This window comes from Roseburia rectibacter (assembly GCF_014287515.2).
Taxonomy (GTDB): Bacteria; Bacillota; Clostridia; order Lachnospirales; family Lachnospiraceae; genus Roseburia; species Roseburia rectibacter.
This window is the reverse complement of record NZ_CP092473.1, coordinates 1,125,687-1,183,357: the sequence shown is the minus strand read 5'-3', so window position 1 is coordinate 1,183,357 and position 57,671 is coordinate 1,125,687. Positions and strand designations below refer to the sequence as shown.

Genomic DNA, 57,671 nt, shown 5'->3' with positions numbered 1-57,671 from the left:
ATTCAGATGATATTCGGCTTCAAGCACCTGTGGAATTGTACTTTCAAAATATCGTCCGGAAAATGAATCATAAAACAACCTCACATCTTCCGGATTTCGTTCGCTGAATGACAGACTATCAGAACCACAAATTCCTGAAGAAGAAATATAAACATCGTCTGCTCTTTCAGCCGCAATGGCATCGATGATTTTTTGATGTCCTTCTTCTCCGAATATCTCTTTTGTTTTTCTTTCATAGTCCTGATAAGCATTACTTAGTAATGCATAAGCACTTGTAATGGTTGCCTGCTGATGTTTATTTAATATGTTAGCCCCAAATATACAAGCGATAGTTGACATCCCGACAAGTGATGTTGGAATATAACACAACCATGCTGATTGAAATGCTTCCGTTTTTGTATATGCATCTGGATCTCCATCATGATTAATACAACTATCGGCTCGAATTTTTCTCACTGCCTTTGGCGTGGCCTGTATTGCCAATACCGATGTAGCAACGACTCCAATAGCACCGAGACATGTTAAAATGGTTGGAGATCCGTGCTTTAATCGGATTTTTGATTGAGTAATAATTTTGTTCCATTTGGGTGTCATATTTTTCTCCTTTCTTACTGCACCATTTATTTCATAGCAAGTAATACATCCAACACATTTGTTGCTATATCTTTCGCTATTGAAAACATCTGCTCTGTCAGAGGATTAAGTTTTGAAAATCCATCCATTTCTTTTTGAAACTCTTTTACATAATTAATTATTTCATCTGTTGTTCGAACAGTTCCTGGCGGATCTAAATAAAATCCAACATAATTTCCGAGTTCCTGAATAGCCCATACCGAATAGCTTGCTTTTGTAAAATCCTTTATGTAAAAAGATGATTTTGGAAAATATAAATCCATTTCATACAGATCACAAAGCATCAGCTTAAATTCTTCACTGGACACTTTCTACACCTCCTTCTAACCTGAAAAAAAATAAAAGAGAATTGTAAGGGACTCGAACCCTTGACCTTTGGATATAACTATCCAGTGCTCTACCATCTGAGCTAACTCTTCTCTCATAATAGTCCTTGCAAATTTTGCGCAAAAAGAAAGAGCCCTTGCTAGGACTCCTTCTATATCAGTTGTTGTTATCACCTCTTATCAGAAGTACCACCCCTAATAAAATAAGGGCACATCCAATTAAAGTCATAGCTTCCACCTCCTTCATAAAGAGAAATGTAATTTTTGCGCAAAAAGAAAGAGCCCTTGCTAGGACTCCTCCTCGTTTGTTGATTTTTTCAATTTATTCTCAATATAGGTTTTACAGTTCTTAAATCCACCTGTGCCAAGAATATAACCGATACCATAACATATTATCAATGCAAGTGTGTAACCTTTCCAATGTTTGGCTACCCATTTCACCGATAATTTATTAAGTTCCCATAATTCTTTCCATGATTGTCTCATATCCGTATCCTCCTTAAATAAATTTTTCTTTCATAAAGAGGAATGTAAAATGTGCGGAGCAAAAGAAAAAGGCGTTGTTCACGCCTCATTTCTTACGTTTCTTTGCCAGGTGCTTGACTATAAATACAATAATCATCACACACACAATTACATCACCAAATACAAGTATAAATGCCACTCCGCCGACTGCTACAGCGATAATAGCACTTATTGCTAATAGTAATAATACAATTGTTAATGTTATAAAAAGTATCATAAAATCACTCTCCTTTCATAAAGACCTATGTAATTTTTGCGAACTATATCTCTTTCCTGTCGAACACAGTTTCCCAACGCTCCCTTTTTATTGGTTTCATTTTAAGTGCCCACATAATCTGTCTCACTGTTACAGTTGGGTATAACCCATTTATAGATTCGCCAGCACGTTTATCAAAATACTCTTTAAATTGTGGATGCAAATATATTGTATCTATAATCCAAGCATCTATCTCTGACCAACTTGTACTTTTACTATTTTTGTTAAAACGCTGTTGTATAACAGCCAATCCCTTGTTTCCAATTTCAAAAAGCGTACATCGATTATAAACTGGATGGTTACAAATATATGTTCGTCCGTACATTGATGTATATATGTTTGGTTTTTTATAATGATATCGCATATGTATTTCCCTCGAAAAAAAAGAGTCCTAGATTTCTCTAAGACTCTTCATTCTTGTTTTTAATCGTCTTCTAATTCTCCGCAAACCTCATCGTAAGTTTCTCCCTCTGGGTTATCTTCATCCCAGCCGTCATTTTCATCTGAATATAAATTTTCATATTTTTCGTCGCCTTCGCAACCATATTCATCTAAGCCAATATTATGACCGCAGGAACATACCAATGTATCTTCCCATTCATCCTCAAATTCCATTACTCTTCCGCATTTAGAACAAATATATTTACCGCTCCTCATTGCTTCTATTTGTTTCTCATTAAAAATACTCATAGCCATACAGTCTCCTTTCTATTGTGAGCCAGTTTACAACTATTACGAGAAATAAAGCTTTATTCTCTGTTTCATAAAAGAATATGCAAATAAAGCGATTATATCTTTATGCAGTTATAATTAACTTGTTTTTGCGCTCCCTAAGAAATTTTATTGTCTGATCCATATCGCACTCAGTCATACTATCATATCCGCTATTATCTAAAGCACCTTTTTCTATGGAATGCATTAATAATTTTCCATTTTTAATCGTATAAATATCTTCTTCTTCAAAATTTTCCTCTTTATGATAAGTTCTATCTGTAAATCCATCATTGTTAGCTAATACTTTTTTTACATTTTCCTTTGTAAAACGAATCATAGTATATACCTCCCTTGCATAACAAACATTACTGTGACACTTAGAATTATACATTACAAAATACAAAAAGAAAAGGAGATGTTCTCAATTTCTTAAACATCTCCAAATACCCCCTAATACGTAACACAAATGTTTCTATATGTATTTTCAGCATCCTCGTATACGGATATTGTAATTGGTTCTCCCGGTCCATCTTTAAATTCGAACTTGAACTCTCTATTCAACTTTCCATATGGACCACGCTTCGGTTCACTCATACTTTGAAACTTTTCTGTTTCATCATTTGTATAATTTGTCTGAATTGCGACCATACACAAATCTGAGCATTCCGACTCAAAGAATATCATCCGGAATGACCATACATCTTCCTCTGCTGGAACACATATCATCATTTCATGTGTTGTGTTTGGTATCTCGATAAATATTTTATTCATTATCAAATTCCTCCTTTTCTCGTAATATAGTGTGTTGTTTTAGCGAAATATAAAATGCAAAAGCAAGAGAATATGCTTTTTGCACGTTCTCCTGCTTTAAGTTTTTTCTACTTTTTCGTAGGTCTAAAATGTTTAATCAACCCTTTGAATGTTGATGATGATAATGCGCCTGTTTCCTCAAACTTAAATCCTTTATTCATCCAAAGTCCATAAAACATCAACGGTATTATTAATTCTGCTGCCGCTACACCAACTCTAAAATATCGATCTTTAACCTGCTCCGCTATCTGTGTCTGCTTAAGTTCATTATCACGATCATTAGCTTCTTTTTCCATTTCTAATCGATCGTATTTGTCTCCAGCTTCCCAGTCGCTTTTGCTTTCCTCGATTCTCAGTCGATACAATGTTGCAAGATTATCAATAGCTACCGTCTGTTCCTGACTTCCGGTCTTTAATCCAGATAAAGCCTGAAATTCATTTGCTATCTCCTCATCTAACATGTCTTTGATTTTCTCTTCCATTTTTATCTCCTTTCAGAAAAAATATAAAAATACTCCATAACAGTAAATGTTAATCCTGCGAAACATAATTTTTAATATGTACTTCCAATGTTACCCGCTTACTCTGTAGAATTGATATACTTAGCGGCTCATTCAATTCTAAAAAGAGATACGGTGTATCAGTCGAATTGTCAACATTAATAGTTCCTACACATTTAGGTTTAAATATGAGTTTTGATAAAACCAGACCTATGACAACCCCAGCTAATAATGCAATAAGTACCAATACCATCTCAGCATCCTCCTTTCAAATGTTTTCCTGATTTTCCCACCTGGCAATTTTTCAGATACAAAAATATCATGATTTCTGGTAACCTCAGTCCGGTTTTCTAATCTAGGATAAAAAAAAGAAAGAGTCATTGCTGACTCAATCTATATTACTTTGTTTTTGCATATTTGTTAGCATAAAACTCTCTACTGAAACTGCCACCACATTTGATATTGCCATCTTGATCATATACATCGTAACCAACAAAATCTTTGTCTTCACTTTCCTTGATCTTAATTTCTAAATTCTCGCCAGGAAATTCGTCTTCGACAAACCTTTCTGCCAGTTGTTCATCTGTCAATTTGACTCCACCATTACGGTTTCCACATACAGATAATACTGCTACCAATATAAGCATAATAATAAATACAGATTTTTTCATAGTTTCTCTCTCCTTTAAATTAAACTTATTTTTATAGTTTCTTTCATAAAGAGCGATGTAAATTTCGCGAAGCAAAAGAAAGAGTCCTTGTAGGGACCCTATCCTTCGATTGCTATTTCTTGAAGTTGCTTCTTTACAAGCATCCAATTGATTAGGTTAATATTGAAAATCTCAATATCCGTCAATCCGTATCCGGTTCCACGTACAATAAATCCTGTACATTTACCTCTTACGATTCTTTCAAGTTCTCCTAAGTTTCCTCGATTAACCCCGTAAATTGTTTTACTCACAATAAATTCCTCCTTAAAATATTTATTTTCCATAAGAGGACTTGCAAAAAAGGCGCAAAAAGAAAGAGCCCTTGTTAGGACTCGTTTCTCAATTCATTTATTTTAGTGGTGAATAATTCAATTTCTTGAATAGTCAACCCATGTGGCTCTTGAAAAGTTTGACCGTACCAATCCTTGATTCTTGAAATTGTTTGCGAAAATATCATGCAATACTCCTCGTCATCATCCCATTCAATAATGACTTCTTTATCCGATTGCTTGTTTTCATACACAATATAACCGCAGGATAAATCTGATACGCGAATCTTATAGCCAAGAGCTTCTATTTCTTTATCATTTTTACTCATAAAATATCACCATCCTTTCATAAAGGGAGTTGTATGTTTTGCGAGATAAAAAGAAAGAGCCATTGCTGGCTCAGTCCTCATTTCTATAACTTCTGTAACTTACTCGTCTCCTTTCAGACTTGCTAGATTCTTCGATATCGCCAAACGCTGCCAAAAAACTCCACACAACAGTTAATACTCCCGTTTCAAAAGCTAATGCCACCGCTAACACAAATACCATAACATTCTTAAATTTCTGCATACTTATCTCCTTTCAAACAGTTGTTATAGTTTCCATAAAAGCGATTGTAAAACGTGCGATTCATTTACGTTCCCTATTTAATAACCAAAAGAATCGTCTGTACAATTCGTAGTAAGTATCCTTGCAACATGGAACCCCTAATCTAGCTTTCAAAACATCATAGGACCATCCCTCGGTAACAGCTTTTAGAATATATGGAGCAAGCTGCTGATCTGTTTGCTCAGCCACCCTCTCAATCATGTCCGTTCGTTCTGAATAATATGCCCGTGCTATCCCGACTTTTGCGGTTGGATCGCCCAGGGTGCTAGTGACAATGAACATAGCCCAATCTGATGGCTTACCACTAATTCCACTCAGTGAAGAATATGCCTTTCTCCAAATGGGATACTGTAAACAAAAATGCTTCAACTCATAGTAACGATGTTTTTCAATCCAATAAGGATTTTTCTCGGATAATTCCGGTCTGATTGTAGTTGCCATAATTTATTTCCTCCTTGTAAAATCTATTCTAGGTTAGAAATAATCAATAGTAAAAACAACCTCGGTGGAATAACTGCAAAAAGAAAGAGCCATTGCTGGCTCAATCTTTATAAACCGTAATCTGTACTAATATTTTTATAAATGAGATTATAAATTTTCTGATCTCCATCTAAACATTGTCATTTCACAAGGATAGTCCTCAAAACCTATCGTATCACAGGTTATGAATCCTTCCACAACGCCATCTATAATTTCAGCTTCATATTGCTTGTATGGATAAATATAATCCGGAAGATTTCTATGTATGCAACCACACATAGGGCATTTTAATCTTTGAACTGGAACATGTATTGTTATGTGCCCTTTCGTTCTTACAATTCTTGAAACAGTGTCATAATATTTCAATGGGGCACCACAAGTTTCGCATACTATTTTCATACATAATCATCTCCTAACTCCAAAATCAATTATACATGAAAATAGTTGATAAACGTGCTGGTAATATATTCCAATTTCAATAACTTATAAACGAAAAAAAGAGCACCGTAGTGGTATCCCACCGCGGCACTCTAAGTATTCATTCAAAGCACTGTATTTAGTATATAATTAGTAAAACTGGTTTTGGGCTTATTTCAGATGCCCATTTAGCCTTATTTTATGCGGATTTTGAAAATATAATGGGCATCATAGTCTATGATCGCTATCATTTTTATTCCTCACTAAGTCCTGCATCATCCAGTATCCGGTAAATCTCTTTTGAATATGCAGTCCGGTCTTTCATGCCATACACTTCAAGTGCTCTTTGGGCATCGATCTTAAATGCTTCCAATGCCTCCTCTGCTTTTGCCTGTATGTCTGAAATCTCTCTGTCACATCCAAGTTCTTTGGCATCACTGCTGTATTCATCACATCTTCCGATCGTACTGATCAGCGAATCTAACGCCATATCATAAATTTTCTGATTCATCAGATTCTGATATGCTCTGTACTGCCCTGCCGTGTATGCAAGAATACGGTATTTTCTGTATGTATCCTGATCTTTCTCCTTTACCTCAAGACCAGATACATCCTGAAATGCCTGCTCATAATTGCCCTTTGCATATGCATCTTCCGCATTTGAAAAACTGCTGGAATAACCCACTAAATTAGTTGCTAATACTACAAGAACAAGGAATGAAAATACCATCACAAAGATCAGAATTACCGGTACCTTCGGGAGTGGAGGTGTCAGATCCGGCTCCTTTGGTGGCTTCGGTTTCTTTTCTTTCTTTGGCTTTTTCGGTTTTTTCTCTTTCTTTGGCTTCTTCTCTTTTTTCTTTTTTTCTTTTTTCTTCTTTTTATCTTCTTCCGGATCTGATTTTTCTTCTTCCTTCGGCGCGTCCGATATACCTGGAATATCTCCAAGTTCCTGTAATATCTGCATATTCGGATCTGACAGATCAATGTCGCCTGCATTTTCTTCTGTTATCACTTCTTTTCCGGACGATGCAGGATCACCTTCCTCATCCTCATCATCTTCCCCAAAAAGAATACGTGATAATTTTTTCAGGAAACTTTCTTTTTTCGGCTTGTCTTCCCTGTCATTTGGCATGACATCTGACATGCTGTCCGAAGTATTTTCACTTTCTCCTGCTCCATCATCTCCAAATATATCCGCTTCACCAAGATCTCCAAAATCGTCTAGTCCATCACTGGCTGCATCCTCCATGCCTAAAGCATCACTTTCGCCTTTGTCTGTGTGATCCGTCATCTGTGCACCTTCTGTCACGTCAGCGCTTTCCTCCGATATATCATCCGATATTCCAAAATCTCCAAGTCCGTCTAGATCACCCAGTCCGCCTAGATTCTCCGGTGCTTTCGTATTCTCCTGCTGCCCGCTTTCTTCTTTTTCATCCGTCTGCGGTTCTGATGTCTGTGCAGGTTCTTCCTTTTTCATGATATCATCAATTCCCGGAATATCTCCAAGCGTATCCATCATGAAATCATCTTCTTTATTATTCTGACCTGTTCCATCTACAATCTGATCTAAACTGTTAAAGAAATCATCTTTTGTTTCCGCTTCTGGTGCAGACTTCTCATTTGCCAATTCCTTTTCAAATTGTTCTAAAAAATTATCTTCCGCCTCTTTGGAAAGTAAATCATTTTCCATCTCATTCATAATATCATCCTCTGTCCGCATCGTTTTACTCCCGGTTTCTTTCTCTGCATCCATATCTTTTTCTGATAAGGAATTTAACAGTCCATCCAGATAATCCTCTGTCCCGCTCATCCGACACCTCCGTCAAGCCTATAACTTAATTTGGGGATGTGACAATATATCACATCCCCTTCTTCGCTTCAACCTAATCAATGCTTTTATCAATTAAATTATCAATAGCCTCTACAAGATTGCCGATTTCAGGTTTTGTCAACTGGGCATCTGCCCCTAACTGTTTACCTTTGATTCTCATTTCTTCATTAACTAAAGATGAGAAAATAATAAGCGGTATCTTCTTCATATTATCGTTCGTCTTAACAAGTTTGGTCAGTCTGTGTCCATCCATCATCGGCATCTCGATATCAGTGATAATACAATGAACCTTATCACGTACATTACCCGCCTTTTCAAATTCGGTCAGCTTATCCCATGCCTCCTGGCCATTCATTGTCACGATCAGATTGGTGTATCCTGCCTTCTTCAGACAGTCTGTGATCAGACGGCTAAGAAGCGGCGAATCCTCAGCGATCAGGATCGGTGAATCACAGCGCTCACGGCTTGCCATATTATCAACATCTGATACCTTAAGACCTGTCTCCGGACTGATATCAGATACGATTTTCTCAAAGTCAAGGATGATGATCAGCTTGTCATCCATCTTGATCACTCCTGTGGATGCACTGTTATCCTCTGTATTGATCGTCGAATCCGGCTTGATAATAGACTCCCATGATACACGGTGAATGCCAATTACAGCATCTACATGAAACGCAATATTTAATTTGTTGAAGTTTGTGATGATAAAAAGTCCCTTGCCATCTCCACTCTCTGCCATCCCCAGACATCTTTTCAGATTAACAACGGTAATCATTGTATCACGCGGCATGAAAATACCTTCCACACTTGGATGAGAATTTGGTACCGGTGTTACCGGCGATACGTCAATATCTCTCTGATCTTTGCAACATTGATTCCATAATGATTATTTCCTAATGTAAATTCCAGGACTTCCAGCTCATTCGTTCCTGACTCTAAAAGTATATTTGTATCCATTCCTGTCTCTCCTCCCGCGTATCATTTGCTACGCAATTCATTGCTTTTGCCATTGCATAAATATTAATGTCATTATAACACATTACTAATATCATTACAAAGTAATTTGATAATTTGTTCCACTGATATTTACATACAGATCCAGACTTTCAATATTTGTCACACTGTCCGGTACCTGAAACAGCAACACGGTATTTTCTGTCGCACCAGCCGGAATTGTTTCCTGATACAATGCAAAATCAGATGGAAGTATGGTATTTTCCTCATCTGCTTTTTCCTGACCATTGACCATGACAGAAAACTCCGGTGTCTTTGCAAAATTGTCGATCGCTATTTCATCTGTTCCGGAATTTGTAATATCAATACTGACAATAACAAATACTTTTCCTTTCTCTGCATCCAGCGAATAGTATCCGCCTTCCATATAATCCGCCGCAATCTCGGCTCCGGCATATGCTATGGTCAGGTTTTCTTCGCCAAACAGTTCATCAAGAGTGGAAGACTCTGCTGCAGCCTGCTCTGTTCCATCTTCTGCAATCTGTTCACCTGCAGACGCATTACCGGATGCATCCAGTGTAATTCTGTTCTCTGTTTCTGTCTCCTGTGGTTCATCCGTAGATTCCGTCTCCTGCTCATCATGACTCACATTTGCAAGACCTTCCGGCTGGCTCGTATTAAACTTCGCCACAGCGTGTGCCGAATAATCCACAATCACGCCTTCTTCATCTTCTGTTAAACTGTATGGCTGTTCTCCACATCCACCAAGCAGCAATGCTGTTACTGCTGCCACTGCCGTTAATCTCATTCCTGTTCTTTTCATGGTATTCCTCTCATGATATCTGTAAATAATAGAATATACTCTATCCATATGTTAGCATTTTTGGTATCATTTATCAACTGAAAAAATTTCCATTATTTGTCTCTAATTCAAACCAGAATTCTACTCCGTCTTCGTGATTGATCACACCACACTTCTGATGGAATGAATCCATGATCGCCTGAACAATAGAAAGACCTATACCGCTGCCGCCGTATTCTCTGGTTCTTGCTTTATCCACCTTATAAAATTTGATCCAGATATTATCCACATCTTCTTCCGGTATCGGCTTTCCGGTGTTGAAAACACTGACGCGGACTTTATCATTTTTCTTTACACAGCGGATATCAATTCTTTTTTCACCCTCTGCATGATGAATCGCATTGCTTAAATAGTTGGTCACTACTTCTTCCACCTTAAATTCATCCGCCCAGGCAAATAACGGTTCCTGCTGCGAAAAGTTTAATGTGATCTCATTCTGATTTAAAAGGATCGCAGACGCATTGATCACTCCCTGTATCAGTTCCGTCAGATCAAACCTTTCCATGGTAATGACCTCATTACCAAATTCAAGCTGGTTTAAAGTCAGCAGTTTTTTGACCATTTTATTCATCTTGTCTGCTTCGTCCATGATGACTTCACAATAAAAGTCCCTGCTCTCCGCATCATCATTAATACATTCTTTCAGTCCTTCTGCGTATCCCTGTATCAGTGCAAGCGGTGTTTTTAACTCGTGTGAAACATTTGATAAAAATTCTTTCCGCATTTCATCGATCTGTGTTTTTTTATCGATATCGATCTGTAATTGATTGTTTGCACTCTTTAGTTCAGAAATCGTGTGCTCTAACGTAGTTGACATGACATTCATGTATTCGCCAAGCTCGTCCACTTCATTGTGATATCTGCTCCCAGGCTGATATTTTGCTTCAAAATCAAGTTCCGTCATCCGCTTCGATATATCCGTCAGACGTAAAAGCGGCGTTGTTATGCCTCTCGAAACGAAAACAATGACGACCGCACTGATGATCGCAGCAATGACACCTACCCATGCTAAAAATGTATTAGAGAGACTGACACTCTCACGGATACTCTCAAGTGCTGTCCGCATCAGGATCAGATTCCCATTGGAAAGTGTCCCGTAAAGCACCAGATACTCTGAATCCAATCTGGCATCTGTCTGTTTCTGGATAATATAATTGTCAGACTGCATCAATACCGTCACTTCATTCTGCTTCTCCCCAAAAATAATGTTCATAAATTCCAACATCATTTTCTGTGTATCATTCACGGACGACCGTACAATGGTCCGGTCAGAGCTTATGATCATGACAGTGATATTTCCATTTGCACAGAGATTATCAAATGTCACATCAAAAGAGCTGTCATCTAGTGATCCGTTCTCACTCGCTTCATTGATCGTCTCAAATCCGGACAGCAGTGTATTTTGTTTATTGACCACATAATACGGCTCCAAAAAAACGGTATTAATAAACCAGCATAAAAGAAGTGTTCCTGTAACCAGACAGATACTGATCAGTATCAACTGATGTGTCAGTGAACCAAAATATTTTCTTTTCCGATCTTTCATCAATTTTTTCATCATTTATCACTGCCGTTTTCTTCTGCTTCAAATTTGTACCCCATACCCCAGATGGTTTTGATATAGTCACCTTTTTCTCCGATCTTGGCACGCAGTTTTTTAACGTGTGTATCGATGGTTCTTGCATCTCCAAAGTAATCGTAATTCCAGACATGATTGAGAATTTTCTCTCTGGAGAGTGCAATGCCCTCATTTTCCATAAAATAAGTAAGCAGTTCAAATTCCTTGAAACTCAGTTCAATCTGTTTTCCATCCACTGTGACCGTATGTGCTGTCTGATCGATCACGATTCCTCCGATGGAAAGAAGTTTTCCCTCCTCAGGTGCTTTTCCACTTCTTCTTAAGATCGCACCGACACGTGCGACAAGAATCTTCGGAGAAAACGGTTTCGAGATATATTCATCAACACCAAGTTCAAATCCGGTGAGCTCGTCCTCTTCATCACCCTTTGCTGTCAGCATGATGATCGGCACTTTTGACGTTTCCCTGATTTCCCTGCATACGTCCCAGCCATTCATTTTTGGCATCATCACATCCAATATGATCAGTGCAATATTTTTTTCCTGATAAAAAATATCCAGTGCTGCCTCACCGTCTCCTGCCTCTAATACCTCATAATCTTCCCTGACTAAAAAGTCACGGACCAGCTTTCTCATTCTGCTCTCATCATCCACAACCAATATCTTTATCTTTTCCATACTTAATGCTCCATTCCTGCCATTTTTCACATTACAATTTAACAGATAATTATGAAATAAATGTGATATCTTCTATGGTTCTTCCACCATCTGTTCACGTTCATTCAAGGCAGCTTCCCGCTCATCAAGTTCCTGCTCCCATTCCGCATATTTATCGATCAGTTTATTCTCATAATTTAAAATTGTAGGGCTGTCACTCGTCGATGCAATGATAAACATGCCGATTATACTGATTGCAAGAATCACAGATACAAATAATGTAATCTCATACTTTTTGCGGTACCCATCTGCTTTTCCCTGTTTTTTCTTTTCATCTGACTGATGTTTTGCAGAAATCCTTAATTTCTTTTTGAGACTCTCCTCTAACATCGGATGTGTCACATAGATTGGAAGGATATCCGCATTATTGATTGCAGGATTCTGGATCAGGTATTCCTGAAGTTCTTTTAGATAAGTATAACCAACGGCTGTCTCAAACAACTCCTGCTTTACCATTTTATTGTAGATTTCAAGTACTGTTTCCGGATGATGCATATCTGCACGTTCTTCCACATAATGGATTCCCTGCGCTTCCTTTTTTGCCTGCTCTGCTTCCGCTTCATCTGTAAATACAAAACCATTTATTTTTACTGTTTTCTTATCGGACATGATCATTCCTCTTATTATCTGACTAATTTGATACCATCATCATTATAAAAAAATGTGAAAAGAAATGCAATGCGTTATTGTATTGTAATTTCTATATAGTATAATCGGCTTATGAGATCACTTTTGGAGGGTATTTATGAACAAAAATAATTTTGCACCGCTGCCGCCTATGGGGTGGAACAGCTATGATTACTATGACACTACGGTAACAGAAGATGCCGTAAAAGCAAATGCAGACTATATGGCTGCACATTTAAAAGATTTTGGTTGGGAATATATCGTTGTCGACATCGAATGGTATGCGATCGGTGCCGGTTCCATGCGTGATCAGTTCCAGTACATTCCGTTTGCAGACGTCGCGATGGACGAATTTTCCAGATTACAGCCTGATCCGGATCGATTTCCATCTTCCGCTGACGGCACCGGATTTACCCATCTTGCAGACTATATCCACAGTCTCGGTTTAAAGTTTGGAATCCACATCATGCGAGGAATTCCCAGAACTGCCGCACATAATCACAGTAAGATCAAAGGCAGCAATGTGACTGCTGATATGGTTGCCAATCCTTCCTCCATCTGCGGATGGAACCCGGATATGTATGGAGTACGTGACACAGCGGCAGGACAGACTTACTATAATTCCCTGATGGAACTTTACGCTTCCTGGGGTGTCGATTTTATCAAATGTGATGATATCTGCAACACCAATATTTATCCGGCAAACCCATATTCTGCACGCCACGAGATAGAAATGCTGCATAAGGCGATCACACGCTGTGGAAGACCTATCGTTTTATCCCTGTCTCCGGGTCCTGCACTGATCGAACATGCATGGCATTATGAAACTTACGCAAACATGTGGCGTATCACTGATGATTTCTGGGATAAATGGGATCTGTTAAAAGATATGTTCCACCGCTGTGAACTCTGGCAGAACCATGTTTCAAAGGGATGCTATCCGGACTGTGATATGCTGCCGCTTGGCTGGCTTGGAAAAGGCTTCGGACATGAATGGTACACTAATTTTGCACCGGATGAACAGCATACCATGTTAACACTCTGGTGTCTTTTCGGCTCTCCTTTAATGCTTGGCTGTGAACTGACAAAATTAGACGATGCCACGCTTGCACTTTTGACCAACCGCGATATACTTTCCATGCTGACACCGGACTGTAAACCTCATCAGATATGTCTTGACGATGAAAAAGCCATCTGGTGCGCACATAATGCAGTTACAGGCGAACATTTTATTGCTTTCTTTAATCTCTCAGATGAAACACAGACAATCCATTGTGAGATTGAAACTCTCCGTGTCGGTGATGAATTATGCATCCATGAAAATGCCAGTCTGACAGAACTCTGGAGCAAAGAAAAAACATCCGTATCCGGCAGTGCGATCTCTGTCACCCCGCCAGCACACGGATGTCTGGTATTTCGTGTAGAAAACTGATCTTTGTCTTTGATGCTGTAAAATAAGTCTCTGATAAGCCAAAAGATTTATTCTTCCGGCATCCAGACGCGCATCTGATTTTCTCCCCGGTTCGCCCATACATAATAAGGAATTGCGGTCAGCATTACGTCTGTCCGCTTTGGGCGTTCCTCGGAGTAAAGCGCATCACTGCTCTCCATCCGGTATCCCGGCAGATGGATCAGCACATTTCCCGCTAATACACCTTCTTTGCAAAGTTCCGTCTCAGCTTTGATCTCTCTTGGTATACGAAGTGCCTGAATGCACTCACCATTGTCTGCACCTTCAAAGCAGTATACGACCGGTCCCCTCATCAACGCGACACAGCCCTCATCTTCACGCACATTCGTATTTGCATAAATTTTTCGTACCGGAAGATCAAATGTAAGTGCAACCACATCATTTTCTCCCCAGTTTCTCTTCAGATAAAGATAACCATTTTTCACAAAAGACATGTCATCTGTTTTTTCTCCGTTTACTGTCACAGCAAGTGTGTCCGGACGAATATGGGATGGGATATGAATTGCAAGTTCAAACGCCTTTTCTTTTTTTGCTTTTACCTGATAGGATACCTTTCCTTCCCACGGATAACTGCTTTCTACCGTAATCACCGCTTTATCAAAATCCGCGGTCTGTCCCAGAAACAGATGTGAATAGAGCGTCGTTTCACTCTCACTCCATGCATAAGTTCCCAGTGAAGTTACAAGACGTACCAGGTTCGGCGGACAGCATGCACATGCATACCAGCCCGGACGGGTCGGCAATACATGTTTATAACCAAAGATCGTGCCGGATGTTCCCGGATTTACCTCAAGCGGATTCACATAGAAAAACTGTTTTCCATCCAACTGGATACCGCTGATGGTTCCATTGTAAAATTCCCGTTCCATGATATCGGCATAAATTCCAAGGGGTTTTATTTCCAACATTCTCTTTGCAAAAAAGATCATTCCTATCGACGCGCAGGTCTCCGCATATGCCATATCGTTTGGCAGGTCATAATCGATCGTAAAAGCCTCGCCTTCAACTGTAGAACCGATGCCGCCGGTGATATACATTCTTTTCTTTACGATATTATCCCACAAAGTCTGGCATGCCTCATAAAGTCTCTCATCTTTATCTTCCCCGGCAAGGTCAGCCATTGCCGTATACATATAAACAGCACGGACACTGTGTCCGACTGCCTCTTTCTGCTCATAAATCGTAGCGTGCGTCTGCGTGTATCTCTGATCTAACGGTTCTAAGCTATACTGTCCCCAATGCTGCCAGCCTCTTTTTTTCTTTTCCTCATAAAAATAATCCGGATTTTTTCCTCGTTCCTCCAGAAAATACCGTGCCATCTTTTTGTATTTTTCTTTTCCGGTTGCACGGTATAGTTTCATCAGTCCGATCTCCACTTCCTGATGTCCCGGTATTCCCGGCTCTTTGTCCTCTCCAAATCTGGAAATGATATGGTCAGCAAGACGCTCCACCACATGAAGCAGTTTTTCTTTTCCGGTTGTCTGATAGTATGCGACACCAGCCTCCATCATATGTCCGGCACAGTACAGTTCATGGCACTCCTGCAAATTCTGCCAGCGGTGTTCCGGTTCTTTTACAATAAAAAAGGTATCAAGATAGCCATCCGGCTGCTGTGCCTTTTCGATGATGTCAATGATCTCATCCGCACGCGCTTCCAACTCATTGTCCGGCTTTACCGCAAGCGAATAGGCGACACCCTCTAACCATTTTGCGACGTCACTGTCCTGAAAGACCATACCATAAAATTCTCCTTCGCTTAAACCTGCGGCAATACGAAAATTTTCAATGGCATGGCTTTTTTCCACGCCTGGCACTTCATCATTTAATACTTTCTCCTGAAACGGAATGACGGTGTCTGTCATGCGGTGCTGCATGGCAGACCAGAATGGGTCGTGGATTTTTATCTGGTTGATGTTGATTTCACGAATATTTTTTGACATGATTTCTCCTTTAGTTTGTGGCTCCCGCTTTGTGCTTTACCACCTAACCCTTATACTCAAAATTAGGTATCTCTCCCCATCTCTCTTTAAAGTAATGCGCCGCCATTTTCGGTCTGCGCTCTCTCGTAAACAGTCCCTTTTTATTACCATCAACTCTCATGCATCCCTGCACGGTCGCAAAGTCCGCAAAGTTCCAGACATGCTCCCCGATAAAGACCTTCCTCTTATCGAACTGTGCATTTTGTCTCTTATAAAATTCCACCTGAAATTCCTCCGAGAACATCTCGGGCACACACTCATGGATACCGGCTACGGCATCAGCGCCGTACTCGGTGATCATGACCGGTTTATTCTGGGATTCCCAGAAGTCGAGTTCAAGATTTAATCCATAGCAGGCAGCGTCAAGATCTCCGGACAGGTTGTACCATCCATAGTAACGGTTAATGCAGACGACATCCATGCTTCTTGTGACAATATCTTTTTCATAGTTGTTCTGACAGCAGACTAAAGTAACTGGACGGTCAGAAGGGTCTGTCTCATGTGCCAGCTCATAGAGTGAATGCCAATACTCGTATGCTGACTCCGGAAAATTTTCCGTATCCGGTTCATTTCCAAGTGACCACATGACAACGCATGGATGGTTTTTGTCACGCGCGATCATGTCCTTAATGACCTGTTCATGGTGTTCACGGATAGGAAATGTCTCATAAGGATTGATTCCTGCTCCGGCACCGATCCCGACTGCCGGAACCTCGTCGATGATCACGATTCCTTCACGGTCGCACAGGCGGTACATTTCTTCCGCATATGGATAATGGCTGGTACGGAAAGAATTTGCATGCAGCCAGTGAATCAAATTGACATCTTTAACATCCAGACAGACATCCATACCCCGTCCATGAAATGCCGAATCCTCATGTTTTCCAAACCCTTTGAAATAAAACGGTTTTCCATTGATCAGAAACGAAGTCCCCTCCACGCGCACCGTACGCACGCCAAACGGCTCCTCATAATAATCATCACCGAACGTGACTGCTGCCGTATACAGATACGGTGTTCCCGGATATGGCTCCCACAGTTTTGCATCCGGTATCACGATCTCCCCGGAAGTGCCTTTTGCCTGTGCCACTTCATTTCCATTGGCATCTAAGATCTGCAGTACAACTTCCTGTCCATCTGTATCTGAAGTCTTAACCTGATAATTCACAATGCCATCCGTTCCACGGATATCTGTCACAAGCGTTACATCTTTGATATACGCCTTCGGTGTCGTATAAATTCGGACCGGACGGTTGATCCCTGCATAATTAAAGAAATCAAAATTAGGAAGATTCTGTGGTTTTCTCCAGCGTTTTGCAGCTTCAACTCCCGGCACTCCTGCATTGTCTGCTCCCATAAATGAGGTTCCCTCCTCATTTCCAACCGGAAGTGTGCTGTGATTAATGCGGTTATCCACAGCAACGACCAGTTCTGCACTCTCCCCTGCACATAATTTGTCAGTGATATCCACTTCAAATGGAAGAAATCCTCCTTTATGCTGTGTGAGCAATACCCCATTCAGATAAATTTTTGCAAAATGTGTTACTGCGTCAAAGCGAAGCACCAGTCTCTGTCCCTTGTAATAAGAAGGCACTGTAATATTTCTCCGGTAATACGCATAACCGTAATGATTCCGGTAAGCAATATCATCTTTCTGATCATTGTAAGATGCCGGAACTGCGATTGGCTCCATCTGCTCCGGCAATGTCACCGCATCCCCCGGTTCCTCCGTTGTCCCAAGTGCAAAATCCCACACTCCGTTTAAATCAATGATCCCACGAATCTTATTTTCCTGTGGATATAACATGTTACCCCTCCATTTCTGCCTTAATTAATCTCTCATACTCTGCGTCACTTAATTCCAACACCCCGCCGTGTCTTTTTTTCGTCCTGCCAAGATCATATTTTTCTTTTTCCAAAATCGTGAAATCACCCGATGACAGATCTTCCGTGATCATCGGCAGATACCCTTTTCCCTCGGCAAACTGGTCTGCGATCACACACCAGCTCCTGCCCTCCGGCAAAAGATAGCCCTCCGGGCCTTCCACGCCTTTTAATTTTTCAAAAACCGGGCAGGAGATCCGCTTAAAATCCCCGCGGAGACTGTCTGACTCCTCTAAGATCAGCCTGCTGTCGGTCTCATCCTTTGAGATCCGGTAATATTTTCCGTTACTCCTTAAAATCGTGGTATCGATCACATCCCGCTCACGTTCCATATACAAAAATGTATCCGAAAATGTGACAAAATCCTTTGTATAAGCGGCATAGATGCGGTGTTTTGCAGTCTCTTCCCCATCACATTTTACTTTGGATGCAAAAAAGACTAAAAATGCCTGTTCTTCCTCGTCAAACACAGCCTCCGGCGCCCAGACACAGCCAGCCTCACGGATGCCGACTGTATGGGCGCGCTCCTTTTCCCAGTGCACGAGGTCTTCTGATTCCCAGATGATGATATCCCTGCTGCCGCGCTCCTGCGCTGCCTGCCAGCCCTCACCCTTTTCGATTCGAAGATCGGTTGCGATCAGATAATAACGTCCATTCAGCGGATTTTTTACCGGAAACGGATCGCGCACACCGCACTCGCCGATATGCGAATACAGTACCGGTTTTCCATCGTTTAGATCCGTCCAGTGCAGTCCGTCCCGGCTCACGGAAAAATAGATCTGCTCGCCGTCCTTCTGTTCCCCGGTAAAGTGTACAAATAAATATCCTGCCATACCCTGCTCCATTCATATTACTTGATTTTTATTTTCGTGGACACTCAGCCAATATCCGGCTCATCCTTCAACACGATCGTATCGCGGGTCTTTCCCTCTGTCTCAAATACGATGATCTCGTTTTCGCCCTTTTTCAGCAGCGGCGCCGGGATATAGAGTCTTTTCTGCGGTCCGATCTCCCAGAATCTTCCGATATTAAATCCGTTTACAAAGACACAGCCCTTTCCCCATCCCTCAAAATCCAGGAATGTATCTGCTGTCTCGTCGATATCCACCGTAAAACGATAAAATCCCGGCAGCCCTTCTTTGTATTCTTTGGAAAAGTCAACTTTTTCGATATTGTCGAGCGGCAGCGTGTACTGTTTCCAGTGGTTGTGCATATGTCCGTTGACCTGCACACACTGACCAATGCCTTTTCTCTGGTGTTCCATGCGCGGTCCGAAATTGACACGCCCCATATTTTCCATCAGGATATCAAAATCTGCTCCCCTTTCAAACGTGACATCCAGCTCTTTTTCTTTTAAAAGTTCCAGATCGTAAAGTGTTGTGACCGGTTTTTGATCCACAAAAATATTGGCACGGTCGTTTGCCTCCCACAGGCGGAGTTTTTCGAGTTTCTCCTCCGTATCTAATGTGGAATGATATAAAATATAGCCGTAATTCTGCCCCAGTTTTTCCATGCTCTGCGGAAAACTGCTCTCCACCGGAGCACTGAGGTCATCCAGCACCGAAAACAGGCTTACCTTTTCTTTTGCCTGCAGTGTTCCATATGCCTTCCTTTTGATCTCAGTCGTAAATGTGACTTCCGGTATCTCTCTGTATTTTGCAATGACGTCGCGGTATCTGCGGTATTTTTCCGTGATCTGTCCATCTTCCGTCAATAGCGCATCATAGTCATACGATGTCACATCCGGGGTCAGCTCATCATAGTAGTTCGAGCCATTCATAAATCCAAAATTCGTACCGCCCTCAAACATATAAATATTGACATGACCGAGTTCTAACATTTTGTCGAGGTCCTTGACGCTCTCCTCCAGATTGCCTGTCATATGACCGCCATTTCCCCAGTGATCGAACCAGCCTACCCAAAACTCCGTGCACATTAATGGCCCGCCGTCCGTATATTTTTTCAGGACTTCAAAACGCTCCTCTGTCTTAGATCCAAAATTTCCGGTCGGCAGCGCGCCTTCTAAATGACCTCCGTTTAAATTTTCTTCAAACGGTCCGTCCGAGGTGACAAGCGGGACAACGACACCGCCTTTTTGCATTTTATCTTTCATTGCAAGCAGATATTCCCTGTCGTTTGCATAATATCCGTATTCATTTTCGACCTGCATCAAAATGACCGGTCCGCCGTAATTGATCTGATACGGCACGATTTTTTTCAATAATACATCATAGTAATCCTGCACATGTTTTAAAAACGGCGGATAGGAAACGCGCAGTTTCATTCCATCTTCCGCTAACAGCCACGCCGGCAGTCCGCCAAATTCCCACTCCGCACAAATGTACGGCGACGGTCTTAAAATCACATATAACCCAAGTTCCTGCGCCGTTTTTACAAATCGTTCTATGTCAAGCATCCCCTCAAAGTGGAATTCCCCTTTTTTCGGTTCATGCATGTTCCACGGGATATATGTCTCCACTGTATTGCATCCCATTGCCTTTAATTTTTCAAGTCTGTCCTGCCAGTATTCCGGAACGATTCTGAAATAATGAATTGCACCCGATATGATCTGAAACGGTTTTCCATCCAGATAAAAATTGTCTGTGATCTCAAAATTGCCCATGCCATCTCTCCTCTTTTTCACAAAATGTTCCTTTTGTATCAGTTCTTTCCTATAACAAAAGGTGTTGATCCCCTATTTCTTAGAATCAACACCTTCTGTTCAATAGCGGCACATCATGCCTTTATTGTATACCTATTTGTATAATGCATCAAACTGTTCCTGCAGTGCTGCGGTTACTTCTTCAATACCAGCCTGTTTTAATGCTGACTGCATCTCTGCAACGATCTCCTCCGCAGTTCCCTGATATTTACCATAAGAGATCTGTTTTGTATAGTTGGTATATACTTCGTTGATGTTATCGATCTTAGACTGGATATCATCAACTTCCGGTACAAACTGTCCATACGGATAATCAATCTTTAAGGAATCATACTCACTGTAAAGTTTGTCAATTGCATCCCAGTTTCTTGTAGCGTCTCTGATCTCAAGATCGTCGTTACGCCCCCACCACCAGTTGGTCATACCGTTGATGTTGTCTGTGTCTGAGTTGTAGCCTTCCGGAGTTGTGCGGAGTCCCTCATCGTTGATCTCGTAAGATACGCCTTCAATACCATAGCAGAGTAATCTGTAGCATTCTTCGTCATTTCTTAATAAATCATATACCATCAGTGCTCTTTCCGGGTTCTTGCTTGCTGCGGAAACTGCCATTGCACCGTGTGTGATGGAAAGTGCTACCACGTTTCCGGTCTCTTCTCCGAAGTAGAAGAAGCCTGACTCTGCATCCGGATCATCCTGGTAAATGGTATTTGCCGGAGTTGCACTGCACAGATCTGTCCAGGTCTGTGTGTGGTGCTGCTCTGCTGCAACACGTCCGATACGGTAATCATCACGGTTTGAGGAAGCGGTATTGTTTAATACGTCTGTCTTCCATACACCGATGTTATCCCATTCTTTCATTAATTTTGCATACTCGACCATCATATCTGTGTCTGTGTATGCAGGTGTTGTGATCGTGTAAAGGTCATCTTTTGTACCGCCCCATAATGCGCCGGAGCAGATACCGTCGATTGCAACAAAATTGCTGTGGGAGGTGATCCAGCCGTTTGCCATCTGTGCATACTGTGTACCGTCAGAATCCCATGGAATGATATCCGGGTAAGCTTCTTTTACATATTTAAAGTAAGTTGTAAGATCTTCCCAGCTCTTGACACCATCTGTCAGTCCTGCTTCTTTTGCCCAGTCAAGACGATAGATAAATCCATGATTGGTCCACTGTGCGTAATTATCCTCCGGGATCAGATAGATCGAGCCGTTATATTTACACAGATCCCAGTGATCCTGGCTTACGCTCTCCCATGTCTTTGGTGCGTAGGTCTTTAACATATCCTCGGAAAGCTCTAAGAATGCTCCGTTCTTTGCGTTTGGCCAGGCATCGAGCCAGTCAGATGCAGTTCCGACAAGGTCGACAGAACCATCCATCTGTGCCAGTGTCAGGTTGTAGTTGGAGAGATAATCGGTCCATCCGATGTAATAAATCTCAAGTTCTGCATTTACTTTTTCGGTCAGGATCGCATTCAGTTTTTCTAACATCTCATCAAGACGCTCTGCTTTCTGTCCATCCGGTTTATCACCGGTCACCATATAAGTGATCACTACATGTTCGGATGTGTCAATGTCACCACTACTTGTCGTTCCCCCTGCTTCCGTAGTGGATGCACTGTTTTCCGATTTTGCTGCATTTCCTGTTGTGGAAGAATTGCTTCCTCCGCCACAGGCTGTGGCGCCAAGTAACATTGTACCTGCGAGTAACATTGCCCCAAGTCTCTTAAATCTTTTCTTCATACCATACCCTCCATATGATTTATTTTTGCAGCAGATCTGTCTTTCCCTAAGACAAATCTGCTTTTATTATGACTCTGCCCCATGCAGAGTGATAATCGTATCGATCAGCCTTTTACGGCTCCAACGGTAATACCGCTGATGAAATATTTCTGAACGAATGGATACAGGAAAATGATCGGTCCGGTTGCAAGGATCGCATTTGCCATCTTGATTCCCTCGGTCGGGATATCTGCTAACGATACATACTGTCCTGCAACGGAGTTTTTGAGCTGATCCATTTTATTTACAACTTCATATAATGTATACTGTAACGGTTTTACATCCACTTTCGAGCTTAAGAAAAGTGATGACTGATACCATTCATTCCAGTATCCCAGTGCAAGGAATAATCCGATCGTCGCAAGTGCCGGTTTTAACATCGGAAGGATCAGTGAAACAAAGATCTTCATATCCCCCGCGCCGTCGATCTTGCCGGACTCTGTGATCTCATGCGGGATCGCCTTCACAAAGTTTTTCATCATGATGATCAGCCACGGTGACATCATAAGCGGTAATAAAACTGCAAAATAGCTGTCCTTTAAGTGGTAAGTCTGTGTCATCAGAAGATAGTACGGTGCAAGTCCTGCGGAAAACAGGCTTGTAAAATATATGTAGAAAGAAATTCCGTTGCGGAACGGGAAATCTTTTCTCTGTAATGCGTAGCCTGTCATTGCTATGATCGTCAGTCCGATCGCTGTACCGACCACCGTCAGGATGATCGTGAGCAGATAAGATTTCCAGATACCACCGCTCTTGCAGACCATCTCATAAGCCGCCAGTGTAAACTGTTTCGGAATCAGCTGTACACCTTCTGCACGGATCACTTCTTCTGCCGTAAACGAGCTGCCAAGGATCAAAAGGAACGGGAATACACACGCAACTGCATAGATCGTGATCACTACATATCCAAATCCCCGTACAATCTTATCAGAAGCTCCAAGTTTTACTTTATTGCTGTTATTTTTCTTCATAGTCGACCTCCATAGATATTAAAACAGGGAATAATCCGGTTCAATTTTCTTAACAATATAGTTCACGACCATAACGATCACAAAACCAACGACTGACTGATACAGACCGACTGCCGACGCTGTCGAGAAGTTAAAATCTGTCATCGTAGCCCTGTAAACAAACGTCTCAATAATATCTGTCGTGTCATATAATAAGGAGTTCGTACCAATGATATTGTAGAACAATCCGAAATTACCTTTTACGATGCCGCCCAATGCAAACAGTAACAGGATGATCACGGTAGGTTTTAAACTCGGGAGCAATATGTAACGGATCCTCTGAAATGCATTTGCTCCATCGACCTTGGATGCCTCTATCATCTCTGCGTCAATTCCGCAGATGGATGCGAAATATACAACGGAGTTGTAACCTGTCTGCTGCCACAGATAAATGATAACCAGCAGTACCGGCCATACATGCGGATCGCTGTAAGGTCCCCATTTTTCCATTCCAAGTTTGGTGAGGATTTCATTTACAAATCCGGTATCATAGTTTAACAGGTTGAATACCAGCACTCCGACCAATACCTGTGAAATGAAATATGGAAGAAACATCATCGTCTGTGATACTTTCTTGAACCATTTACATCTCATTTCATTTAAAAGGATCGCTACCACGACCGCAAGTAAATTTCCAAGAAGGATAAATGCCAGATTATATAAAATTGTATTTTTCGTCAGTGATAAAATTTTTCCTGATTCCCAGAGGAACTCAAAATTCTGTAACCCTACAAATTTGCTTCCAAAAATACCATCGCGGTAATTGTATTTAACAAACGCAACATAGATTCCTGGCAATGGCATATAGTTAAATGCAAAGAAAAAAATCATTGCCGGGACACACATCAGTGTCAGTACACGGTACTTCCAGAGTTTCTGCCAGAAGTTTAGTTTTTTGCCAACCTGTTTTGCAACACCGTTCTCCTTTTTCATATATTTTCCCCTCTCCAATGTTTTCTTGAAACCGGTTTCAAAACCTTGTAAAAACAAAGCACTTATATTTTTCACAAAACTGTCTGCCATCTTCCATAAGGTGTAATATTTTTTGATCTTAAGTGTCAGAAACGCCTTTATATCTTCTTTTTTGCATGTTTCCCGCACTTATCTTACACCTTCGCTACGTAAACCCCATCCATGCAGCCGGCTTTTACACCAGTTGTGTATTTTATAGTGCTTTTTAATTTGAAACCCTTTTCATATTGTTATATTACAATACATATTATGAGTTGTCAACAGATTATTTTACTTTTTGTACATATTTATTTCACATTTATTTTATTTTTCCGTCATTCTAACGGATTTTACCGTTTTAACTCCGCTACGGATTCTCTGATGATCAGAGTCGGTGTTACTTTCTGTACCTCCGGTACTTCTTTTCCGGCAATCTTATCTAATGCGGTGTCAACCAAAAGCTTTCCAAATGCTTCATAATCATAGGAAATACTGCTCAGCCTTGGTATGACGGTATCTACGATAAACGTATTATCAAAACTGATGAGGGAAATATCCTCCGGGATCCTAAGTCCATGCTCTTTGATGGAACGCATCACACCCACTGCACTGTAGTCGTTGATCGCGATCACCGCCGTGGGAAGTGTCTTATTTCCCTGAAAGAGTGCCTCGAACCCCTGATAACCGCCCTCGATCGAATAATTGGAATTGATCACATAGCGCTCACGGTAGGTCAGACCGTTCTTTCGCAGCAGACTGCGGTAGCGGATGCGCTTATCGTAAGTGGATTTCATCTCCTCGACTCCGCCGATCAGTGCAATGCGCCTGTGACCTAAACCGATCAGACATTCCATGCTCTGGTTCATGCCCTCCGCCTCGTCGATCGTGACCTGGCAGCACTCACCGCCCTCCACCTTTCCTGTTGTGATGACCGGGATGGATTCAGCGACACGGTTGATCAGATCTGCGTATTCCGGCTCCGTGACAAGGCTGTCTGATTTTCCCCCGATAATGATGATTGCATCCATACGCATGTCAAACATTTTCTGAATATATTCTACCTCGAGATCCGGATTGCTTAATGTTCCGCAGATCATTGGCACATACCCGCGCGCAATGATCTCCTTCTCACAGTTTTCCACCATGGATGAATAATAAGGATTGACCAGATCTGCAGCAAGCACACCGATGACGTTCGTTTTCGTCTTGATCAGTCCCTGCGCAAGCGCGTTTGGCCTGTAATCATATTTGCGGATCACTGCTTCCACACGCGCTCTCTTTTCCTCGCTCACCCTCGCATTTTTTGTCATGACTCTCGACACTGTTGCCGGTGAAACTCCCGCTTCCTGTGCAATTTTATAAATATTTAACTCACTGCCCATCGGCCATCCCCCTTAAAAGTCATATTTGAAAACGTTTTCAAGTTAATTTTATCGGGATTTTGCAGGTTTGTCAATATAGGGTCAGATTCTTTTTTTCGTCCATTTTCGTGAGCGGAAACGGATGAAAAAGATACTTCCGCGGAACATCTCATCGAGCATGAACGCGATCCAGCATCCTGCCAGTCCCATCCCAAGGCGTATCCCAAGCAGATATGCAAACAAAATGCTGACGCCCCAGCAGGAGATCACGGCGATGACCATCGGAAAAAACACATCCCCCGCTCCCCGGAGTGAATTGTCCTCAACATGGTTGAACGCGCGCCCGATCTCCACGAAAATATCAATGAAAAAGATCACTCCCGTCATCCCGATGATTTCCTCACTCTGCGTAAATAAATGCATCAACGGTCTATGGCAGAGAAAGATCAGAACCGAAAGCACGATATTTAAGCTGACCGCGATTTTTAACACCTGCTGGTTCAGCCGGTATGCCTTTTCATACTCCTTTGCCCCCGTCATCCATCCCATCAGGATCGCGGTGGAAAGCCCGAGTGACATTCCGGTCACATAGACATAAAACACGATGGATGAAACATAGATCTTTGCGGTGAGCGCCGCTGTTCCAAGCACTGCTAAGATCGATGTTGACACGATCTGTGAAAAGGAATACGACAGGGAACTGATCCCTCCCGGCAGTCCGATCTTTAAGATTCCACCCACGCAGGATAATGTCTTTAAATTTTTCGATGCAAAATCAAGATGCAGTCCGCAATGGAACAGAAACCAGACGCCAAGTAAAAGCGCCGTCCCATGACTTGCCACGTTTGCCATTGCGATACCTTCCACGCCCTCCGGCACAATTTTCACCGGCTGGAAAATCACAACGTAATTTAACACTGCATTCACGATATTCATAAACAAAGATACCGTCACTGCAAGTTTCGGTTTTCCATAACTGCGCAGTACCGCGGAGATAGCAGAAATAATGCCCTGCAGTACGGAAAAGCCGATACAGATGCGAAAATATACCACCGCCATCTCATACACCGATGTTTCTAACTGCATCGGACGCATGACTGCACCTGCAAAAAATGCCAGTATCATTCCTAAGATCAGGCTGATTGCACCTCCGCACACGATGGAGGTAAACGCTGCATCCGACGCCCTTTTTTCATCTCCCGCCCCCAGTCTGTGGCTGATGACGACCGATGCGCCGCCGCTGAATACCGCATAAAACGTGTACAAAAATCCGATCACCTGGTTTGCCGCACCGACTGCCGCGACCGCATCATCCGCATAGTGCCCAAGCATCAGCGTATTGACCGTACCGGTCATATTCATCAAAAGCTGTTCAATAAACAACGGGATAAACAATCCTTTCAGCGTCAGCGTTCCCTCTGCCGTGGTAACACTGGTGCAGTCTGCATCAATCCATTTCCACTTCAAGATGCATTCCTCCTTTTTCTGCTATGCAGTTCTTTTGTGCTATGCTGTCTGTCTCTGAAATTTCTACACGGATCTTTCCCCTGTTTATTCTTCTCACATAGATCATGAGCTTTCCGTCCTTTGTCTTTCTCGCATTTTCCGCATATGGAGTCACATCCGACAGATCCCCGTTCTCGATCCCTGCCAACATACCTGCCCCGCTCACAGCCACACGCAGTTTTTTATCATCCCAGACAACCTTCTGTCCGTTTTGATCCACAAGTGTGAGCGCGATCTGATAGAGATATCCGTTTTTCTGTGTCTCTTGGAAAGGAATCTCCTCCGGCTGATAGACCTCTGCCTTGATGCCAGCAGCGTTCTGCGTGGTAAGCAGTCTCTCCTGTTCTATGATATTTCCGTTTTCATCATAACCGCTTGCCTCAAGGATCCCTGCCTCCCAGAGTACCTCAAAACGATATGCACCGTCGTCGTTGTAGCCGATCTGTCTGCCAGCCTCTTTTCCATTGATAAAAACAGCTGTCTCCGGCAGATTTGAGTAACACATTACGATGACTTTTTCTCCGGCTTTATAATTCCAGTTTTCCTGACACGGAATCCACTCGGCAGACTCCTCACTCCACAGTCTTGTGGCAAGGTAAAGCTGAGGTTCTTCACACCACAACGATTTCCTGCGGAAATATCTTGCCTTTTCAAATCCGGCGCAGTCCAAAATTCCGGCTCCCGATCCATGAATCGGCCAGCCATGTGCCTCCCCTAAATAATCGATCCCTGTCCACAAAAACTGTCCGCTGATATAGTCGTTTGATTTTACCGCATCCCATGCCTCATAGCTGTGTCCGTTTTCACTCCCTAAAAACGGGATCTGTGGGAAATCTCTGTGGTCGGCTTCGTAATACTGCTCCTTATAGTTGTAGCCTGCCACATCCAGATGCTCTAATATGCCAAGTTTTGCAGACAGCTCCGGGTAGGCAAGCGCCATGGTGACCGGACGGCTCTTATCTTCACTCTTTACAATACGGGAAAGTTCTTCGGCGATCGGAAGCAGTCTTCGCATGTCCGGTTTTGCCGGATCATACTGCCGTTCTGCCGCCGGTTTATTCGCGTCGTTATTTCCGGTCATCTCCATAAAACTCGGATGACAGTACGGATCGTTCGGATAGTCGATTTCATTTCCGATGCTCCACAAAATGATGGACGGATGATTGCGGTCACGCCTTACCATGGCGCGCAGATCCTTTTCGTGCCATTCCGGGAAATCTTCAAAATAGCCCTGGTGTTTTGGCGGATAAACATTGTGTCCCGTGGACCATTTGTTTTTTGCATTTTCCCACTCGTCAAACGCCTCATCCATCACAAGAAATCCCATCGTATCGCACAGCTCATACAGTTCCGGCATATGCGGGTTGTGGCTGCACCGGATCGCATTACAGCCACATTCCTTTAATTTTGCAAGCCGTCTGTGCCATACTTCCTTTGTCACCGCGGCGCCGAGACAGCCGGCGTCATGATGCACACAGACACCTTTGATCTTCATCGGCACACCGTTTAAGAAAAATCCCCGGTCCGCGTCAAATTCTGCCACACGGATCCCGACCTTCTGTGTGTCTGCAAGATAAGATATTTTCTTTCCATCCTCGTCTGTTGTCTCATACCAGGTTTCCATCCCATAGAGATCCGGGTGCTCCGGCGACCAGCACTTCGGATCACGGATGGTGCCATGCATGCTGCAGGATACCGTATTTCCTGCCGGGATCTGTACCTGTTCTTTCCACTCTGCCACAGGTGTTCCCTGCGGATCAGACAGTTTTGTGCAGACCACACATGTTTTCTGCTCCTTCGTCTGGTTGCATATCTCATGACGGATACTGACTGCCGCCTGCACTGCTGTAAGTCCTCTACCATCGGCCACAAGTTTCTCTGTCACAAACGTCACGCCATATTCTGCCGGATGCACCTGTTCTTCCACCACAAGAGTGACTTTCCGCGTGATCCCGCTTCCCGTGTACCATCTCGAATCCGCAATGTCCGTGTGCGTCACTTTCACACTGACCACATTTTCCTGCTCCCCAAAATGTGCGATCCCAGAGATATCATAGGAAAATCCGGTGTAACCATACGGGTGTTTTCCCTGATAATAACTGTTGACCCACACCTGGCTGTTTTTATACACACTGTCAAATACCAGACGGATCGATTTCCCCTGATATTCCTCTGGCAGATAAAAATGCAGCCGGTACCAGCCGATCCCGCCCGTGAGATATCCGGTGCCGCTGGAATATTGTTTTGAAAAAGGATAAGCCACTGCCCAGTCATGCGGCAGCATGACACGCTCAAATGCACGATCGTCATATCCCTGATACCATGCCTCCTCACATTCTCCAAAATGAAACTTCCATCCCTCACTTAATAACAGTTCTGTTTTATTCATAATCATAAAAAATACCTCCATTTTTACTACGGTCTATGTTTTCTTTTAAACACATCATAGTAAAAAACAGAGGTATGATACAATGGAGAATAGTGACACTTTTTGTCTTTTAGCGACTTTTCATGATTTATTTTTTGACAGAGAATCTGCGTAGGCGCGCGGTGACATCCCGACATTGCGCTTAAACACTTTGCTGAAATAATATTCATCCGGGTAGCCGACCTCCTGGCCGATCACCCCGGTATGCATCGTCGTCTGCGCGATCAGACGCTTGGCATGTTCCATGCGGACTGCCGTCAGATACTGGAAAATGGTCTGTCCGGTTACGCGCTTAAAGATGCGGTTCATGTAATCAAAATTGCCGTCAAACTCCTCCTCTAACCGCTCCCCCGAAATGTCTGCCGCATAAGACGCATTCAGCCATTCCTGTATTTTCTGGACTTTATAATAGCTTTCCGGGAACCCGCCTGCAGTCCTTTCGCGTTCCGCTGTCGCAAAACAGCGCGCGATCTCGATCAACGCCTCCTGTATCCGGCAGGCACAGAGGATCTTATGATTCTCAAACGTGCTGTAATCCTCCGCGATCGCCTGCTTGATCAGCTCATCAATGTGGATCTGGTCGGTGACTTTTTTGATATGCCAGTATTTCGGCAGCCAGATCTCACTCTCATCATAACTTCCATAAGGCTCACACGGCTCCTTTGCCATCGCCTTTCTCCGGCGTTCAAACTGCTGCCTAGCGACTTCCTCTTCTTTTGCATCGACCAGTTCCATCTCCCCATGCATGAAATGTACATAATAATAATTGCAGGTCGTCGCCTTTGTTCCCTCATGCGTGCGATCCTTATCCAGCAGACAGACATCCCCCGGCTTTAAGATCAGAGGCTTTCCGTCCTCAAGCAGATGCATCTCCCCGTGCCGGATAAAATATAAGATCTGTTCTCCCGCCCTGCGTTTCCGGTGGACATAAGGCGGTCTTATCTCTGTCTCATCCACAAAATTTACCTTCGGGAGCATCTGCGCATTTATCCTGTAAAATTCCATCTCTTCCCCTTTACCAGTAGATCTGCCAGTCTTTCTGCAGCCTCGTCAGCGCCTCCATGTAAAAATAATCGCCCCAGCTATTGCACTCATCCACACCGCACGGATTGCAGGTATTATACGGCGAACGGTTCGAATATGTGCTGTGCAGTACGATCCCGTTGGATTTTTCAAAATCTTTTACCGCATAGTTCCGGTATACAGAACCAATAAATTTTTCCGCAAGATCCCGGTAAAATGCCGCCTCCTCATCATATAAGTATTTTGCCATCTCAAGCATTCCGCACGCTGCAATGGAGGCGGAGGAAGAATCCCTCGGCTGTGCATCACCATCCGAAAACTCCAGATCCCAGTACGGTACGAGATCTTTCGGCAGATGCTCTATATAATATTTACTGACACCACGGAAAATATATTTGTATTCCTCTCTTTTTGTATAGCGGTATGCGAGTGCCGTTCCGTAAATTCCCCACGCCTGGCCTCTCGCCCAGGCAGAACCGTCCCGGTAGCCCTGACAGGTTGCCCCGTGATCCGGATTTCCAGTTACCGGATCAAAGAAAAATGTATGCCAGGTCGAAAAGTCCGGGCGGATCACATTTTCAAGTGTGGTATGTACATGCCGGTCAGCGATCTGACGGTAACTCTCATCTCCCGTTTCCTGTGACGCCCAGTAAAGCAGCGGTACGTTGAGCAGACAGTCTATGATCAGCCTGTAATTTTCCGGCTCTCCCATAGCGCCCCACGCCTGGATAAATTCTCCCTTTTCCTGAAAACGGCTCTTTAACTGGTCTGCCGCAAGGAGCGCCGCTCTTTTTCCCGTCCCGGAACCGGTCAGCTTATAACCTGCGACACAGGATGGTGTATACAAAAATCCCATATCATGATGATCCACACAGATCTTCTGCTCGATCCGGTGCAGGAAATCCTGCATCTGGATCTCTGCCGCCTTTAACAGAACGTCCTCCCCGCCATATTCATAGGCAAGCCAGATCTCCCCCGTCCAGAATCCCGTCGTCCACTCCACGTTGTCGATTGGACGGTAAAATCCATTTTCACTGTATGCATTCTGAAATTTTGTCGTAAATTCCGGCAGAACACGCTTTACCTGCATGCAGGCAGATGCTAGCGCATCCTCGCGCTCCTCTTTTGTAATCGGCATAACGCCTTTTAAATTATTCTTTGTCTTCTCTGATAACTGCATATTCTTCCCCCATTTTCTTTTCAACAATGATTTTTTTCCCTTTCACCGGTACACAGAGCCGAAACTCCCTGATTTTCTCCGGGATGTGCGGTGTCCAGTAATATCCATCCTTCTCTGCCGCATCGATATGTACCCCCGCGATCTCCTCGATCAAAATTGGGACCGGTGCAGATGCCCAGGGGTGGCACAGGCTGGTATTCCATTTCTGGTCTTTCCCCCATGCCTCAAAACAGGTCGTTGCACCCTCGCGCAGCATGTTGACCCATCCGTGTTCCCCCTCATTGACCAGCAGCTCATACACCGTATCGTACTGTCCGCGTTCTGCGAACACACGCAGTACAAAATAACTCAGCATCACGCCGCAGGAAAATCCCTTCTGTTCCATAAATGTCAGTATTTTCTGTTCATCCGCTTTGGGAAGTAAATGAAAGTACATCGCATAAACATTCGAATGCAGTGCCGCGTGGCTGCTCGTCTCGCTGTCCGCTAAAAGTCCTGTCTTTTCCCGGTAAAAAGCGTTCCTGTATGCTTTTTTAATTTCTTTCGTCTGATACGGCATTTCCCTTCCACAGATCTCTGCCAGCGTATTCTGTGTCTCCATCGCCCCGATGTAGAGTGCATTGATCACATTATGGCAGCCTGGCGCCACCACAGGTCTCGTCAGTGGAAAATCATATCCATCCCGCAGATTTTCCGGCCAGTCCACAAGATTCCATTTGTCAGCGACCTGCTCTAACAGACCATCCTCCCTCGCATACTGCGAAAAATGTTTTAAAATCCCATCTGCGATTCCATAATAACGGTCCACCGTCTCTTTCTCCCCGGTAAAACGATAATACAGCAAAAGGAGCTGCGAATACAACAGTGAAAAATCTGCGATCTCCTGCATCAGGCCGCCCGGCGCAACCGCAAGCAGTCCCGGACAGACTCTCGCTGTCTGTGCGAACTGATTGATGCATTTCAACAGCATATCCGTCTTTCCAGTCAAAAGTATCTGCGCGTGCGCCGTCACGACCGCATCCCCTAAGTACTGACCTTTTTCCCTTGTCGGGCAGTCCACATAATTCTCCTGTGTTCCAAGCCGCACCGTATTTTTACAGATCCGAAAAATATTTTCCAATGTTTTCTCCTCTGTCTTTAACTCACACAGTGACTCACCCATCGGATAATGCCTTACCAGAAAACGGATATCTGACAGTTTAACGCCCCCGTCCGGCACGATCTTAACATACCGGAATCCCTTGTAATCATACGGATCAAACTCACATCTGCCATCCGCCAGCGTCCAGATTTCTCTGTAACAGCAGTTGCACCGCATGTCATAGCGCACACTACCCTTCCCGTCCAGTTCCTCCCCGTAAAACAACTTCACCTGATCGCCGTCTTTCCCCTCCGCGGTGAGCAGGATCATGCCTGTGATCTCCTCGCCCGCATCCAGAAGCATCGAACCATCAGGATCTTGTCTTATCACGGACGGTGTGATCTGATGTATGTGACCGTTATGATCTGCACACTTGTGCTCTAGCTTTGCCGGTTCCAATGGCTGTACGGCATCAGAGTGCAGCTTTGTCGGTTCTAGTGGATGCTCATTACCAGCGTGCAGCTTTATAGTCCCCAACTGATATTCCATGTAAGAGAGCATCTCCGTCGGCTGCTTCGTCAGCGTGTAATCTGCCCACACCGCCGGAACGGGTTTCTCCCAGCCGTCCGCATCAAACCCGGTATTTTTCCACCCATACGGGTATTTCCGGCTGTCAAAATTTTCTAAAAACTGTGTCTCGTATCCGACTGTCTCTCCCTCATAACAGTCCGTTTTCAAAAAGCAAAAAGAAACCGGTATCTCCTTTCCCTTTTCATCCCACAGCTCCGCCGCAAAGGCAAAACGCAGATCCCCGCTGTTCCACACACGGTTCACAAGTCCCTGATAATACAGATGGAGTGCCAACACATGCTCCCCGGCAGCAAGTGTCCCCAGTTCCAAAACATTGTAATAATACTTCGTATGATATGCCGCGGCAGGTCCTTCCCCCATAAACGCTCCATCCAGATATGCCTTATAATGGTCATCGGCTGTGATCTTACAGAAAATCTTCTGTGCACGCTCTAAAGTAAAATACCCGCGCACAAACACATGGACATTTTGTAATTCTGCCGTTTTTTCTCCTTCAAAAGCTGGCTGGACCTGTTCTTTGTGAAAGAGATTAACGGGCAAGGCATCGGCAAACTCCGGTATGGTGAGCCATCTGGCATCCCATGTTCCCTTTTTCTTAACTTTCTCTCCCATATTTCCCCCATATACAAAAACAGGGCGTCCCCGACGCCCTGTCAAATTTTTACTTATTCTTCTGACACTTCTTCAACTTCAAGTCCCAGTTCTTCCAACTGTTTTTTATCCACGATACCAGGTGCCTGTGTCATCAGACAGGATGCGTCTTTTACCTTCGGGAATGCAATGACATCACGGATAGAATCTGCGTGTACCATGTGCATTACCAGACGGTCAAGTCCATATGCTAATCCTGCGTGTGGCGGAACACCGTATTTGAATGCATCTAACAGGAATCCGAACTGCTCATGTGCACGTTCCTTGGTGAATCCAAGCACTTCAAACATCTTCTCCTGAATATCATCCTGATGGATACGCACGGAACCACCGCCAAGCTCTGTACCGTTTAATACGATGTCATATGCCTTTGCACGCACACTGCCCGGATCAGAATCGATCTTGTCCCAGTCCTCTTCCATCGGCATGGTAAACGGATGGTGCATTGCCATAAAACGGTTTTCCTCGTCAGACCACTCTAACAGCGGGAACTCTGTTACCCATAAAAAGTTGTACTGGTTTGGATCAAGCAGATCTAACTCTTTTGCAAGTTCAAGACGAAGCGCTCCAAGCACGTTCCATACAATCTTATTTTTGTCTGCTGCAAATAATAATAAGTCTCCCGGCTCTCCCTGCATTGCAGAAACAAGTGCCTTTAACTCATCCTCTGTCATGAATTTTGCAAAGGAAGATTTGTAAGTGCCATCCTCATTCACTGCAAGGTAAGCAAGTCCTTTTGCACCGTAGCCTTTTGCAAACTCAACCAGCTTATCGATCTTTTTACGCGGCATGCCGGCCTGTCCTTTTGCATTGATACCACGGACAGAACCACCATTTTCGAGTGCTCCTGTGAATACGGAGAATCCGCAGCCCTCTACAACTTTGGATACGTCACAGAGTTCCATGCCAAAACGTGTATCCGGCTTATCGGAACCGAAACGGTCCATTGCTTCCTGCCATGGCATTCTCGGCAGCGGCAGTGTCACATCCACACCGATTGCTTCCTTGAAAATATATTTAAGCAGTCTCTCGTTGACATCTAATACATCTTCCACATCCACAAATGCAAGTTCCATATCTGCCTGTGTAAATTCCGGCTGACGGTCTGCACGAAGATCCTCATCACGGAAACATCTTGCGATCTGAAAATAACGGTCGTAACCGGAACACATTAAAAGCTGTTTGTAAAGCTGCGGTGACTGCGGCAGTGCATAAAAATGTCCCGGATGGACACGGCTCGGTACCAGGTAATCCCTTGCACCTTCCGGTGTTGATTTACATAACATCGGAGTCTCAATCTCAAGGAATCCCTCTTTTGCCATAAAGTCACGCATCAGATATGCAACTTTGCTGCGGAGCATCAGGTTCTTCTGGATATCCGGTCTGCGCAGGTCTAAATAACGGTATTTTAAACGGACTTCGTCTTTCGTCTGGCTGTTCTCCTCGATCTGGAATGGAGGTGTCTCTGCCTCGGATAAGATGCGGATATCGGTTGCGATCACTTCGATATCACCAGTCTTTAAAGACTCATTCACTGCTGCGGAACGTTTTTCAACTTTTCCGGTTACCGCGATCACATACTCACTTCTTAAACGCTCTGCCTTCTCATATCCCTCTTTGCCGACGCTCTCTTCGTTAAATACGAGCTGTAAAATACCCGAACGGTCTCTTAAGTCGATAAAGATCAGACTTCCTAAATTTCTTCTCTTCTGTACCCATCCCATGACGGTTACGGTCTCACCGATATTCTGATTTGAAACCTCGGTACATCTATGGCTTCTGTGTAAGCCTTGCATTGATTCTGCCATTACTGCAAACCTCTTTCCTTTTATTTATTAAAAAATTCTACAATCTCGAAGAGATTATTCTCTCTGTCATTAAACTTTATTTATTGAAAAACTCAATGATTTCGAAGAGATTGTACTTTTATCCGATATCTATTTATTGAAGTATTCTACAATCTCTTTGTATCCCTCGGCGTCTAATTTTTCCTTCTGGAATTTTTTATTCTTGTTCATGCGGACAACCAGCACCTGTTTGCCTGCCGCACGTTCTTCCTGTGCTTTTCCGATGATCTCGCCGAGCTTTTCTGCCGGGCATCCCTTTTCGATCAGGTATGCTACTTTCGGTCGCTGTGTCGGAACCGTAAATCCGCTCTCCATCAGAAGAAGGATGATACGCTCAAAACCGATGGAAAATCCACATGCCGGCACATCCTGTCCGGTAAATTTGCCAACCATCTTATCATAACGTCCACCGCCTCCACAGGCTGCGCCAAGCTCCGGCATGGAAATCTCAAAAATGGTTCCGGTATAGTAGCTCATACCACGAACCAAAGTCGGATCAAATACCATTTTAAAGGAAGCCGCCTTTGCCCCCTCCACGGTATCGATGATCTCTAAAAGATTGCGCTCCACCTCAGGATCTAAATATCCCTCCAAAGTCTTTGCAAGGTATTTGATGCCGTTTTCTGCTTCCTCAACACCTTTAAAAAGTGCAAGGTATTTCTCGATCGACTCTTTTGCATAGCCCTCTTTTTCAAGTTCCTCTGCCACACCGTCAAGTCCGATCTTGTCCATCTTATCTAAGATGATAAATACAGTATCGAAATCTTCCTCTGCAAATCCACTGTATGCTGCCATCGCCTTTAAGATCCGGCGCTCATTGATGCGGATCTCGAAATTCTTAAATCCGAGTTTTCCGATCGTTGTAGTCGTTGCTAAGATCAGCTCGATCTCTGCAAGGTTCGTCGGCTCTCCGATAATATCGATGTCACACTGCATAAACTGACGATAACGTCCACGCTGTGGGCGGTCAGCTCTCCAGACATTTCCCATCTGAATCGCCTTAAACGGAGATGGAAGATCATTTGCATTATTTGAATAAAAACGAACTAACGGAACAGTCAGATCATAACGCATACCAAAATCAACTAAATCCGCTTCTTCTTTTGCTTCAGCGACTTTCAGCTTTTCACCGCGCTTCATTACCTTAAAAATCAGTTTTTCATTTTCTCCACCCTGTTTATTGCTCAAGTTTGCAATATTTTCCATACAAGGTGTCTCGATCGGCGTAAATCCGAAACTGCGGTAAGTCTCTTTGATGACTTGCTGCACATAATCCCGGATCTGCATCTCCTCCGGTAAAATATCTTTCATGCCGTTGACCGGCTTTTTACTTAATGCCATGAAATTTCCTCCATCTTCTGTCTGAATATCCTTTGCCTATTATACGTTTCACAGTTGTATACGTCAAGAACTGTCCTGTGTACAGTACAAAAAAACTTATTTTTATGTTACTTCAATGTCATTTCGTTAAGTTACAGGGTTAGCCCCTAACTGGTGGTCTAATCCAAATTTTTTCAAAAAAGTTACCAAAATTGAAGAGTTGTCAAAACAGTACCTGATGAACACCACTACTTTGAAATCCGTTTTCAAAGCAGTCTATGGAATGCCCATCGCTTCTTACATGAAAGAATACCGTATGAAGTTGGCATCGAATATGCTGTTGCAGAAAGATAAATCTATTTCGGAAATTGCCGCCGCTGTGGGATATAAAAGCCAAAGTAAATTTACATCGGCCTTCCGAGATATATTTCAGATATTACCTACTGCATATCAAGAACAAGTATCCTATACAAATGCACTTGCAAACGCTTGAAATTATAGGATTTAAGGAGTCTGTGAAGAAATCAAATACATAGCACTGTAAAATCAAAGTAAATATTTCGATCAACAGAACCTTTTATGACAACATCTCTTTCACACAAGTACTTCGATAATCACTTGGTGATATTTTATATCTTTCTTTAAATACTCGGTTAAACGTTCTCTGACTTTCAAATCCACTATCCAGACAAATATTTGTAATAGAATCACTCGTATTTTCCAAACGATGGCATGCATAGTTCAGCCTTGCATCGTTAAGATATTGATTAAAGTTTCTATGGAATGTCTTGGAAAAGAGTCTGGATAAAACATATTTGCTCACGCCCAGGTCTTTTGCCATCTCTTCCAACGAAAACTTCTTCTTGAAATTTGCTGATATATAGGAAACTGTCTGGTAAATAAGATCGTTGCTCCCCACACTGCTCTTTTCTACCAAATTTAATTTTCCTATGCAGCGTGCCAACACAATTTGAAGATATGCCTGTGTAACAGTAATATCCGACTGTTCTGTCTCTAAAATTGCATTTATAACCCTATATACCTCCGGTTCAACCTTTTCCGCTTTGATGATTGGGTATTCAGGAGCCATGGATTGCATGATATCTGCAAATTTGGCTATCGCAAATGGCGATGCAATCAGATAAGTCGCTTTATTTACACCGGGTGTCAGTACCTGATAGTGATGAATAACATCTGGAAATACAAAGCCTATATCTCCTTTTTCCATATGGTATAGTTCCTGTCCGACACCAAGTTCTAATGATCCACTTGTTACACAAACGATCTCCAGTGCATTATGAAGATGTGGTTCAATATGTTTTGACTTCCTATTTATTGCTATAATCTCCTCTTTTGTGTCAACATATTTTAACTGCATGAAATACTCCCCTTTGCAACATTTGTCTATATCTTCTTTCGATTTGGCAAGCAATCCTTTTACACCTATCTTATAATCAACTTGTAAATAAGGAAAGGAGGAATTGCAAATGAGCAACCTAAAAAAATATCTGAATGACCTTTTAGTATTCTACACTGAATATTTTGAGCATCCTTACCATGTATAAATACTAAAAGGACTATTTATAGAAAAAAGCACTGTCTCATCGAGCAACGACCAGACAACGCTTTCTCCTGTCAATTCTAATTTATGTCTGATGCATCTGTTACTTCATCTGCAGCAATTCCTTTTTCTGCTTTCAGTTTTTTATTTGCATCTTCTACATTCATTCTTGAAAGTACAAACATAATCAATACATCAAAGATTAACGGAAGCCAAAGATACATGAACTGCATCATATCAAGTGCAGACTGTGGCTGAGTTGCATTTGTTCCGACATATCCACTGAACTCAAGCATCCATCCAACAACAGCGGTTCCAATACCTCCACCGATTTTTACACCAAGAGAAGTACAAGAGTACATCGTTCCGTCAATTCTCTTTCCCTGCGTAAGATAAGTGTATTCAGAGCAAGATGCGATAACTGCATTCATATCTCCCTGCCATGGTCCCTGACCTAAGGCTGCAAGAGCTGTAAATGCCATCATCAGCGGAACACTGCCCATATATCCGGCAACAACAACAAGTGCTCTACCGATGACTGCTAAGACGTAACCTCTTAAGTTCAGTTTATACATACCTTTCCACTTACCAACTAATGTCGGTGTGAAAATCAGGGCAATGATCAGTGGAATATTTACTGCCCATGCAAATTGTCCAAATAAATTCTTATTTTTCAGTACCCATGTCATGTAATAAATGCCAGCTCCAATCATGGCACCATATAACTGCTGTAAAATATATGTTCCACAAATCATCATGTAATATTTGTTTTTGACAAGAAGCTTGAATGCCTGTACTATTCCATACTTTTCATTATCATTCTTTACTTCTCCTTCATTAAGTTCTTCCTCCGGAAGTTCCTTAACAGAAAGTGCTGAAATCGTATTTACGACCAGACCAATGATTGCATAGATAATAGCAACCGTTCTCCATGCCGCAGCATCTCCACCACATTTATCTACAAATCCAACTGTAATCGCCTGAATCAGAAGACTTGTTGAAAATGCAAAAATAAAACGGTAAGATCCCATCTGTACACGCTCTTTGCTGTTCTTTGTAATCAGTGACGTAAGTGCTGAATAAGCAATATTGTTTGCTGTATAAAACACACTATTTAACAGTGTATAAGAAATAAAGAACCATACATATTTAGCCGTTGTTCCCAAACTCACCGGTACTGCAAAGCAGCCGACCAGCGTAATGGCACAACCAATATATCCGTATAGCATCCAGGGTTTCGCTTTTCCCATTTTACTGTGTGTTTTGTCAATCATTGATCCAAAAAATATATCCGTAAAACCATCAAATAGTTTTGATACGGCAATCAGGGTACCCACGACACCTGCAGCAAGTCCTACCGAGTCCGTCAGATAGACCATCATAAAAGATGTCAGGAACGCATAGACTACATTACCTGCAATATCACCTGATCCGTATCCAATTTTGTTATACCATTTCAAATACTTTTTTTCTTCCATCGAATTTCTTTGCTCCTCATCTTCATCGCACTTAGAATCTCAATATGGCTAACCGTATGATATCCAATTCTGTTTTTTTCTCTGATTTTGTCTGATTGCTCTGTATATCCGGACTTTACATTACAATCAGACTCTCTTTCCTTGTTTACGGGTTACATGAAACTTTATTATCCCTTTACATACGGTATCAGTGTAAACTGGAACCGGAATAATACATCATCAAATCGGTACTGATCCAATACAACTGGGCCACAACTATTAGAACCAATGCCATTTAATGCGTAGTCAACACAGAATACTACACTATCTGATTCTATTAATTCATAATTATGCATTTTCTTCTCAAGTTCTTCCTGCGTATAATAAGAAGCATTGAATGAGAAGGCATTTTCCGCGGATACCACAATTCCATATCGACTGTTGTTAAGTTCTACATATTCACAATCATAATGGCTTCCATTTTCCTGTGGACGGATATAGTCCTCGTGTAAATCCCCTACATCTGCCCGGTACAAACCGTGGCTCGCAGCCTGATGTTTGTCACAATAGCTTTCCTGTGGTCCCATTCCAAAGTATCTTACAGCTGAAATTTTTTTATCCAGGAACATCCTCACACCAAATCTTGGCAGGTCCGGGAATTCATCATCTTTTGTTACTGCAATATCTGCATCAATCTTTCCAGCAGCTTCTATTTTCCATGTAATCGTCACATCAAGAATCTTCTGTACTGTCTCTGCCACAACGGAAGCATGGCTTGTAATCTTCACACCATGTTTTCCCTGCACAACCTCTGTCGTATAGGCTCTTGTGTAAGCCTTATCATAATGGGCTTTCTTCCATTCAGACTTGATGTACATATCGTTATCTGTGGGAGCTCTCCAAATATTTAATTCCATCGGATGGTTCAAGTATTCCCGCCCTGCGAATTTCATCTCTGTAAAGAGTGCAGTACGTTTGTCTATGGTATAAGCAAATTCACGCCCCTTGATATGAATCTGTGTATCATTTTCATTTACCTGTAATTCAGAGTCCACTACTGTTTTTGGTATCCATTTCTCTGCAAGTTTACATTTTGTATCCTCTTTACTTACCTCAATTTCATCAAATCCAAGAATATGGTCTTCATCCAACAGTGGCAATTCTTTTTTCAGATGGTAAATAAGTTTTAAATAACATTTCCCATTCTCTGGAACATTGATCTTCAGGTTTGTTATTCCTTCCCCGTGTGGTGCCACAGAAAACTCCGGAAGTATGCCTTTGCTGATCACAAGACCATCCTGGGTCAGCTCATAACTAATCTTCACATAATCTTTCAAGTCATCAAAATCCATGTAGTTATGAAGCACCAGTTCTCCGCTTTCTTTGTTATAGGAAATAACTCTTGCCGGGCGATAAACATTCTTGTATTCCAAAAGTCCTGTATGTACCGTTCTGTCCGGATATACTAATCCATCCATACAGAAGTTGCCATCATGAATTTCTTCGCCATGGTCGCCCCCATAAGCATATATAGTCTTTCCATTCTCAGCAGTTCCATGAGCAATCGCATGGTCACACCATTCCCAGACAAAGCCGCCGCACATTTTATCATTATCCTGAATCATCTGGAAGTAATCTTCAAAATCTCCAGGTCCGTTTCCCATGCTGTGACAGTACTCTACCAAAAGGAAGGGTTTGCTTCCATCTTTATCCAGATATTCCTGAATTTCGGAAAGCGCTGGGTACATCCGGCTGTACACATCCAGATTGCTGTAATCATATGTTTCATCATAATTACGGTATCTTGCACTCTCATATTGTGTGATACGGTCTGGATCAAAAGTCTTTGTCCATTCCAGTGCTTTTTCAAAGTTGCAGCCATAAGCACTCTCATTTCCCATTGACCACATGACAATACAGAAACGGTTTTTGTCACGTTCCACCATGAGTTTTACGCGATCAACGATTGCCTCTTCCCATACCGGATCATCTGCAATCTTCTCATTCCATCGTTTGAACCGATTGTAATCAGTGTCTTCTTTTCTGTAGATCATAAATGGACCATGAGCTTCAATATCTGCTTCATCTATTACCATGAATCCATACTTGTCACACATTTCATAGAAAAATGGTGCGTTCGGATAGTGGCTGGAACGGATCGCATTAAAATTATGCTGCTTCATTAACGTAAGATCGGTTGTAATCTGTTCCGTATTGATTGTAAATCCAGTAACCGGATCAGAATCATGTCGATTGACACCACGGAATTTAATCTTCTGTCCATTTAAATAAATAACCTGGTCTTTAATCTCTATCTTTCTTAATGCAATGTGATCTACAATTACTTCATTCTCTGTTTCAAGAATCATTTTATATAGATATGGATTTTCTGTATTCCAAAGTTCCGGACTTGCGATTTCTAATACAGCTTTTCCTTCTTCAGCAATACTTCCTAGTGCTACAACTGCTCCATTTCTATCTTCAACCGAAATTTTTACATTTAACGGAGAATAGAATTTCATTTCAATTTCTACTTTCGCAAGCATATCCTCAATTCTTGTTTTAATATGATAATCACTGATTGCCTGTTTTGGGCGTTTCAAAATGTACACATCCCGGAAAATACCACTCATACGGAATTTGTCCTGATCTTCCAAATAGGAACCATCACACCACTTCATTACCAACACTGCCACCGTATTCGTTCCATCCTGAAGTACATCGGTAACATCAAACTCACTGGTCATATGCGAAACCTGGCTGTATCCTATGTAAGAGCCATTGATCCATACGTAAAAGCAACTGTCTACTCCTTCAAAGTTCAAAAAAGATTTTGGCGCTTTCTCATCTCTACTGTACTCAAAAGTATGTACATAGGCTCCACACGGAATGTCCTGTGGCACATATGGTGGATCAAACGGAAATGGATACCGGATGTTTGTATACTGGTGTGTATCATATCCAGCCATCTGCCATACACTTGGAACCTGAATCTCATCAAAATTTTCTGTATCATAATTCTTCTCAAAGAAAGAATCCTGAATGTCATAGATGCTGTTAAAATACTGGAATTTCCAAGTTCCATTCAATAACTGCATACGATCTGACTCTTCTCTGTGTTCCACCAGGTTATCCATTCTTCTGGATGCCGGAATATAATAGGCTCTGGCTGGCATTGTGTTTTCGTGCAGTACGTTTAGATTTTCATAATAACGTGGTACGATCATAAATAGTTCTCCTCCAATACATATACTTTTTTGTTCTTTGTTTTCCTAAAGCAAACCTTATACTTTACTTTTTGTTTACGTTCCTTAGCTATGCTATATATAGCTTATCCTAATTCGCAAAATATGTCTATGAATTGGATTAGACAAAATATGCACTAAATGATACAATGATAAAAAGTACGAAAAGAGGTGCCCTCCTATGTATTTGAACACCGGTTATTTGAACCACTCACATATGGATTTCAAAGACAAAAGTCGTCCGCTGATTGTCGGTAGCTGTGGTACTTACCGTCTTTCCAGACATCCCAAACTTCCGACCTACCGTCCAAGGGGTCGTCTGGATTATCAGATTATATATATCACTGCTGGTTGTGGGCATTTTCATTTTGATAATGTAAATAATGAAACGATTGTTCCAGCCGGCAACATTGTACTGTACAGACCGAAAGAACTCCAAAAATATGAATATTACGGAGAAGATAAGACAGAAGTATACTGGATTCACTTCACAGGAAGCAATGTGAAAAATATCTTACGTCAATATGGGTTTCCGGATAAAGAACGTGTCTTTCAAGTGGGTACATCTAATGAATATGAACAAATTTTCAAACGTATCATTATCGAGCTCCAACGCTGTCAAGACAATTATGAGGAAATGCTTGTCCTTTTGCTACGTCATCTTCTGATCAGTTTCCACCGGGAACTGACAAGAGAGCACATATTAAAAAATGAATATCTTGATCATGAGATGGATAATGCTGTTACCTTTTTCAGTGAAAACTACAATCAAAATATCAATATTGATGATTATGCTGCCTCACGAGGCATGAGTGTCAGCTGGTTTATCCGAAATTTCAAAAAATATACCGGTTCTACACCAATGCAATTCATTGTGGGAATCCGCATCAACAATGCTCAGATGTTACTTGAAACAACAACTTATTCCATCAATGAGATTTCTAAGATTGTCGGATATGATAACCAGCTTTATTTCAGTCGGCTTTTTCACAAGTTGAAAGGATATTCGCCGAGAGAATACCGAAAGCTGAGAAACAAATTCTGAAATCCACAAAGAGGATACCACCGAATTATCAAAACAATAATTTGTAATATCCTCTTCTCACTTTTGCTATTCTTATTTTACAAACTCAGCCGAATAATAATACATATACTCATTATCTGTATCTATGTATTCTCCTGTAATGTCCTGTATCGGCAACGAACTCACTCCTTGTTCGCCATAGATCAGTGCTGCCAATCCTTGCTCTGTTCCGTACTCTATCGTGCTTTTGTTCTCTATAGAGGTCGCAGATCTTCCATAATATTCTCTGTTTGCAACACCTTCCAAGATTGGCGTTTCTGTCATATATTTTGAATATTCATCTGCTGCAATAAGCTTTGCAGTAAAATTATCAAAATCCGGAGTGATGACAATCCATCCATTTTTTGCAGATTTCACGTCCTCATAGGAAAGTTCCAAAACTCGTTTATGAGAAACTCGTTTTCCAGAATGATATTCTGACAAGTAAACGTATAATGCTTGAAATGTATCTTTTGAATTGTATCGAAACATCATGGTTCCATCAATTCCGGACAACAATTCAGCCGTTTTCATTTCTACACTATCCGGATCTACTGCTTCTATATAATTTTGTGGTTGCCGCAATTTATTACATACCATGATTCCAAGAGTAATAACAAATACTCCCACAGCAATAAGAAGTACAGCAATAATCTTCTTTAAATAACGCTGTTTATGACTACTATCTTTTGATATCTGTATCAGTGTATCTTCCGATTTTTTTTCTACATTAGTTACCTCAATATCTTCACCTGCCAAAAATTCATTTAGACTGATCATCCATACGGACGGTGCGATGATTGCTGACGGCAATGCGATGAGTATACTTACCAAGGTATTTCATTACTGTTTGAGCACCATTGAATGTCTTTTTACAATGAGGAATCCAGTCCATACCATAACAGGAATCTAAAAGCTCCTTGAACGTATAATGGTTACGAAATTTTTCTGCAGTACCATGAAATACCAGCTTATCCTCTTCCCACAGCCTCTTTAGTTCCTCCAGATATTTTCCGCGGAACACTTTGGAGATGACCCGGATGGGAAGAAAGAAATTTTCACCATTGTCCTTCCACTGGTTGTTGGAAGCCAGTCCTCCACCCAGCAGGATGGCATGAATGTGGGGATGAAAGTTCATTTCAGAACCCCATGTATGTAAAATGCAGATGTATCCCACCTTTGCGCCGAGATGTTTTGGGTCGGCGCAGTCAGTTCGCTGATTGTGGAAGAAGCTGCATGGTATAAGGCATCATAAAGAAGTCTCTGGTTGCTGTAAATGACAGGGTTTAAAATATCAGGAACCGTAAAAACCAGATGGAAATAAGGAGCATCAAGGATATCCTCTCTGCGTGCATCCATCCACATTTCTTTCGGAACAGCCTGACACATGGGGCAGCAACGGTTACGGCAGGAATTGTAATGAATCTGTACGAAGCCACAATCCTCACATACACATACATTTGCACCATAGGCACCGGTCTTGCAGTTCATGATGTTATGTGCAACCTTTGCCTGTACAGGGGAAGGTGAATATTGATCAAGGTATGCCGGATAAAAACGATGAAAAATATCCTGTACTGTGGGCTTATCCATTGGCTGTACCATCCTTTCTGTCAAAAGGACTGCGGATGCCCATAAGGGATTTGTTGCTGACATGAAGATAAACTTCTGTGAATTTCGGATCTCGGTGTCCAAGCAATACCTGAATATTCCGCTGTTCCACTCCCTGCTCCATAAGATGGGTGGCAAAGCTGTGACGGAGGCAGTGAGGAGTAACACCGGATAACCCGGCAGCCGATGCAGAACGTCGGATAACCTGTTCCAGTGTACTTACGGTAAGATACTGCCCTGTAAACTGATTCGGAAACAGAATGCCCTTTGGTCTGCCTTTCCGGAACCAGTATTCCGTAAGAAGTGCAAGGTTTCTTTCAGACAGAATGGTATAACGGTCCATCCGGTTCTTGGTATCCCGGACATGAATCTGCATGTTTGTGCGGGAAATATCATCATAATGAAGATGAATCACTTCCGAGACACGCATTCCGGAAGAATACATTGTGGCGAACATGGCTTTATATTTCAGGTCATCCGTAGCATCAAGAAGCCGGTCAATTTCATCAGTAGAAAGTACGGTTGGGAGTTTGTGCTCTATTATCATGCGTGGAACAGTGATATCATCCCACAGAACGTGAAGTACATTCCGATAGAAAAAACGGATGGCTGAATTATAAAGGTTGAGGGTGGTCGCTTTCAGACCATCGTCCTTCTTGGCAAGAAGAAAGTCCCTGACATCCTGACAGGTAAACTCTTCCGGGTGCTTTTCCATGTAATTAAGGAAATAAGAAACATAGTTTTTGTAGCAGTTAATGGAACGCTCTTTAAGGTTACGGATTTTTCCGGCTTCCTCAAGCTGTAATAAATATTTTTCGTACATAATAATTCCTCCATGTAAAGTCAGTAATTTCGGGTATCACTGCTTACATGGAGGTGCATTGGAATAATAAAACCGCTTGCTAAAAGAACGGTTAGGTGTTAATCTTTTCATAGGCAGTGGTAATGTCGATCCTGTTTGATTGTTGGTTGTGGTGACTTAACAATACTACTATTAGGACTTGGTTTCCACTGCTTTTTTATTTAGGAAAAGAAAAACTGCGCCACAGCCTTGGCAGGCCATCGCGCAGCGATTTTGTTCAATGAGAATTTGTCCGCTCCTTTATATAAAATAATTCCATTTTTCAGAACTACTAACTATTTTTCTTATCTAAATGACATTGATTATCTAATAAACTACATTATTTTCTGTCTAAAATATCCATAAATTCGTCACCTGTAATTGTTTCCTTCTCATACAGGTACATAGCCAGTTCGTCCAGTTTTTCCCTGTTTTCAGCAAGGATTTTTCTTGCTTTTTCATGCTCTGCTTTTACGAGCTGCACGACTTTTTCATCAATTTCCTTCTGTGTATCTGCAGAACAGGAAAGAGACGTATCGCCGCCAAGATACTGGTTGGTCACGTTTTCCATTGCCACCATGTCGAATTCATCTGTCATGCCGTAGCGGGTGATCATCGCTCTTGCAATTTTTGTTGCCTGTTCGATATCATTGGAGGCTCCGGTCGTGATCTCACCAAATACGATCTCCTCTGCCGCACGTCCGCCTGTAAATGTAGCAATCTTATTCTCAAGTTCTTTTTTCGTCATCAGATATTTATCACCCTGCTCAACCTGCATAGTGTAGCCGAGTGCACCTGAAGTACGCGGGATAATCGTAATCTTCTGGACCGGAGCTGAATGACTCTGTAATGCAGCTACCAGAGCGTGTCCTATCTCATGATATGCAACAACCTTCTTCTCCTGATCTGAAAGGACCGCATTCTTCTTCTGATATCCTGCAATAACCACTTCTATACTTTCTTCGAGATCAGATTCATTTACAACGGTCCTTCCACTACGGACAGCACGTAATGCTGCTTCATTTATAATATTGGCAAGCTCCGCACCGGATGCCCCCGATGCCATACGTGCAATCGTATGCAGGTCAACATCATCAGATGCTTTTATCTTCTTTGCATGAACCTTTAAAATTGCTTCACGGCCTGCAAGATCCGGCAGTTCAACCGGCACACGTCTGTCAAAACGTCCCGGACGTGTAAGTGCCGGATCTAACGACTCCGGACGGTTCGTTGCAGCAAGAATGATGACACCATTATTTCCTTCAAATCCGTCCATCTCTGTAAGAAGCTGGTTTAAGGTCTGCTCCCTCTCATCATTTCCGCCCATTTGTCCGTCACGCTTTTTACCAATGGCATCAATTTCATCAATAAACACGATACATGGTGCCTTTTCCTTTGCCTGTCCGAAAAGATCTCGAACTTTGGAAGCTCCCATACCGACAAACATCTCAACAAATTCTGATCCGGACATTGAGAAAAATGGTACATTCGATTCACCCGCCACTGCTTTTGCAAGCATTGTTTTGCCGGTTCCCGGAGGTCCTACAAGAAGGACACCTTTTGGCATAGACGCACCTACATCGGTATACTTCTTCGGATTGTGAAGATAATCAACGATCTCTGAAAGGTTTTCTTTCGCCTCATCTTCTCCTGCAACGTCTGAAAAACGGATTCCCTCACTGGATTGCACATAAATCTTCGCATTGCTTTTTCCCATTCCAAAAGCCATCGAATTTTTTCCTCCGGCATGCTCCATCAGTTTCTTCGCCATATAATTTCCCAGTGCGATAAAAAGAATCAATGGCAAAACCCCGGTCAGCAGGAAGCTGATGATTGGTGACATCTGCTTATCGATATCTTTTGCGAATACTGCTCCACATTCATATAGCCTGTCCGTCAGGTTCGGATCGTTCATCAGACCTGTTTTATAAATATTTTTTTGATCTTTATCTGTAAAGATGATCTGATTGTCCTCAACTTCTACTTCACCAATATTCTTCTTCTCGATCATGCTCATAAAAGTGCCATAATCCGTTTCCTTCACCTGATGCTCCATAAGGATTGGTGTGACAACCAGATTAAATACGATCAGCACTATTAACACAATCCCATAATAATATGCCAGTGGTTTTTTCGGTGTTTTAACTTCTTTCATGGTCTTTCCTCCTGTTGTTCTGCGATATGCTTTCTCCGTGCATTTTCGTATTATTTATTCTGCCATCTGACTTCGCCCTTGGACAGAAGCGGATAACAGATCAGCTGATCTGAATCCAGATTTTCCGCATGCATGTCAACCGCTGTGATCTGATGATTATCATAAGTAGTGTAGTAATAAATACCTTTTGCTGTATTACAGCAGGATGTGTATATCGTGATCTCATATTTGCCTTCTGTCACCTCACAGCATCCACGCTGCTGATCTACGGATCCTAAGATATGGAAGAACTGGCTTACACTCTCATCCTCTTCTTCACCGGAGATCGAATTTAATTTTGTAAAGGCAACTTTCACAAATCTTGACTGGCTGGAAAGATCTCCAGGTATTCCCATTCCCCCCATTCCTCTGCTATATGCATCAAGCTGTAATACTCCTGCAAAAGTACTCTCCGGCTGTTTTCTGGATACTCCGGCATAATTATTCAGTGCAAACATCTGACCCGGGAATGGTGGATTATTGGTAAGCACTCCTACCGGATTATCATATACATGCAGCCCATCCTTCATAGACTCAACAACGATACAGGAGTCTTTGTCTGCAATGATCCAGTGAAGCTGTGCTGTCGGCAGCTGTTCACTGAATGCTGTGCCTGTCAGTCTCATTGCTGCCAGCTTCTCTCTCGCCTCGGCTACAGTAGCACACTGTGTAAGGATCCATGGGATGAACTCGAACTGTGCCACCTGGCTGACTTCTGTTTCATCTTCCGGCAAAGCCTCTTCATATGCCGCATTGCCGACAAAGTTAAGTCCTGCCATTCCAAGGCCTTTTTCATTAACAGCATCATAATAAAGCGGATAACCTCCTGCAACAAATGCCATTCCGATCAAAGCATAATGGCTTTTTATCTTCCCGGCAAACCGGAAATCAAATTCGTAATTTCTTGGCGTTATCGTGATCTGTTCCCCATAGGAAAATTCATAATCAAGCGTTCTGCCCATATAAAAATCTTTTGTTTTGTAAGTTGCTGCTGTACACATATCGAACACCTCTTCTTTCTGCTATAATAGTCCTGCAAACAATCTCATAAACAACTGTCCGAGCCGTAAATATGCACTCCGTCCTGTGCGGTACTTTTCGGTCACTTCCCTGCATTCATTCATGGTTGCTCCCAGATCATCTCTTATATCCAAAACTGTCTGACTATCCGCCATAAAACAACCATTTTCAAAGTGGTGATAAAGCAATGCCATTCAGTTAAGCATCATTTTAGTGGTTTTCTGTCATAGAAAGCCACTGTTTTTATGCCTAAAAACTTTAAAAATATTAAAAAAAACAGTTGACAAGTAAGCCAATATATGTTGCGCAAGCCTTGATTATAAACATATTTCAAGGAGGCTCATTATGGCTGATTTTTTCTTATCTAATTTAAAATCCACACTCGACAACTGCATCACAGAACTCGATGAAATTCACTCCATGTTCTGCCGTAATCCGGAAAGTGATTTTACCAGGAACCGCAAACTTTCTTTCCGCGAGTATATTCAGTTTATGCTCCAGATGCAGAGTAAATCCGTTTCAAATGCAGTAAACATATGCAGGGCATATCTCAAACACGATGGTAATGAAACAGAGTCCATGCTTCTCATACAAAAGTATCTGACACCTGTCAAGTACAATCGAAAATATCCTATCCACCTCCGTCCAAAGAGAAATAGGGATTTCATGTATCGGGTTGCATAAATCTCGTTACCATTATACTGCATTATAAGGCAGATAAGCAATCTGTCTTTTTGTCATAAAAAACCTTATCTAAATGACATTGAATGATTTATTTTCTATCTAAAATTTTATTAAACCGACTAAAGACTCCATAGTTTGTGTGTTTGACTTACTGTTTATATCTATCTTCTCCTAAATATTTTTCTAGTCATTGCAATATAAAATTGCTTATACAGTCTCTCCCTTAAGAGTCCTGGTATTCTGGATAATATACAGAGCGACCGATATGACCATCATTATAGCGCACAAACCAATCAACAGATCTGATACCATCGGTGTAATTTGGAACCATATAATATGCACCGCTGCAGTTCCATATAATAAAAAGGTTACTATCTTTCCATGCCAGTCTGCACCATGTACTTTTCCTGTCTTTCGTATCACAAGACATCCACTGACTACCATATACAGCTCCTTACCTGCCATTATTACGATTAAAAGAAGCATATGCGGAAAACGAGTAAACAGACAGATTAACATCGCTGCCTGTGTCAGCTTATCAGCCACCGGATCAAGTATTTTTCCTAAATTACTAATCCTATGGAATCTTCTTGCGATATATCCATCAGCAAGATCCGTAAGACCAGACAGCAATAAGATTTCACCAGCTAACAGAGGATTTTTCTTTACACAATAACTCCATATAATTACCGGAATCAGACAAAGCCGAAAAAAAGAAAGAAGATTAGGAACCGTAATAATTCTATTCAAATTTTCTTCCTGATTCACTTCACTCTGCATGTACGGTCACATCACTTTCCTTTTTTTTAGACATAAACCAATAAAATATAACACAAAATGCTAAAGCAAACACAACACCAAAAACATTTTGAATCACTCTAAGACTAACCGCTCCTTGTAGTCCATAAGTCTCTGCAGCAATGGCTAAAGCACCAAATGTGTTAAATACTGCCTGCCAGCCATATTGTGCTGAAAATCCTACACCGATTCCTCCAAGAATTCCTATATATGCATAGATTGACGAAGGAAGCAGAAAATATAACACTGTAAAACATATAACACCTGCAATATTTCCGACAATCCTTTTACGGACTCTGTAGTGCATATCTTCCATAAATGGCAAAATCGCGGACATGGCCGCAATACCAGCCCACATTGCACGTGGCATATTACAAAGTTCTGCAATGCAAAGGACAATCGGCACGCATAAAATCTGACATATCTGCCATTTTGTTCTGGAAGAAGTGATATCAAATTCTTGTATCAGATCTTTCAGATTTCTTTTATAAGTTCTGTTTTTATGATTTCGATAAAATACGAAGCAGGTAAGTGCTGCACCTAAAGCCATTCCGACTAATCGCATCTGATAGCTTTTTCCCGTAACATCATAACCATATAGCAGCAGATACCCAAGAACCAATGTAGATTGATTAAACATGAATGGATTATGGCATCCGAACAGAATCAACACAGCCAGTGCCGCAATATTTAACAGCATTCCCAATACCGGTGAAAACTGATTTGCTAAATGCGGACATACAGTCATAATTACAAAGAACAAAGCCAAAAGCATCGTAGATTGTCCGGTGTGGATCCCCAGATCCGCATTCCGAAATACCATGAGACATAATAAGACTACTACACCTACAATGCTGTTCTCATTTCCAAATAGGATGCTGAAAATACTAACAAAGAAAAAACAAAATGCCATTGTAACAGCTATCTTCACCAGATATACCCACATATGATATGATTTTTCTTTCACTGTTTCACTCTTTTTCAACAGATTTTTAGAACCTGCCTGATTTAACTGCAATTCCTGATAAAATGTCATGTAATTCCTCCTCTATCTGTTTTTCTTAAACTTATATGGCCTCATCTTTCTGTATTGGAAGCTCTACAACAAATCTGCATCCACCATATTCCCGGTTTTCTGCCTTGATTGTTCCTCCGGCACTATCTACGATCCGTTTCACAAGTGCAAGGCCGAGACCATTTCCTTCTGCTTTGTGAGAACCGTCTGCCTGATAAAATTTATCAAATATTCTGGTTTTCACATCATCCTCTATTCCCGGTCCTTCATCTTCCAGAATAAACATTACAGAATCCTTTTCCTGCTTCAGAAACATCATAATTGTCCCCTTTGCAGGACTGAACTTAATCGCATTATCTAAAAGATTCATCCATATATGCATAAAAAGTCCTTCATTCCCAGTATATTTAACTTCCTCCAGCTCTACCTGGAAACCAATTTCTTTTTCTGTCCATTTTGTCTCCAGGGAAAGAAATGCCTGACGGATCTGTTCATCCAGACGATATTCTGTTTTTTTCATTGGTATGTTCTGATTCTCTAACTTGGATAACAGCAAAATATTTCCAACCAATCCGGAAAGCCTTTGGGTATTAAACAGGATTTTTTCTACATATTCCTCTTGCTCCTGAGACAGTTCTTCTCCCTGAAGAAGCATTGTATACCCTTCAATGGCATTAATCGGGGTCTTAAACTCATGAGAAACATTAGATACAAAATCCATCTGCAGCACCTCTGTTGCACGAAGTTCTTTTGTCATCACATTAAAACTTTGATAAGATTCTCCAACTTCTGCTATACGGCTGTTCGTTTCCAAATGCTGTTCAAAATCTCCCCGAGAAACTTCCTTCATTGCTTTACTAAGTCTGGTAATTGGTTCCAGTAACTTTGCATTAATAAAGGAAGTGATCAGCCCTGCAATCAATGTATTGAAAATCAAAAGCCAGCCAAGCACAGGTATGCTGCCCGGCAGATTAAAAAAATGATTCAAAAAAGCAAATAATAAAGCAGATATGACTGTTGAAAATACAAGTGCCAGCCAGATTGCACCAGTCAGACAGGATCGGATCCGCAATCCTTTTTCTTTCTTTTGTTCCATTATTTTTTCACCACCTTGTATCCAATTCCACGCATTGTTACGATTTCAAAATCAGGGTTATCTTTAAAACGCTCTCTGATTCTTCCTATATGTACCTCTATCGTATGTGGGTCTGCCTCCGTCTCGTATCCCCATACTTCATCCATCAACTGTTGTTTTGTAAATGTTCTGCCTGGCGAAGCTGCAAGCTTATATAAAAGCAGGAATTCTTTTTTAGGCAAAACAAGACTTTCCTTATCAGTTGTAACCGTCATTGCATCATAATCAAACTCTGTTGAACCGATCACAATTTTGTGTTCATTCAGTATCTGTGCACGGCGAAGCAGTGCTCCGACTCTTAAAACCATTTCATTCACATTTACCGGTTTTACCATATAATCGTCACTTCCCGAAAGAAATCCCTGGCGCATATCATCAAAGGAACCTTTCGCAGTGATCATAAGCACTGGTATCTGATATCCTGCTGAACGAAGTTCCGACACCAGTTCATAGCCATCCATAACCGGCATCATAATATCAGAAATGATCAGATCAATATATTCCTTATCCAATACTTCTAATGCCTGTGCTCCATCCGATGCACTTTTGACTTGATATCCATTCTTCTCAAGCACTTTTTGGAATAGCTGGCTTAATTCTTTATCATCTTCTACAATCAATATTTGAAACACGTTTTCCTTCCTCCTTATTAAAACAGATACCTTGCCCATCCAAGCAGATGCTGTACTAAAAATATTTTTCTCTGACGTTTCTTTGTTAATTCGATTGGCTCTACATGATATGGATCATTATAAGTTCCGCCTTCTAATATCTGGCGGGACACTTTTTCATATTCCATCATCCCCTCTTCCAACTGTTTATTAATATCTTTACTGCGTATTACAAGCATCAGTTCCGTATCCAGATATGTACTTCTCATGTCCATATTAAAGGAACCGATTACAGACAGATCATCGTCAATCAGAATACTTTTTCCGTGGTATGAATAACCGCCTTCATATTCCCAGATATTAATTCCTGTACTTAAGATTCTATTTCTGTTTTTCGCATAATCGGCAGCCCCAAATGGATTCCCATTATTCGCAACTGAATTTGTCATGATAGAAAAATCTGAAATGTTCTCTGCAATCTCCTCCCATGTATTATACATCATATCATTACAGATAATATATGGCGTGTGGATCTTCACACGATTTTTTGCATTTTTCATCAATTCTCCCAACTGATACCACACTACTGGTTCTTTGGAACCTGTGTGAATAGGATTTGACACTAATGCAATCTTTTCTGTCTCAAAAGTTTCGTCCGTGTAATCGGTATCGCAGATTCTTTCCTTATTCTCTTCAAAATATTTCTGATAGCCGTTCTGCAGCTCTAAAACTGCGTTCTTTACAGATTTTCTATTTGCCAGTTTTTTATTGTCATGAAAATAACCACTGTCTTCCTGATTCCATATGGTTTCAAAATACTCTGACAACTGGTTAACTGAATTTTCTTTCTCAGGTTCATCGCAAACCACTAACACGTCTCTGTCATAGTTCTTATGTCCCGGAAAATCACCCAGGAAATAATTGTATGTATTTCTTCCCCCAAGAATATATCTCTTTCCATCTGCAATCAAATATTTATCATGCATTCTACCCATCATTTTCCACGGTTTCAACGGATTGGCCTTATTATACAGTTTAATTTCAACATTCTCATGGGAAGATAATCCATAGAAATACGGATTTCCTTCCATATCAATCCAACTCTCCATTCCATCTACTAACAGACGAATATGTACACCTCTGTCTGCCGCATCATGCAGTGCTCCTAAAATCAATTTTCCACTTTCATCGGATTGAAATGCAAAAGTAGAAAGAATAATTTCCTTTTTTGCATTCTTGATTAAACGCACTCTTTGTAAAAGCGCTTCTGGATTCTTTTCTATGATTACTGCCCGTTCTGTATTTTCACTGCATTCGTTCCATGACCCATTTTTTGTTTCTTTTTTGGTTGTATTGGACACTTCCGGCTGCTTTTTATATGCAACGCAGATTCCGAGCAATTCATAAAAAGCCACACATAAAAAAATTGCCAGTATAACAAGAAGGATTTTACATATTTTATACTTTTTCATTGTACATCACCTGATTCCTTTTTATTTCATACTTATACAATACAAAGTCAATCTCAATTTAACCTCAACAAAATTTATTTTTCATAAAAAAATATGACAGGCTTCTTTTTAAAGAAACAGTCATATTTTTATTCTAATATATGAAGGAGCTTTTCTTACTCCGTTGTATTAATCACTATCCATGCAAAATCTTCTTTGTACAACAGACTGTTAGATATAGCAAAAACGGCCTTTCAAAAACAGTTAACTTCTAAATCAACTGTTTTTTGAAAGGTCGTTTCATCAGATTCTTATAGCAATCCAGCAAATAATCTCATAAATAATTGTCCCAGTCGCAAATATGCACTTCGTCCAGTTTGATATTGGTCTGTCACATCACGACATTCTCCCATCGTTCTTATCAGATCATTTTTTATTTCCACAACTGCCTGACAATCTGCCATAAAACAGCCGTTTTCAAAATGGTGATATAAACTTCGATAATCCAGATTAATTGTTCCACAAGTTGCCATACAGTCATCTGCCACACTCATTTTTGCATGACAGAAACCAGGAGTCCATTCATAAACACGAACACCATGTTTAACTAATCCATGATAAAAAGAACGAGTTATATTATAAATGAATTTTTTATCAGGGATACCAGGTGTGATAATTCTTACGTCTACCCCTCGCTTAGCAGCCAGACATAACGCATGCGTCATTTCATCTGTTATGATTAGATATGGAGTCATAAACCAACAATATTTTTCAGCTTTATTTATCATACTGATATAAACTTCTTCTCCTACTTGCTCATTATCCATAGGGCTGTCTGCATAAGGTTGAACAAACCCAGTTTGCTGTGCCGCATAATCATAGTGGAAAAGGTATTTACTAAAATCAGAATCATTAGCATCCTTATCACTTACTGCATTCCACATTTCCAAAAATGTCACCGTAAGCGACTGAACAGCATCTCCTTCTAAACGAATACCTGTATCTTTCCACTGTCCATACGGGTGTGTGTAATTAAAATATTCGTTTGCTAGATTATATCCACCTGTAAATCCGACTTTTCCATCAATAACTGTTATTTTTCTATGATCACGATTGTTCAAAAACAGATTTAAACCTGGCATAAACGGATTGAATACACGGCAATGAATTCCTATTGCCTCCATCTTTTTCACAAAATCTGTGTTAATAAAGCCTATAGAACCCATATCATCGTAGAATACTCTAACTTCCACACCTGCTTTTACTCGCTCTTCCAGAACATCTTGAATCTTATGCCATGCTTCAGCGTCTTCTATCGCATGATATTCCATAAAGATAAACTTCTGTGCTTTCTCCAAATCCTTAAGCTGTGCCTCTAATCCTTTCACTGCTTCATCAAAATACACAATATCCGTATTCTGATAGATTGGATAC

Annotated in this window: 54 protein-coding genes, 1 tRNA gene and 2 pseudogenes (2 of these 57 cut by a window edge); 4 read left to right on the top strand and 53 right to left on the bottom strand. The window is 41.7% G+C overall.

Going from position 1 to position 57,671, the window contains the following annotated elements:
* The 23 genes and pseudogenes from H8S51_RS05640 to H8S51_RS05530 form a co-directional block, all read right to left on the bottom strand.
* Positions 1-594, bottom strand: partial view of a DUF6353 family protein gene (locus H8S51_RS05640; RefSeq protein ID WP_186899043.1) — the 5' portion only. It extends 219 nt beyond the left edge of the window; the window shows 594 of its 813 coding nt (coding positions 1-594); the start codon lies at positions 592-594; its stop codon lies beyond the left edge, outside the window.
* A gap of 26 nt (positions 595-620) precedes the next feature.
* Positions 621-941 (bottom strand): hypothetical protein, encoded by a 321-nt coding sequence (locus H8S51_RS05635; RefSeq protein WP_186899044.1) that lies wholly within the window; start codon positions 939-941, stop codon positions 621-623.
* 34 nt (positions 942-975) lie between these two features.
* Positions 976-1,050 (bottom strand) — tRNA-Asn (locus H8S51_RS05630).
* A 197-nt stretch (positions 1,051-1,247) separates the two neighbouring features.
* Entirely contained in the window at positions 1,248-1,445 is a 198-nt protein-coding gene (locus H8S51_RS05625; protein WP_186899045.1) for a hypothetical protein, read from the bottom strand.
* Between the two features lie 85 nt (positions 1,446-1,530).
* On the bottom strand, positions 1,531-1,701 hold the full coding sequence (locus tag H8S51_RS05620) for a hypothetical protein (protein ID WP_186899046.1): 171 nt from the start codon (positions 1,699-1,701) through the stop codon (positions 1,531-1,533).
* A gap of 43 nt (positions 1,702-1,744) precedes the next feature.
* Complete coding sequence (locus tag H8S51_RS05615; protein ID WP_330646767.1) at positions 1,745-1,990, bottom strand: hypothetical protein; 246 nt, start codon at positions 1,988-1,990, stop codon at positions 1,745-1,747.
* A 173-nt stretch (positions 1,991-2,163) separates the two neighbouring features.
* A complete protein-coding gene (locus tag H8S51_RS05610; protein ID WP_241070920.1) occupies positions 2,164-2,430 on the bottom strand; it encodes a DNA-directed RNA polymerase I in 267 nt (88 codons plus the stop codon).
* 106 nt (positions 2,431-2,536) lie between these two features.
* Positions 2,537-2,791 carry a hypothetical protein gene (locus H8S51_RS05605; protein ID WP_186899048.1) on the bottom strand — a complete coding sequence of 85 codons (255 nt, stop codon included), beginning with the start codon at positions 2,789-2,791 and terminating at the stop codon, positions 2,537-2,539.
* 113 nt (positions 2,792-2,904) lie between these two features.
* Positions 2,905-3,225: a hypothetical protein gene (locus H8S51_RS05600; protein WP_186899049.1), complete on the bottom strand. Its 321-nt coding sequence runs from the start codon at positions 3,223-3,225 to the stop codon at positions 2,905-2,907.
* Positions 3,226-3,332: 107 nt separating this feature from the next.
* Positions 3,333-3,746, bottom strand: coding sequence for a hypothetical protein (locus H8S51_RS05595; protein ID WP_186899050.1), 414 nt, complete (start codon positions 3,744-3,746; stop codon positions 3,333-3,335).
* Positions 3,747-3,795: 49 nt separating this feature from the next.
* Entirely contained in the window at positions 3,796-4,017 is a 222-nt protein-coding gene (locus tag H8S51_RS05590) for a beta-lactamase induction signal transducer protein (protein WP_186899051.1), read from the bottom strand.
* A 145-nt stretch (positions 4,018-4,162) separates the two neighbouring features.
* Entirely contained in the window at positions 4,163-4,435 is a 273-nt protein-coding gene (locus H8S51_RS05585) for a hypothetical protein (protein WP_186899052.1), read from the bottom strand.
* Positions 4,436-4,533: 98 nt separating this feature from the next.
* Positions 4,534-4,725 (bottom strand): hypothetical protein, encoded by a 192-nt coding sequence (locus H8S51_RS05580; protein ID WP_186899053.1) that lies wholly within the window; start codon positions 4,723-4,725, stop codon positions 4,534-4,536.
* 74 nt (positions 4,726-4,799) lie between these two features.
* Positions 4,800-5,072: a hypothetical protein gene (locus H8S51_RS05575; RefSeq protein ID WP_186899054.1), complete on the bottom strand. Its 273-nt coding sequence runs from the start codon at positions 5,070-5,072 to the stop codon at positions 4,800-4,802.
* Between the two features lie 70 nt (positions 5,073-5,142).
* On the bottom strand, positions 5,143-5,313 hold the full coding sequence (locus H8S51_RS05570; protein ID WP_186899055.1) for a hypothetical protein: 171 nt from the start codon (positions 5,311-5,313) through the stop codon (positions 5,143-5,145).
* A gap of 60 nt (positions 5,314-5,373) precedes the next feature.
* On the bottom strand, positions 5,374-5,793 hold the full coding sequence (locus H8S51_RS05565; RefSeq protein ID WP_186899056.1) for a hypothetical protein: 420 nt from the start codon (positions 5,791-5,793) through the stop codon (positions 5,374-5,376).
* 147 nt (positions 5,794-5,940) lie between these two features.
* On the bottom strand, positions 5,941-6,231 hold the full coding sequence (locus tag H8S51_RS05560; protein WP_186899057.1) for a DUF6431 domain-containing protein: 291 nt from the start codon (positions 6,229-6,231) through the stop codon (positions 5,941-5,943).
* 271 nt (positions 6,232-6,502) lie between these two features.
* Entirely contained in the window at positions 6,503-8,062 is a 1,560-nt protein-coding gene (locus H8S51_RS05555) for a hypothetical protein (protein WP_117919788.1), read from the bottom strand.
* Positions 8,063-8,135: 73 nt separating this feature from the next.
* Positions 8,136-9,043: pseudogene (locus H8S51_RS05550) on the bottom strand (chemotaxis protein).
* A 94-nt stretch (positions 9,044-9,137) separates the two neighbouring features.
* Entirely contained in the window at positions 9,138-9,863 is a 726-nt protein-coding gene (locus H8S51_RS05545) for a DUF4352 domain-containing protein (RefSeq protein WP_186899058.1), read from the bottom strand.
* Between the two features lie 73 nt (positions 9,864-9,936).
* Positions 9,937-11,460 (bottom strand): sensor histidine kinase, encoded by a 1,524-nt coding sequence (locus H8S51_RS05540; protein WP_408639576.1) that lies wholly within the window; start codon positions 11,458-11,460, stop codon positions 9,937-9,939.
* Positions 11,460-12,158, bottom strand: coding sequence for a response regulator transcription factor (locus H8S51_RS05535; RefSeq protein WP_117919796.1), 699 nt, complete (start codon positions 12,156-12,158; stop codon positions 11,460-11,462). Before H8S51_RS05535 ends, H8S51_RS05540 begins: the two co-directional genes overlap by 1 nt.
* Positions 12,159-12,230: 72 nt before the next feature.
* Positions 12,231-12,806: a hypothetical protein gene (locus H8S51_RS05530; protein ID WP_186899059.1), complete on the bottom strand. Its 576-nt coding sequence runs from the start codon at positions 12,804-12,806 to the stop codon at positions 12,231-12,233.
* A gap of 136 nt (positions 12,807-12,942) precedes the next feature.
* On the opposite strand from H8S51_RS05530, the gene H8S51_RS05525 reads away from it, so the two are divergent.
* Positions 12,943-14,256: a glycoside hydrolase family 27 protein gene (locus tag H8S51_RS05525; protein WP_186899060.1), complete on the top strand. Its 1,314-nt coding sequence runs from the start codon at positions 12,943-12,945 to the stop codon at positions 14,254-14,256.
* A 47-nt stretch (positions 14,257-14,303) separates the two neighbouring features.
* Here the strand turns inward: H8S51_RS05525 and H8S51_RS05520 are convergent, their stop codons facing one another.
* From H8S51_RS05520 to hisS, 15 genes are all read right to left on the bottom strand, one after another.
* Entirely contained in the window at positions 14,304-16,235 is a 1,932-nt protein-coding gene (locus tag H8S51_RS05520; RefSeq protein WP_186899061.1) for a glycoside hydrolase family 127 protein, read from the bottom strand.
* 43 nt (positions 16,236-16,278) lie between these two features.
* Positions 16,279-18,081, bottom strand: coding sequence for a beta-glucuronidase (gene uidA, locus H8S51_RS05515; RefSeq protein ID WP_186899062.1), 1,803 nt, complete (start codon positions 18,079-18,081; stop codon positions 16,279-16,281).
* A 1-nt stretch (position 18,082) separates the two neighbouring features.
* Positions 18,083-18,991, bottom strand: coding sequence for a glycoside hydrolase family 43 protein (locus H8S51_RS05510; RefSeq protein WP_241070919.1), 909 nt, complete (start codon positions 18,989-18,991; stop codon positions 18,083-18,085).
* Between the two features lie 44 nt (positions 18,992-19,035).
* Entirely contained in the window at positions 19,036-20,781 is a 1,746-nt protein-coding gene (locus tag H8S51_RS05505) for a glycoside hydrolase family 35 protein (protein ID WP_186899063.1), read from the bottom strand.
* Positions 20,782-20,913: 132 nt separating this feature from the next.
* The gene (locus tag H8S51_RS05500; protein ID WP_186899064.1) at positions 20,914-22,563 is read right to left on the bottom strand and encodes an ABC transporter substrate-binding protein; all 1,650 of its coding nucleotides are present in this window, start codon (positions 22,561-22,563) and stop codon (positions 20,914-20,916) included.
* A gap of 104 nt (positions 22,564-22,667) precedes the next feature.
* Positions 22,668-23,573, bottom strand: a complete 906-nt coding sequence (locus tag H8S51_RS05495) for a carbohydrate ABC transporter permease (protein ID WP_117919810.1) — start codon at positions 23,571-23,573, stop codon at positions 22,668-22,670.
* A gap of 18 nt (positions 23,574-23,591) precedes the next feature.
* On the bottom strand, positions 23,592-24,545 hold the full coding sequence (locus tag H8S51_RS05490) for an ABC transporter permease (RefSeq protein WP_186899065.1): 954 nt from the start codon (positions 24,543-24,545) through the stop codon (positions 23,592-23,594).
* Between the two features lie 368 nt (positions 24,546-24,913).
* Entirely contained in the window at positions 24,914-25,945 is a 1,032-nt protein-coding gene (locus H8S51_RS05485; RefSeq protein WP_117919812.1) for a LacI family DNA-binding transcriptional regulator, read from the bottom strand.
* An 81-nt stretch (positions 25,946-26,026) separates the two neighbouring features.
* Positions 26,027-27,391: an MATE family efflux transporter gene (locus tag H8S51_RS05480; protein ID WP_241070918.1), complete on the bottom strand. Its 1,365-nt coding sequence runs from the start codon at positions 27,389-27,391 to the stop codon at positions 26,027-26,029.
* Positions 27,372-29,825: a glycoside hydrolase family 2 TIM barrel-domain containing protein gene (locus H8S51_RS05475; protein ID WP_241070917.1), complete on the bottom strand. Its 2,454-nt coding sequence runs from the start codon at positions 29,823-29,825 to the stop codon at positions 27,372-27,374. Before H8S51_RS05475 ends, H8S51_RS05480 begins: the two co-directional genes overlap by 20 nt.
* Before the next feature lie 114 nt (positions 29,826-29,939).
* Entirely contained in the window at positions 29,940-30,863 is a 924-nt protein-coding gene (locus H8S51_RS05470; protein WP_015559881.1) for an AraC family transcriptional regulator, read from the bottom strand.
* Positions 30,864-30,873: 10 nt separating this feature from the next.
* The gene (locus H8S51_RS05465; RefSeq protein ID WP_015521229.1) at positions 30,874-32,061 is read right to left on the bottom strand and encodes a glycoside hydrolase family 88 protein; all 1,188 of its coding nucleotides are present in this window, start codon (positions 32,059-32,061) and stop codon (positions 30,874-30,876) included.
* Positions 32,033-34,345: a family 78 glycoside hydrolase catalytic domain gene (locus tag H8S51_RS05460; RefSeq protein ID WP_186899067.1), complete on the bottom strand. Its 2,313-nt coding sequence runs from the start codon at positions 34,343-34,345 to the stop codon at positions 32,033-32,035. The genes H8S51_RS05465 and H8S51_RS05460 overlap by 29 nt, the downstream gene beginning before the upstream one ends.
* 53 nt (positions 34,346-34,398) lie before the next feature.
* Complete coding sequence (aspS, locus tag H8S51_RS05455) at positions 34,399-36,192, bottom strand: aspartate--tRNA ligase (RefSeq protein ID WP_055193418.1); 1,794 nt, start codon at positions 36,190-36,192, stop codon at positions 34,399-34,401.
* Positions 36,193-36,321: 129 nt separating this feature from the next.
* Positions 36,322-37,572 (bottom strand): histidine--tRNA ligase, encoded by a 1,251-nt coding sequence (hisS, locus tag H8S51_RS05450; protein ID WP_015559878.1) that lies wholly within the window; start codon positions 37,570-37,572, stop codon positions 36,322-36,324.
* Between the two features lie 199 nt (positions 37,573-37,771).
* Between hisS and H8S51_RS18390 the strand changes: the two genes are divergently transcribed.
* The gene (locus H8S51_RS18390) at positions 37,772-38,044 is read left to right on the top strand and encodes a helix-turn-helix domain-containing protein (protein ID WP_334299120.1); all 273 of its coding nucleotides are present in this window, start codon (positions 37,772-37,774) and stop codon (positions 38,042-38,044) included.
* Positions 38,045-38,128: 84 nt separating this feature from the next.
* Here H8S51_RS18390 and H8S51_RS05440 read toward each other — a convergent pair whose 3' ends face one another.
* From H8S51_RS05440 to H8S51_RS05430, 3 genes are all read right to left on the bottom strand, one after another.
* Positions 38,129-38,929 carry an AraC family transcriptional regulator gene (locus H8S51_RS05440; RefSeq protein ID WP_015559876.1) on the bottom strand — a complete coding sequence of 267 codons (801 nt, stop codon included), beginning with the start codon at positions 38,927-38,929 and terminating at the stop codon, positions 38,129-38,131.
* Between the two features lie 263 nt (positions 38,930-39,192).
* Positions 39,193-40,590 carry an MFS transporter gene (locus H8S51_RS05435; RefSeq protein ID WP_015521224.1) on the bottom strand — a complete coding sequence of 466 codons (1,398 nt, stop codon included), beginning with the start codon at positions 40,588-40,590 and terminating at the stop codon, positions 39,193-39,195.
* 167 nt (positions 40,591-40,757) lie between these two features.
* Positions 40,758-43,796: a glycoside hydrolase family 2 TIM barrel-domain containing protein gene (locus H8S51_RS05430; RefSeq protein WP_186899069.1), complete on the bottom strand. Its 3,039-nt coding sequence runs from the start codon at positions 43,794-43,796 to the stop codon at positions 40,758-40,760.
* A 199-nt stretch (positions 43,797-43,995) separates the two neighbouring features.
* On the opposite strand from H8S51_RS05430, the gene H8S51_RS05425 reads away from it, so the two are divergent.
* Entirely contained in the window at positions 43,996-44,859 is an 864-nt protein-coding gene (locus tag H8S51_RS05425; protein WP_015559873.1) for an AraC family transcriptional regulator, read from the top strand.
* A 72-nt stretch (positions 44,860-44,931) separates the two neighbouring features.
* On the opposite strand, the gene H8S51_RS05420 is transcribed toward H8S51_RS05425, so the two are convergent.
* The 6 genes and pseudogenes from H8S51_RS05420 to H8S51_RS05395 form a co-directional block, all read right to left on the bottom strand.
* Positions 44,932-45,711: a transcriptional regulator gene (locus H8S51_RS05420; protein WP_241070916.1), complete on the bottom strand. Its 780-nt coding sequence runs from the start codon at positions 45,709-45,711 to the stop codon at positions 44,932-44,934.
* Positions 45,647-46,470, bottom strand: a pseudogene (locus H8S51_RS18385) (IS91 family transposase); the annotation flags it as partial. The gene H8S51_RS05420 and the pseudogene H8S51_RS18385, both read right to left, overlap by 65 nt.
* Positions 46,463-47,311 (bottom strand): tyrosine-type recombinase/integrase, encoded by an 849-nt coding sequence (locus H8S51_RS05410; RefSeq protein ID WP_186899070.1) that lies wholly within the window; start codon positions 47,309-47,311, stop codon positions 46,463-46,465. The pseudogene H8S51_RS18385 and the gene H8S51_RS05410, both read right to left, overlap by 8 nt.
* Before the next feature lie 358 nt (positions 47,312-47,669).
* Entirely contained in the window at positions 47,670-49,484 is a 1,815-nt protein-coding gene (gene ftsH / locus H8S51_RS05405; protein ID WP_015559639.1) for an ATP-dependent zinc metalloprotease FtsH, read from the bottom strand.
* Between the two features lie 50 nt (positions 49,485-49,534).
* On the bottom strand, positions 49,535-50,524 hold the full coding sequence (gene bsh / locus H8S51_RS05400; protein ID WP_118209599.1) for a choloylglycine hydrolase: 990 nt from the start codon (positions 50,522-50,524) through the stop codon (positions 49,535-49,537).
* 21 nt (positions 50,525-50,545) lie between these two features.
* On the bottom strand, positions 50,546-50,737 hold the full coding sequence (locus H8S51_RS05395; protein ID WP_117482452.1) for a phospholipase D-like domain-containing protein: 192 nt from the start codon (positions 50,735-50,737) through the stop codon (positions 50,546-50,548).
* Between the two features lie 151 nt (positions 50,738-50,888).
* On the opposite strand from H8S51_RS05395, the gene H8S51_RS05390 reads away from it, so the two are divergent.
* The gene (locus tag H8S51_RS05390; protein WP_007887600.1) at positions 50,889-51,227 is read left to right on the top strand and encodes a hypothetical protein; all 339 of its coding nucleotides are present in this window, start codon (positions 50,889-50,891) and stop codon (positions 51,225-51,227) included.
* Positions 51,228-51,434: 207 nt separating this feature from the next.
* Here the strand turns inward: H8S51_RS05390 and H8S51_RS05385 are convergent, their stop codons facing one another.
* From H8S51_RS05385 to cls, 6 genes are all read right to left on the bottom strand, one after another.
* Positions 51,435-52,007 carry a CDP-alcohol phosphatidyltransferase family protein gene (locus tag H8S51_RS05385; protein WP_006858451.1) on the bottom strand — a complete coding sequence of 191 codons (573 nt, stop codon included), beginning with the start codon at positions 52,005-52,007 and terminating at the stop codon, positions 51,435-51,437.
* Positions 51,997-53,061 carry an FUSC family protein gene (locus H8S51_RS05380; protein WP_118772360.1) on the bottom strand — a complete coding sequence of 355 codons (1,065 nt, stop codon included), beginning with the start codon at positions 53,059-53,061 and terminating at the stop codon, positions 51,997-51,999. The genes H8S51_RS05385 and H8S51_RS05380 overlap by 11 nt, the downstream gene beginning before the upstream one ends.
* A 31-nt stretch (positions 53,062-53,092) precedes the next feature.
* Entirely contained in the window at positions 53,093-54,136 is a 1,044-nt protein-coding gene (locus H8S51_RS05375) for a HAMP domain-containing sensor histidine kinase (protein WP_005608371.1), read from the bottom strand.
* Entirely contained in the window at positions 54,136-54,846 is a 711-nt protein-coding gene (locus H8S51_RS05370; RefSeq protein WP_003693048.1) for a response regulator transcription factor, read from the bottom strand. The genes H8S51_RS05375 and H8S51_RS05370 overlap by 1 nt, the downstream gene beginning before the upstream one ends.
* Complete coding sequence (locus H8S51_RS05365; protein ID WP_186899071.1) at positions 54,825-56,258, bottom strand: phospholipase D family protein; 1,434 nt, start codon at positions 56,256-56,258, stop codon at positions 54,825-54,827. The genes H8S51_RS05370 and H8S51_RS05365 overlap by 22 nt, the downstream gene beginning before the upstream one ends.
* Before the next feature lie 290 nt (positions 56,259-56,548).
* Positions 56,549-57,671: the 3' portion of a cardiolipin synthase gene (gene cls, locus H8S51_RS05360; RefSeq protein ID WP_014080824.1), read on the bottom strand. The gene runs 437 nt beyond the window's last position; 1,123 of the gene's 1,560 nt are visible here — the last part of the coding sequence; its start codon lies beyond the right edge, outside the window — the gene reads right to left on this strand; its stop codon occupies positions 56,549-56,551.

What these genes read in the sequence shown, in the direction of transcription:
- H8S51_RS05510 (WP_241070919.1), bottom strand. Translation starts at nt 18,991, where the DNA reads ATGGCAGGATATTTATTTGTACACTTTACCGGGGAACAGAAGGACGGC.
- bsh (WP_118209599.1), bottom strand. Translation starts at nt 50,524, where the DNA reads ATGTGTACAGCAGCAACTTACAAAACAAAAGATTTTTATATGGGCAGA.
- H8S51_RS05395 (WP_117482452.1), bottom strand. Translation starts at nt 50,737, where the DNA reads ATGGCATTGCTTTATCACCACTTTGAAAATGGTTGTTTTATGGCGGAT.
- H8S51_RS05410 (WP_186899070.1), bottom strand. Translation starts at nt 47,311, where the DNA reads ATGTACGAAAAATATTTATTACAGCTTGAGGAAGCCGGAAAAATCCGT.
- H8S51_RS05600 (WP_186899049.1), bottom strand. Translation starts at nt 3,225, where the DNA reads ATGAATAAAATATTTATCGAGATACCAAACACAACACATGAAATGATG.
- H8S51_RS05505 (WP_186899063.1), bottom strand. Translation starts at nt 20,781, where the DNA reads ATGGGCAATTTTGAGATCACAGACAATTTTTATCTGGATGGAAAACCG.
- H8S51_RS05620 (WP_186899046.1), bottom strand. Translation starts at nt 1,701, where the DNA reads ATGATACTTTTTATAACATTAACAATTGTATTATTACTATTAGCAATA.
- H8S51_RS05560 (WP_186899057.1), bottom strand. Translation starts at nt 6,231, where the DNA reads ATGAAAATAGTATGCGAAACTTGTGGTGCCCCATTGAAATATTATGAC.
- H8S51_RS05530 (WP_186899059.1), bottom strand. Translation starts at nt 12,806, where the DNA reads ATGTCCGATAAGAAAACAGTAAAAATAAATGGTTTTGTATTTACAGAT.
- H8S51_RS05470 (WP_015559881.1), bottom strand. Translation starts at nt 30,863, where the DNA reads ATGGAATTTTACAGGATAAATGCGCAGATGCTCCCGAAGGTAAATTTT.
- H8S51_RS05390 (WP_007887600.1), top strand. Translation starts at nt 50,889, where the DNA reads ATGGCTGATTTTTTCTTATCTAATTTAAAATCCACACTCGACAACTGC.
- hisS (WP_015559878.1), bottom strand. Translation starts at nt 37,572, where the DNA reads ATGGCATTAAGTAAAAAGCCGGTCAACGGCATGAAAGATATTTTACCG.
- H8S51_RS05565 (WP_186899056.1), bottom strand. Translation starts at nt 5,793, where the DNA reads ATGGCAACTACAATCAGACCGGAATTATCCGAGAAAAATCCTTATTGG.
- ftsH (WP_015559639.1), bottom strand. Translation starts at nt 49,484, where the DNA reads ATGAAAGAAGTTAAAACACCGAAAAAACCACTGGCATATTATTATGGG.
- H8S51_RS05440 (WP_015559876.1), bottom strand. Translation starts at nt 38,929, where the DNA reads ATGCAGTTAAAATATGTTGACACAAAAGAGGAGATTATAGCAATAAAT.
- H8S51_RS05385 (WP_006858451.1), bottom strand. Translation starts at nt 52,007, where the DNA reads ATGCAGAGTGAAGTGAATCAGGAAGAAAATTTGAATAGAATTATTACG.
- H8S51_RS05570 (WP_186899055.1), bottom strand. Translation starts at nt 5,313, where the DNA reads ATGCAGAAATTTAAGAATGTTATGGTATTTGTGTTAGCGGTGGCATTA.
- H8S51_RS05495 (WP_117919810.1), bottom strand. Translation starts at nt 23,573, where the DNA reads ATGAAGAAAAATAACAGCAATAAAGTAAAACTTGGAGCTTCTGATAAG.
- H8S51_RS05375 (WP_005608371.1), bottom strand. Translation starts at nt 54,136, where the DNA reads ATGGAACAAAAGAAAGAAAAAGGATTGCGGATCCGATCCTGTCTGACT.
- H8S51_RS05485 (WP_117919812.1), bottom strand. Translation starts at nt 25,945, where the DNA reads ATGGGCAGTGAGTTAAATATTTATAAAATTGCACAGGAAGCGGGAGTT.
- H8S51_RS05605 (WP_186899048.1), bottom strand. Translation starts at nt 2,791, where the DNA reads ATGATTCGTTTTACAAAGGAAAATGTAAAAAAAGTATTAGCTAACAAT.
- H8S51_RS05585 (WP_186899052.1), bottom strand. Translation starts at nt 4,435, where the DNA reads ATGAAAAAATCTGTATTTATTATTATGCTTATATTGGTAGCAGTATTA.
- H8S51_RS05465 (WP_015521229.1), bottom strand. Translation starts at nt 32,061, where the DNA reads ATGCAGTTATCAGAGAAGACAAAGAATAATTTAAAAGGCGTTATGCCG.
- H8S51_RS05545 (WP_186899058.1), bottom strand. Translation starts at nt 9,863, where the DNA reads ATGAAAAGAACAGGAATGAGATTAACGGCAGTGGCAGCAGTAACAGCA.
- H8S51_RS05460 (WP_186899067.1), bottom strand. Translation starts at nt 34,345, where the DNA reads ATGGGAGAGAAAGTTAAGAAAAAGGGAACATGGGATGCCAGATGGCTC.
- H8S51_RS05555 (WP_117919788.1), bottom strand. Translation starts at nt 8,062, where the DNA reads ATGAGCGGGACAGAGGATTATCTGGATGGACTGTTAAATTCCTTATCA.
- H8S51_RS05500 (WP_186899064.1), bottom strand. Translation starts at nt 22,563, where the DNA reads ATGAAGAAAAGATTTAAGAGACTTGGGGCAATGTTACTCGCAGGTACA.
- H8S51_RS05435 (WP_015521224.1), bottom strand. Translation starts at nt 40,590, where the DNA reads ATGGAAGAAAAAAAGTATTTGAAATGGTATAACAAAATTGGATACGGA.
- H8S51_RS05380 (WP_118772360.1), bottom strand. Translation starts at nt 53,061, where the DNA reads ATGACATTTTATCAGGAATTGCAGTTAAATCAGGCAGGTTCTAAAAAT.
- H8S51_RS05520 (WP_186899061.1), bottom strand. Translation starts at nt 16,235, where the DNA reads ATGTCAAAAAATATTCGTGAAATCAACATCAACCAGATAAAAATCCAC.
- H8S51_RS05365 (WP_186899071.1), bottom strand. Translation starts at nt 56,258, where the DNA reads ATGAAAAAGTATAAAATATGTAAAATCCTTCTTGTTATACTGGCAATT.
- H8S51_RS05625 (WP_186899045.1), bottom strand. Translation starts at nt 1,445, where the DNA reads ATGAGACAATCATGGAAAGAATTATGGGAACTTAATAAATTATCGGTG.
- H8S51_RS05540 (WP_408639576.1), bottom strand. Translation starts at nt 11,460, where the DNA reads ATGAAAAAATTGATGAAAGATCGGAAAAGAAAATATTTTGGTTCACTG.
- H8S51_RS05490 (WP_186899065.1), bottom strand. Translation starts at nt 24,545, where the DNA reads ATGAAAAAGGAGAACGGTGTTGCAAAACAGGTTGGCAAAAAACTAAAC.
- H8S51_RS05430 (WP_186899069.1), bottom strand. Translation starts at nt 43,796, where the DNA reads ATGATCGTACCACGTTATTATGAAAATCTAAACGTACTGCACGAAAAC.
- H8S51_RS05535 (WP_117919796.1), bottom strand. Translation starts at nt 12,158, where the DNA reads ATGGAAAAGATAAAGATATTGGTTGTGGATGATGAGAGCAGAATGAGA.
- aspS (WP_055193418.1), bottom strand. Translation starts at nt 36,192, where the DNA reads ATGGCAGAATCAATGCAAGGCTTACACAGAAGCCATAGATGTACCGAG.
- H8S51_RS05475 (WP_241070917.1), bottom strand. Translation starts at nt 29,825, where the DNA reads ATGATTATGAATAAAACAGAACTGTTATTAAGTGAGGGATGGAAGTTT.
- H8S51_RS05370 (WP_003693048.1), bottom strand. Translation starts at nt 54,846, where the DNA reads ATGGGCAAGGTATCTGTTTTAATAAGGAGGAAGGAAAACGTGTTTCAA.
- H8S51_RS05610 (WP_241070920.1), bottom strand. Translation starts at nt 2,430, where the DNA reads ATGAGTATTTTTAATGAGAAACAAATAGAAGCAATGAGGAGCGGTAAA.
- H8S51_RS05590 (WP_186899051.1), bottom strand. Translation starts at nt 4,017, where the DNA reads ATGGTATTGGTACTTATTGCATTATTAGCTGGGGTTGTCATAGGTCTG.
- H8S51_RS05575 (WP_186899054.1), bottom strand. Translation starts at nt 5,072, where the DNA reads ATGAGTAAAAATGATAAAGAAATAGAAGCTCTTGGCTATAAGATTCGC.
- H8S51_RS05525 (WP_186899060.1), top strand. Translation starts at nt 12,943, where the DNA reads ATGAACAAAAATAATTTTGCACCGCTGCCGCCTATGGGGTGGAACAGC.
- uidA (WP_186899062.1), bottom strand. Translation starts at nt 18,081, where the DNA reads ATGTTATATCCACAGGAAAATAAGATTCGTGGGATCATTGATTTAAAC.
- H8S51_RS05425 (WP_015559873.1), top strand. Translation starts at nt 43,996, where the DNA reads ATGTATTTGAACACCGGTTATTTGAACCACTCACATATGGATTTCAAA.
- H8S51_RS05595 (WP_186899050.1), bottom strand. Translation starts at nt 3,746, where the DNA reads ATGGAAGAGAAAATCAAAGACATGTTAGATGAGGAGATAGCAAATGAA.